56 protein-coding genes and 1 tRNA gene are annotated in these 52,826 nt (G+C 38.7%); 27 read left to right on the top strand and 30 right to left on the bottom strand.

The window, feature by feature from the left end; all coding sequences use genetic code 11:
• Both RI561_RS08885 and RI561_RS08880 read left to right on the top strand, forming a co-directional pair.
• Nucleotides 1-1,024 (top strand): ATP-dependent helicase (locus tag RI561_RS08885; protein ID WP_395079881.1); only part of this gene is annotated, 1,024 nt, incomplete at its 5' end.
• Between the two features lie 42 nt (nucleotides 1,025-1,066).
• Nucleotides 1,067-3,991: a hypothetical protein gene (locus RI561_RS08880; protein WP_395079880.1), complete on the top strand. Its 2,925-nt coding sequence runs from the start codon at nucleotides 1,067-1,069 to the stop codon at nucleotides 3,989-3,991.
• A gap of 8 nt (nucleotides 3,992-3,999) precedes the next feature.
• Here RI561_RS08880 and RI561_RS08875 read toward each other — a convergent pair whose 3' ends face one another.
• Entirely contained in the window at nucleotides 4,000-4,245 is a 246-nt protein-coding gene (locus RI561_RS08875; protein WP_395079879.1) for a hypothetical protein, read from the bottom strand.
• Between the two features lie 66 nt (nucleotides 4,246-4,311).
• Here RI561_RS08875 and der point away from each other — a divergent pair, with 66 nt between their 5' ends.
• The 6 genes from der to RI561_RS08845 all read left to right on the top strand — a co-directional run bounded on the left by der (nucleotide 4,312) and on the right by RI561_RS08845 (nucleotide 8,565).
• Nucleotides 4,312-5,619 (top strand): ribosome biogenesis GTPase Der, encoded by a 1,308-nt coding sequence (gene der / locus RI561_RS08870; RefSeq protein ID WP_395079878.1) that lies wholly within the window; start codon nucleotides 4,312-4,314, stop codon nucleotides 5,617-5,619.
• Nucleotides 5,620-5,709: 90 nt separating this feature from the next.
• Complete coding sequence (locus RI561_RS08865) at nucleotides 5,710-6,399, top strand: NuoI/complex I 23 kDa subunit family protein (RefSeq protein ID WP_395079877.1); 690 nt, start codon at nucleotides 5,710-5,712, stop codon at nucleotides 6,397-6,399.
• A gap of 14 nt (nucleotides 6,400-6,413) precedes the next feature.
• On the top strand, nucleotides 6,414-6,944 hold the full coding sequence (locus tag RI561_RS08860) for a hypothetical protein (protein ID WP_395079876.1): 531 nt from the start codon (nucleotides 6,414-6,416) through the stop codon (nucleotides 6,942-6,944).
• Nucleotides 6,944-7,555: a hypothetical protein gene (locus RI561_RS08855; protein WP_395079875.1), complete on the top strand. Its 612-nt coding sequence runs from the start codon at nucleotides 6,944-6,946 to the stop codon at nucleotides 7,553-7,555. Before RI561_RS08860 ends, RI561_RS08855 begins: the two co-directional genes overlap by 1 nt.
• A gap of 1 nt (nucleotide 7,556) precedes the next feature.
• Nucleotides 7,557-8,012, top strand: coding sequence for a peroxiredoxin (locus RI561_RS08850; protein WP_395079874.1), 456 nt, complete (start codon nucleotides 7,557-7,559; stop codon nucleotides 8,010-8,012).
• A 199-nt stretch (nucleotides 8,013-8,211) separates the two neighbouring features.
• Nucleotides 8,212-8,565, top strand: a complete 354-nt coding sequence (locus RI561_RS08845; protein ID WP_395079873.1) for a response regulator — start codon at nucleotides 8,212-8,214, stop codon at nucleotides 8,563-8,565.
• Between the two features lie 54 nt (nucleotides 8,566-8,619).
• Here the strand turns inward: RI561_RS08845 and RI561_RS08840 are convergent, their stop codons facing one another.
• From RI561_RS08840 to RI561_RS08815, 6 genes are all read right to left on the bottom strand, one after another.
• A complete protein-coding gene (locus tag RI561_RS08840) occupies nucleotides 8,620-9,303 on the bottom strand; it encodes an energy transducer TonB (protein ID WP_395079872.1) in 684 nt (227 codons plus the stop codon).
• Between the two features lie 66 nt (nucleotides 9,304-9,369).
• A complete protein-coding gene (locus RI561_RS08835; RefSeq protein ID WP_395079871.1) occupies nucleotides 9,370-10,278 on the bottom strand; it encodes a diacylglycerol/lipid kinase family protein in 909 nt (302 codons plus the stop codon).
• Entirely contained in the window at nucleotides 10,275-10,625 is a 351-nt protein-coding gene (locus tag RI561_RS08830) for a DUF952 domain-containing protein (RefSeq protein ID WP_395079870.1), read from the bottom strand. Before RI561_RS08830 ends, RI561_RS08835 begins: the two co-directional genes overlap by 4 nt.
• An 11-nt stretch (nucleotides 10,626-10,636) precedes the next feature.
• On the bottom strand, nucleotides 10,637-11,581 hold the full coding sequence (locus tag RI561_RS08825) for a succinylglutamate desuccinylase/aspartoacylase family protein (protein WP_395079869.1): 945 nt from the start codon (nucleotides 11,579-11,581) through the stop codon (nucleotides 10,637-10,639).
• Nucleotides 11,574-12,497, bottom strand: a complete 924-nt coding sequence (rimK, locus tag RI561_RS08820) for a 30S ribosomal protein S6--L-glutamate ligase (protein WP_395079868.1) — start codon at nucleotides 12,495-12,497, stop codon at nucleotides 11,574-11,576. The genes RI561_RS08825 and rimK overlap by 8 nt, the downstream gene beginning before the upstream one ends.
• Nucleotides 12,497-12,952 carry an ATP-dependent zinc protease gene (locus RI561_RS08815; RefSeq protein ID WP_395079867.1) on the bottom strand — a complete coding sequence of 152 codons (456 nt, stop codon included), beginning with the start codon at nucleotides 12,950-12,952 and terminating at the stop codon, nucleotides 12,497-12,499. Before RI561_RS08815 ends, rimK begins: the two co-directional genes overlap by 1 nt.
• A 109-nt stretch (nucleotides 12,953-13,061) precedes the next feature.
• Between RI561_RS08815 and RI561_RS08810 the strand changes: the two genes are divergently transcribed.
• A complete protein-coding gene (locus RI561_RS08810; protein WP_395079866.1) occupies nucleotides 13,062-13,922 on the top strand; it encodes a 5'-nucleotidase, lipoprotein e(P4) family in 861 nt (286 codons plus the stop codon).
• Nucleotides 13,923-13,926: 4 nt separating this feature from the next.
• Nucleotides 13,927-14,988: an alanine racemase gene (locus RI561_RS08805; RefSeq protein WP_395079865.1), complete on the top strand. Its 1,062-nt coding sequence runs from the start codon at nucleotides 13,927-13,929 to the stop codon at nucleotides 14,986-14,988.
• 16 nt (nucleotides 14,989-15,004) lie between these two features.
• Here the strand turns inward: RI561_RS08805 and RI561_RS08800 are convergent, their stop codons facing one another.
• The 5 genes from RI561_RS08800 to fni all read right to left on the bottom strand — a co-directional run bounded on the left by RI561_RS08800 (nucleotide 15,005) and on the right by fni (nucleotide 19,585).
• Nucleotides 15,005-16,036, bottom strand: coding sequence for an LD-carboxypeptidase (locus tag RI561_RS08800; protein ID WP_395079864.1), 1,032 nt, complete (start codon nucleotides 16,034-16,036; stop codon nucleotides 15,005-15,007).
• A 27-nt stretch (nucleotides 16,037-16,063) separates the two neighbouring features.
• The gene (nadD, locus tag RI561_RS08795; RefSeq protein ID WP_395079863.1) at nucleotides 16,064-16,648 is read right to left on the bottom strand and encodes a nicotinate (nicotinamide) nucleotide adenylyltransferase; all 585 of its coding nucleotides are present in this window, start codon (nucleotides 16,646-16,648) and stop codon (nucleotides 16,064-16,066) included.
• Nucleotides 16,648-17,472: an outer membrane protein assembly factor BamD gene (locus RI561_RS08790; RefSeq protein WP_395079862.1), complete on the bottom strand. Its 825-nt coding sequence runs from the start codon at nucleotides 17,470-17,472 to the stop codon at nucleotides 16,648-16,650. Before RI561_RS08790 ends, nadD begins: the two co-directional genes overlap by 1 nt.
• 19 nt (nucleotides 17,473-17,491) lie before the next feature.
• The gene (locus tag RI561_RS08785) at nucleotides 17,492-18,487 is read right to left on the bottom strand and encodes a polyprenyl synthetase family protein (protein WP_395079861.1); all 996 of its coding nucleotides are present in this window, start codon (nucleotides 18,485-18,487) and stop codon (nucleotides 17,492-17,494) included.
• Between the two features lie 66 nt (nucleotides 18,488-18,553).
• On the bottom strand, nucleotides 18,554-19,585 hold the full coding sequence (gene fni, locus RI561_RS08780; RefSeq protein ID WP_395079860.1) for a type 2 isopentenyl-diphosphate Delta-isomerase: 1,032 nt from the start codon (nucleotides 19,583-19,585) through the stop codon (nucleotides 18,554-18,556).
• Nucleotides 19,586-19,740: 155 nt separating this feature from the next.
• Here fni and RI561_RS08775 point away from each other — a divergent pair, with 155 nt between their 5' ends.
• Nucleotides 19,741-20,283 carry an RNA methyltransferase gene (locus RI561_RS08775; RefSeq protein ID WP_395079859.1) on the top strand — a complete coding sequence of 181 codons (543 nt, stop codon included), beginning with the start codon at nucleotides 19,741-19,743 and terminating at the stop codon, nucleotides 20,281-20,283.
• A 54-nt stretch (nucleotides 20,284-20,337) separates the two neighbouring features.
• Nucleotides 20,338-21,147 carry a uracil-DNA glycosylase family protein gene (locus RI561_RS08770; protein ID WP_395079858.1) on the top strand — a complete coding sequence of 270 codons (810 nt, stop codon included), beginning with the start codon at nucleotides 20,338-20,340 and terminating at the stop codon, nucleotides 21,145-21,147.
• A gap of 42 nt (nucleotides 21,148-21,189) precedes the next feature.
• Here RI561_RS08770 and RI561_RS08765 read toward each other — a convergent pair whose 3' ends face one another.
• The 10 genes from RI561_RS08765 to trpE form a co-directional block, all read right to left on the bottom strand.
• Nucleotides 21,190-21,909, bottom strand: a complete 720-nt coding sequence (locus RI561_RS08765; RefSeq protein ID WP_395079882.1) for a methyltransferase — start codon at nucleotides 21,907-21,909, stop codon at nucleotides 21,190-21,192.
• A gap of 89 nt (nucleotides 21,910-21,998) precedes the next feature.
• The gene (locus RI561_RS08760) at nucleotides 21,999-23,102 is read right to left on the bottom strand and encodes a DUF4837 family protein (protein WP_395079857.1); all 1,104 of its coding nucleotides are present in this window, start codon (nucleotides 23,100-23,102) and stop codon (nucleotides 21,999-22,001) included.
• Between the two features lie 9 nt (nucleotides 23,103-23,111).
• A complete protein-coding gene (gene trpA, locus RI561_RS08755; protein ID WP_395079856.1) occupies nucleotides 23,112-23,909 on the bottom strand; it encodes a tryptophan synthase subunit alpha in 798 nt (265 codons plus the stop codon).
• A 156-nt stretch (nucleotides 23,910-24,065) separates the two neighbouring features.
• On the bottom strand, nucleotides 24,066-25,286 hold the full coding sequence (gene trpB, locus RI561_RS08750) for a tryptophan synthase subunit beta (protein WP_395079855.1): 1,221 nt from the start codon (nucleotides 25,284-25,286) through the stop codon (nucleotides 24,066-24,068).
• Nucleotides 25,287-25,400: 114 nt separating this feature from the next.
• On the bottom strand, nucleotides 25,401-26,054 hold the full coding sequence (locus RI561_RS08745) for a phosphoribosylanthranilate isomerase (RefSeq protein WP_395079854.1): 654 nt from the start codon (nucleotides 26,052-26,054) through the stop codon (nucleotides 25,401-25,403).
• An 89-nt stretch (nucleotides 26,055-26,143) separates the two neighbouring features.
• Complete coding sequence (gene trpC / locus RI561_RS08740; RefSeq protein ID WP_395079853.1) at nucleotides 26,144-26,971, bottom strand: indole-3-glycerol phosphate synthase TrpC; 828 nt, start codon at nucleotides 26,969-26,971, stop codon at nucleotides 26,144-26,146.
• Nucleotides 26,971-28,011 (bottom strand): anthranilate phosphoribosyltransferase, encoded by a 1,041-nt coding sequence (gene trpD / locus RI561_RS08735; RefSeq protein ID WP_395079852.1) that lies wholly within the window; start codon nucleotides 28,009-28,011, stop codon nucleotides 26,971-26,973. Before trpD ends, trpC begins: the two co-directional genes overlap by 1 nt.
• Nucleotides 28,011-28,574, bottom strand: a complete 564-nt coding sequence (locus RI561_RS08730) for an anthranilate synthase component II (RefSeq protein WP_395079851.1) — start codon at nucleotides 28,572-28,574, stop codon at nucleotides 28,011-28,013. Before RI561_RS08730 ends, trpD begins: the two co-directional genes overlap by 1 nt.
• Nucleotides 28,575-28,664: 90 nt before the next feature.
• Nucleotides 28,665-29,651: a tryptophan--tRNA ligase gene (trpS, locus tag RI561_RS08725; protein WP_395079850.1), complete on the bottom strand. Its 987-nt coding sequence runs from the start codon at nucleotides 29,649-29,651 to the stop codon at nucleotides 28,665-28,667.
• Between the two features lie 179 nt (nucleotides 29,652-29,830).
• Complete coding sequence (gene trpE, locus RI561_RS08720) at nucleotides 29,831-31,291, bottom strand: anthranilate synthase component I (RefSeq protein WP_395079849.1); 1,461 nt, start codon at nucleotides 31,289-31,291, stop codon at nucleotides 29,831-29,833.
• Nucleotides 31,292-31,688: 397 nt separating this feature from the next.
• Between trpE and RI561_RS08715 the strand changes: the two genes are divergently transcribed.
• From RI561_RS08715 to wecB, 9 genes are read left to right on the top strand one after another with little or no spacing between them, the layout of a single operon-like run.
• Entirely contained in the window at nucleotides 31,689-32,486 is a 798-nt protein-coding gene (locus tag RI561_RS08715) for a hypothetical protein (protein WP_395079848.1), read from the top strand.
• Complete coding sequence (locus RI561_RS08710) at nucleotides 32,487-34,076, top strand: FlgD immunoglobulin-like domain containing protein (RefSeq protein WP_395079847.1); 1,590 nt, start codon at nucleotides 32,487-32,489, stop codon at nucleotides 34,074-34,076.
• Entirely contained in the window at nucleotides 34,076-35,128 is a 1,053-nt protein-coding gene (traF, locus tag RI561_RS08705) for a conjugal transfer protein TraF (protein ID WP_395079846.1), read from the top strand. Before RI561_RS08710 ends, traF begins: the two co-directional genes overlap by 1 nt.
• A complete protein-coding gene (locus RI561_RS08700; protein WP_395079845.1) occupies nucleotides 35,125-36,066 on the top strand; it encodes a PorV/PorQ family protein in 942 nt (313 codons plus the stop codon). The genes traF and RI561_RS08700 overlap by 4 nt, the downstream gene beginning before the upstream one ends.
• Before the next feature lie 15 nt (nucleotides 36,067-36,081).
• Complete coding sequence (locus RI561_RS08695) at nucleotides 36,082-37,086, top strand: glycosyltransferase (RefSeq protein WP_395079844.1); 1,005 nt, start codon at nucleotides 36,082-36,084, stop codon at nucleotides 37,084-37,086.
• A gap of 2 nt (nucleotides 37,087-37,088) precedes the next feature.
• On the top strand, nucleotides 37,089-38,492 hold the full coding sequence (locus RI561_RS08690) for an oligosaccharide flippase family protein (protein ID WP_395079843.1): 1,404 nt from the start codon (nucleotides 37,089-37,091) through the stop codon (nucleotides 38,490-38,492).
• Nucleotides 38,489-40,018 carry a polysaccharide deacetylase family protein gene (locus RI561_RS08685; RefSeq protein ID WP_395079842.1) on the top strand — a complete coding sequence of 510 codons (1,530 nt, stop codon included), beginning with the start codon at nucleotides 38,489-38,491 and terminating at the stop codon, nucleotides 40,016-40,018. Before RI561_RS08690 ends, RI561_RS08685 begins: the two co-directional genes overlap by 4 nt.
• Nucleotides 40,015-41,046, top strand: a complete 1,032-nt coding sequence (locus RI561_RS08680; RefSeq protein WP_395079841.1) for a glycosyltransferase family 4 protein — start codon at nucleotides 40,015-40,017, stop codon at nucleotides 41,044-41,046. The genes RI561_RS08685 and RI561_RS08680 overlap by 4 nt, the downstream gene beginning before the upstream one ends.
• Nucleotides 41,043-42,137 (top strand): non-hydrolyzing UDP-N-acetylglucosamine 2-epimerase, encoded by a 1,095-nt coding sequence (gene wecB, locus RI561_RS08675; protein ID WP_395079840.1) that lies wholly within the window; start codon nucleotides 41,043-41,045, stop codon nucleotides 42,135-42,137. The genes RI561_RS08680 and wecB overlap by 4 nt, the downstream gene beginning before the upstream one ends.
• Here wecB and pssA read toward each other — a convergent pair.
• The 8 genes from pssA to RI561_RS08635 all read right to left on the bottom strand — a co-directional run bounded on the left by pssA (nucleotide 42,128) and on the right by RI561_RS08635 (nucleotide 48,974).
• Nucleotides 42,128-42,958 (bottom strand): CDP-diacylglycerol--serine O-phosphatidyltransferase, encoded by an 831-nt coding sequence (pssA, locus tag RI561_RS08670; RefSeq protein WP_395079839.1) that lies wholly within the window; start codon nucleotides 42,956-42,958, stop codon nucleotides 42,128-42,130. The genes wecB and pssA overlap by 10 nt on opposite strands.
• The gene (locus RI561_RS08665) at nucleotides 42,955-43,635 is read right to left on the bottom strand and encodes a phosphatidylserine decarboxylase family protein (RefSeq protein ID WP_395079838.1); all 681 of its coding nucleotides are present in this window, start codon (nucleotides 43,633-43,635) and stop codon (nucleotides 42,955-42,957) included. Before RI561_RS08665 ends, pssA begins: the two co-directional genes overlap by 4 nt.
• The gene (rseP, locus tag RI561_RS08660) at nucleotides 43,610-44,950 is read right to left on the bottom strand and encodes an RIP metalloprotease RseP (RefSeq protein WP_395079837.1); all 1,341 of its coding nucleotides are present in this window, start codon (nucleotides 44,948-44,950) and stop codon (nucleotides 43,610-43,612) included. Before rseP ends, RI561_RS08665 begins: the two co-directional genes overlap by 26 nt.
• A 5-nt stretch (nucleotides 44,951-44,955) precedes the next feature.
• Complete coding sequence (gene dxr, locus RI561_RS08655) at nucleotides 44,956-46,104, bottom strand: 1-deoxy-D-xylulose-5-phosphate reductoisomerase (protein WP_395079836.1); 1,149 nt, start codon at nucleotides 46,102-46,104, stop codon at nucleotides 44,956-44,958.
• 80 nt (nucleotides 46,105-46,184) lie between these two features.
• Nucleotides 46,185-47,024 (bottom strand): histone deacetylase, encoded by an 840-nt coding sequence (locus RI561_RS08650; protein ID WP_395079835.1) that lies wholly within the window; start codon nucleotides 47,022-47,024, stop codon nucleotides 46,185-46,187.
• Nucleotides 47,025-47,095: 71 nt separating this feature from the next.
• A complete protein-coding gene (gene pgeF / locus RI561_RS08645) occupies nucleotides 47,096-47,845 on the bottom strand; it encodes a peptidoglycan editing factor PgeF (RefSeq protein WP_395079834.1) in 750 nt (249 codons plus the stop codon).
• On the bottom strand, nucleotides 47,826-48,677 hold the full coding sequence (aroE, locus tag RI561_RS08640; RefSeq protein WP_395079833.1) for a shikimate dehydrogenase: 852 nt from the start codon (nucleotides 48,675-48,677) through the stop codon (nucleotides 47,826-47,828). Before aroE ends, pgeF begins: the two co-directional genes overlap by 20 nt.
• A gap of 215 nt (nucleotides 48,678-48,892) precedes the next feature.
• A tRNA-Leu gene (locus tag RI561_RS08635) sits at nucleotides 48,893-48,974 on the bottom strand.
• A 102-nt stretch (nucleotides 48,975-49,076) separates the two neighbouring features.
• Between RI561_RS08635 and RI561_RS08630 the strand changes: the two genes are divergently transcribed.
• The 6 genes from RI561_RS08630 to RI561_RS08605 all read left to right on the top strand — a co-directional run bounded on the left by RI561_RS08630 (nucleotide 49,077) and on the right by RI561_RS08605 (nucleotide 52,768).
• Nucleotides 49,077-49,736: a hypothetical protein gene (locus RI561_RS08630; protein WP_395079832.1), complete on the top strand. Its 660-nt coding sequence runs from the start codon at nucleotides 49,077-49,079 to the stop codon at nucleotides 49,734-49,736.
• Between the two features lie 108 nt (nucleotides 49,737-49,844).
• A complete protein-coding gene (locus tag RI561_RS08625; RefSeq protein ID WP_395079831.1) occupies nucleotides 49,845-50,099 on the top strand; it encodes a cold-shock protein in 255 nt (84 codons plus the stop codon).
• A 6-nt stretch (nucleotides 50,100-50,105) separates the two neighbouring features.
• A complete protein-coding gene (locus tag RI561_RS08620; protein ID WP_395079830.1) occupies nucleotides 50,106-50,432 on the top strand; it encodes a hypothetical protein in 327 nt (108 codons plus the stop codon).
• Between the two features lie 11 nt (nucleotides 50,433-50,443).
• A complete protein-coding gene (locus RI561_RS08615) occupies nucleotides 50,444-51,055 on the top strand; it encodes an acyloxyacyl hydrolase (protein WP_395079829.1) in 612 nt (203 codons plus the stop codon).
• A 6-nt stretch (nucleotides 51,056-51,061) separates the two neighbouring features.
• Entirely contained in the window at nucleotides 51,062-51,592 is a 531-nt protein-coding gene (locus RI561_RS08610) for a peptidylprolyl isomerase (protein WP_395079828.1), read from the top strand.
• An 87-nt stretch (nucleotides 51,593-51,679) separates the two neighbouring features.
• The gene (locus tag RI561_RS08605) at nucleotides 51,680-52,768 is read left to right on the top strand and encodes a hypothetical protein (RefSeq protein WP_395079827.1); all 1,089 of its coding nucleotides are present in this window, start codon (nucleotides 51,680-51,682) and stop codon (nucleotides 52,766-52,768) included.
• Nucleotides 52,769-52,826 lie beyond the last annotated feature (58 nt).

The following is a 52,826-nucleotide window of genomic DNA, read 5'->3' as shown; positions in this document are numbered from 1 at the left end:
TATTAAGGAGGGAGAGTTACCTGCTTTGGTTCAATCAAACAGTGAGCATGATCAGAGTCGTTTTATTACACAGGCTGTGTTACAACTTAGGGAGCAGGGAAGAGAACTCAATGAAATGGCGGTGTTATTTCGAAATGGACGTGATTCTTTTGACCTGGAAGTAGAGCTGAATCGTAAAAATATTCCTTTTGTGAAGTACGGTGGACAAAAATTCACGGAAGCGGCTCACATCAAAGATGTATTGGCACATGTCCGGATTTTGGTGAACCCGATGGATACCATAGCCTGGAACAGGGTGTTGATGCTGTTAGATGGCATCGGCCCAAAAACAGCTCAGGATTTGTTTGAATGGATACGGCTTGCCAAGAATCCTTATCGACTGGATCTGTCAGATACTACCAGTAAATCATATATAAATCAGCTGAAAGTGCTCAGTAAATTACTGGTAGATTTGAAAGAAAAAGAGCACTCCGTACCAAAAGTGATAGAATTAATTGTGGAATACTATCGTGATTTTTGTAAATCAAGATACGATGATTATCCAAAGCGGCTTAAGGATTTAGAGGCTTTTATTAATGTTTCTGAAAGCTTTACATCATTGTCCAAAATGCTTGAAGAACTGGCGCTTGATCCCATCACGGCTACAGCTGTTGATACCGAACAAAAAACCAAGGAAGAAGCCCCGTTAATTCTCAGCACCATTCATTCTGCAAAAGGATTGGAGTGGAAACATGTATTCATTATCCAGTGTTTGGATGGCATTATTCCATCTACTTATTCCGTGGACGATGAGGAGCAGCTTGATGAAGAACTTCGACTTCTTTATGTAGCGGCCACACGGGCAGAAGAGATGCTTTATTTCAGTTATCCTGTGTTAGGTCAGTCTGCTTATGGTGATTACTTTACTCAACCATCTCGATTTATAAAAGAAATGAATGATGAATTGGTGGAAGAATGGAAGCTCATTGAAGAGGAACAACAGCAGCAAATTGATGAAGGAAAACAAAAGCAACTTCCTGAATAGTGTTTCGTAGTTGATAACTCAATTAATAGTAGACCTTACAACATGCAAAAAACCATTCTCACGATTCTTCTACTTTTGTTATCCCAGTTAGTATTTGCCCAGGGATTCAACTCTTCAAATGGAAGGAATCACCCCGAATTAAACTGGAAAGTGGCTGAGACCGAGCATTTTCTGATTATGTATCCGGAACGAATTTCAGGTATTGAAACAAAAGCAGCTGCTATTGCTGAGGCTACTTATGATGCTCTTTCGAAGAATCTGGAAGTCAATTTTGATTATAAGATCAGGATTTATTTATCGGATGAAGATGAAATAAACAATGGCTTTGCAGTGCCTTTCAGTAGATCATATACAGATATATGGGTAAATCTGAATGACTACAGTGAGATATGGACGGGAAGTGAAAAGTGGCTGAGGAAAGTTGTAGCCCATGAGCTTGCACATATTTTCCATTTTGAGGCGGTCAAGCCTCCGATAGGTTTGCTTCAAAATATCTTTGCCAATCCGTTGCCCGGCTTTTGGACGGAAGGACTTGCCCAGTACGAAACCGAATACTGGGATTCACAAAGAGGTGATCGGTGGCTGCGTAAGGCAGTTTTTGATGATGACATGAACTATAATTCCGGACAGGCCCTGGAAGATGGCCGGCTAAGATACGCTCTTGGCAATTCTCAGTTGAGATATTTCACTGAAAAATATGGAGACAGCACATTAGTTGATCTGCTTCAGCAGAGGGAAAAGTTATTAGGTCTCATCCCATACCATGATTTTTATGCTGCTTTTGAAGAGGAGGTAGACGGAGGCTATTCTTCTTTTTATGATGACTGGCGAAAGCATACTAATGTCTATTACAACACGGTAGCTTCACAAATGGAACGGGTGGATTCACTGAAAGGAGATCGACTTAATTTCCCGGGCAATTTTTACTTTGATGCTGCTGTAAGTCCTAATGACAGCTTGGTTGCAGTTTTGGGATATCCATCGATGGCAAGGCCGGTTAAAAGGCTTTACTTGATTGAAAATGATTCTACTCAAAGTTCTAAAGTGTTGGCAGAGGGAGATATTAATGAAGATTTAGCTTGGGATGCAGGTAGTACTAAACTTGTCTATTCTCGGACGGTTCGGGGTGAGTATTCCTCTTTGCTGAATGATATTTTTATCTATGATCTTGAGGCTGGAGAAGAAGAGCAAATTACTTTCAGCAGAAGGGCTAAGTTTCCCGTTTTTGGCCCCAATGAAGATGAAATCTCCTATATCGTAAATGAATCTGGTACAGGTAACTTATTTGTCCGCAACCTGAATACTGGTGAAGAAAAAAGAATCACTAACTATACAGGTGACATTCAGCTGCTTTGGACCGTTTGGAATGAAAAGAGAGGTCATTGGTTAGTTCACAGGTTTAATGATAATGGGGAAAGAGAACTTATTGCGATTAATATAGATGGAACTGAAGAAATTCTGCAAATCAATGATGAGCACATCAGAGCACCCGTCTTAAGTCCTGAGGGTAATAAAGTGGCATATATATCACTCAGGGATGAAGTACCCAATGTATTTATCTATGACTATGAAAGGGCTACAGAAGAACGATTCACTCAAGTATTCACCGGGGCAGAAGTATTTGGCTGGATAGCCGGTGATTCAACTTCCTCAGAAAAACTACTTATTGGTGCATCAGAAAACAGGACAAAAGACAAATTTCATCTTGTACCACTTGAACGAAATTTCAGTGCCAACGATGTACAATTGCCAACCGAGTATGCAAGCTGGCGAGCTAAAAACCCACCACATTTTCTCGATTCAAATATTCCAGCAAACGAAGATTTGATTAGTAAAAATTACGAGTACTCCTCTTTTAAAAACCTCACACACGTTGTTTCCTTTGGTTTACCATACTACGACAATCCAGATGACTGGGGCTTTTTTGCAACCACCAATTGGTCAGAGCCTTTAGGTAAACATACCTTAGAGGCTGGAGGATGGGTTTCAGTGCCAAATCCAGAATATAAATCCTATGGGGCAATTTCATATCTGAATAACCAGTTTTACCCATCAGTATATTTCAATGTGTACAGAATACCGGAAAACGGCCAATTTTATGGGGACCAGTTTTTGATTGAAGAATACACTGGAACAGATATATTGATGGAGTGGCCGATTGACAAACTTTCGGGTTCGTATCAAAACAGCTCTATTTCAGCTCAAGTTCGACATTACAGCACCCGCCCGATGGACAGGAATAAATTCGACAACTTTAATTTAATTCCATCCCCCGAATCAGCAACCATAACTGATTTCTCACTTGGTTTTGAAGTTAAGAAACAACGTCCCTGGAGGCATAATGTCATTCACCCTTTAGATGGTTCAGGGCTGAAACTTGAACTAACCGGTTCAGAAAAAATAGCAGGATCTGAACGTGCATATCTGGAGACCGATTTATCTGCTTATACTATTTTACCTTTTATAGGAATGAACCGATTATATATTGGAACAAGATTTCAGGCTCAATGGGGAAATCCACTTCCACAAAATTATATAGGTTTTTCCCGGTATGATAATGTTAGCTTAAATATCTTGGATGAAATTCCACTACAATTTTTTGGGGATAATGAAAGAGTCAGGGGCTTCCGTGATTTTGTGGCGGGAGATAAAAGCTTATTTGTCAGTGCAGAGTATCGAATTCCTTTTTTACCTTCTCTAAATACTGAAATTCTTGGTCTTATGAGTTTAGGAAGAACAAGTATAGCCTTATTTACAGATACAGGAATTGTGTACAATGCAATAAGTGAATCAGGTTCAACAGGAGATATTAGTCGTTGGGGAGCCGGGGCTGAACTTAAGAACAGGATTTCATTATTTGGCCTAAACTTTGTTCACGGTGTTGGAGTAGCACAACCGACAAAACAGCTATTTGGAGATAATAATACAGAAGTATATTACCGGATTAAAACCGTGGTACCATTCTGATAGTTTGTTTACGATTCTTCCTCTTTCATAAACTGCCGTTGTTGATAGATATCGTAGAAAAGCCATGCAATAGGGTAAATAGGAATTAAAACAGCTAAAATGATTTGCCAGGAATTTGCTTTTTTTTGCCCCCCATCATATGGCAGAGTTATACCTGCAATTCCGGCTACCCAAAAAATGAATAACACGAATAAAAGGATGGCCAAAAATAGGGCACCAAAAAATCCGAAACTCTCATAAAAGCTTTGAAGCATGGTAAATTAAGTGCTGAATTATGCGTATATTTATTGCTTGTTTAATCTAAGAATCTAACACGTAAAATGCTTCCAGTAGTTTCAATAGTAGGGCGTCCCAACGTCGGTAAATCAACATTTTTTAATCGACTGATTGGCAGGAGGAAAGCCATTGTTCACGATGAATACGGTGTAACCAGAGATCGGCACTATGGTGAGACATTTTGGAATGGCCGCGATTTTAATATTATAGACACAGGCGGATATTTACCGGATGAGATGAATGTGATTTCTGCGGGTATCCGGGAACAAGTACACATTGCTTTAGAAGAATCTGATGTAATTCTTCTTGTAGTTGATGTTGAGACCGGTATCAATACGTTGGATAAAGCTGTCGCTTCTTTATTGAGAGAAGAGAATAAGCCCGTAATAGTAGTTGCAAACAAAGCTGATAATGAAGAACGCAGACTTAATGCGAGTGAATTTTACGAGCTTGGTTTTGAGGATTTATATCCCATTTCCTCACTTAGCGGCATGGGTACAGGTGACCTGTTAGATAAAGTCGTAGAATATTTACCGGAATCGCAGCCTGAACCTGAAAATGAAGTTCCAAAACTGGCTTTTATCGGCAGACCAAATGTAGGGAAAAGCAGCCTTTTTAATGCTTTACTGGAAGACAATAGAGCTATCGTAACCGATATTGCCGGAACCACTCGCGATTCACTAAACAGTAATCTTCACTATAACGATAAAGACTATGTTTTAGTTGATACCGCCGGGCTCAGAAGGCGTACTAAGGTGAAAGAAAACATTGAGTTTTATAGTACTGTAAGGACGGAAAAAGCTATTCGGGAATGTGACATTGCTATTTTAATTGTAGATGCAATGCAAGGTTTCGATGCTCAGGACAAGCGGGTTCTTAAAGAAGCTGAAAAATTCAATAAAGGTCTTGTAATCGTATTAAATAAATGGGATTTAGTGCCTGAAAAGGACACTAATACCGTTAAGGAATTTGAAGAATACATTTATTCCAATGTACCTCAACTTTACTATGTTCCTATAGTTACTATCTCAGCTCTCAATAACAAAAGAATTCATAATGTGTTAGATATGGCAGAAGTTGTTATACAGGAACGAAAAAAAGAAATATCCACTTCTGATTTTAACGATTTCCTTGAGAACATGCTTGGTGAGAAGCCGCTGCCTATGAAAAGGGGACAGCAGTTAAAAATCACGTATGCAACACAGGTGAAGAGTGAGCCTCCGGTTTTTAAATTCTTTATGAATAGTCCGCATGACTTGCCGCCAAATTATCGTAAATACATAGAAAATAAAATCAGGCAACAATATGGTTTTATTGGTGTTCCGATAACAATGGTATTTCGACAAAAATAAAATAGAAAAGCTGATAAATAACTTTGATGCTAAGGCTACAATGGTTTATTTTTCAGCGCTAATTACTACATAGAAATCGATTCTAATTGAATGGCTAAGAATCTCGAAAATCCGACAGTAAACGCTCTAAGCGATAACTATAAAAAGGAAAGAAAACTCAATTTCCTTGAAAAGCTGTATATACCCGAAATATTGAAAGGTCTTTGGTACACGCTGAAACAAATGTTCCAGCCTACCTTTACCCTTAATTATCCGGAAGAGAAATGGGATCCGCCCGCAATTTTCAGGGGGAGACCGGTATTGGTTGAAGACCATGGAAAGGAGAGATGTGTGGCTTGTGGTTTGTGTGCTCGGGCTTGCCCGCCATTGGCTATAAGTATGCAAGCTAAAGAGACTGAAGATGAAAAAGAGCGCTATCCAGACTTTTTCGAGATTAATATGCTTCGTTGCATTTATTGTGGTTATTGCGAAGAAGTTTGTCCCGAAGAAGCTATCGTTATGAGTAAAGATTATGATATCGTATTTGAGTCTCGAGAGGATGCCATTTATGATAAAGAACGGCTCTTGGTGCCAAAAGAAGATTTAGAAGATCGCTTAGAGTACTTAAAGAATTATAGAAATCAACAATTTGGATCTTTTTGGGACTTCCAGGAAGAAAATAATATTCATTCGGTAAGAGACAGGGATCGAGACTGGAATACCGGATTATCTCTGGTAGATATGATTGAGCAACAAAAAAATAATGACTCAACTCCCGCTTCCGACAGCTGGTCTGCATAAACCTTCATAACCGAATGGAAATAAAACAAAGCCAAATTGATTCTTTAATCGATGATGTAGCATACCTCGAACATGAGGCTGAAGCTCTCAAGTATGTAATAGAATCGGTTCCATATACTGAATCACCTCCTGGAGGGCGCTCCATCGCTGAAATTCTGATGTACTTAGATCATGCACAGCAGAATTACTATAGAAAAGTAATTGAGGATTCTTATAAAAGTGTTCGTCCCATAAACCTCAATTCATATGCCGATCCTAACGAGACTTTTGAAAAGGATGAAGAGCTGGCAAAAGATATTCAGAAGCATCTTTATAAAATTTCAAAACATAGAGTAGCACTCTTAAATTTAATTAAGAATATCCAGCTAATTGACTGGGAGAGAGAGATTAGCCGTGGTCGTGATACCATCACTCTTTATGAATTCACTTCTCAAATGGTAAGAAAAGAGCGAAGTACACTCAAAGAAATTGCCGACCTCGTCATGACCTATCAAAACGGTAAACAAATGCAGCGAGAGCTTGAAAGCCGAAATACCGAAAAGTAATGGGAGCAGTCAATTGGATTGAATTGATTGTTTTATTGACGTTTAGCGGTGTTTTTATTTTGCTTATCAAGAGACTTTGGGCCTCAAGATCACTTATCTATTTATATTTTGGTTTAGCTTCTTTGGCTATCGCTATTCCTTATTTTACATTATCGTTTTCCCTTTCAACAACATTTAATATCTTGGAATGGGGGAAATTAATTTCCATAACCATCTATATAAGTGGTTTACTTGCCTTAGTTAGAGAGTATAAGCCTATTTTTGCACGATTTCCGGCTTATCTTACAGCTTTGCCTTTTATAAGTATTTTATTTTTTCCACTAATTATTGACACAATCGTAATAAGGAATCTGATTAACGCAATTTACCAGGGTGGAGCAATAGTCGTAACTATTTTAGTGTTTACCCTTAATAATGCCAGAAAAACAGGAAGAAGATACTACACGATTGGGTTGAGTATGATTTTATTGGCTTATGCAGGATATTGGTTTTACTTCAAGACGTCGAATACTGACAATCTAATCTGGATATCAGAAATAGTACTCTCAATGGGAATTTTAATAACTCTATATAGATTTATAAGATCTACAGATCAAAACAAAAATACATAGAATGAAAAAAGCACCTGATTTTTCCTTAAAAGATACCAACATGAAAGATGTTGGCTTACAAGATTTCAAAGGAAATAAAAATATAGTACTGCTGTTCTTTCCATTGGCTTTTAGCAGCGTATGCACTGATGAATTGTGTACAACACGTGACAACATGAAAATATATGAATCTTTAAATGCGGAGGTATTGGGCATCAGTGTGGACAGTATGTTTACCTTAAAAGCATTCAAGGAATCAAACAATATAAATTTTACGCTTTTAAGCGATTTCAATAAAGAAGTAAGTGGAAAGTATGAGGCACTTTACGACGATTTTTATGGTATGAAGGGAGTATCTAAAAGAGCTGTATTTTTAATCAATAAAGAGGGAAGAATAGTATACAGTGAAATTTTAGAAGACGCAGACAACATACCGAACTTCAGTAAAGTTCAGCAAGTATTGGCCGGTTTAAATTAGGTTGATATGTGAAGGGCAGGAGTTGATAATATTAAAATAATAAAATCCGAAGATATTATAATAACGCTACTTTACATAATATAAATTATAGGACTTATATACACTAATCAATTCGATTGTATTTATATAAAATTATAGTGGAAGTTTTTGCCAACCATTAGTTACTTTAACACTGTAATAATTGTACATAGAGGTTTGGATGAATTTAATTATAGTTGAAGACGACAAAGTTCTATCGCTTTTACTTTCTAAAATGATAGAACGGTTGGGTTATGAAGTTTTAGCCATTTCCACTAAAGGAAAAGATGCTACTCAAAAAATAAAAGAGTTGCAGCCGGACCTTGTGTTAATGGATATTATGCTCGAAGATGAAATTGATGGCATTGAAGTTATGACTTCTGTCAGAAGTGATGCTTTGGATATTCCTGTTATTTACATTACCGGCAATTCTGATTCCGTTAACTACGAAAGAGCCCAGAAAACCGGATTCATTGATTATCTCATCAAACCGGTAAGTTTTCAAGATTTAAAACAATCCATTGGTAAAGTATAATAAAAAAGCCCTGAAGCATTATCAGGGCTTTAATCTTCTTTGTTCAGGGATTTTTTAACTATTGGATTCTTTTAATGTAAAATTAATGGGCATACTGTATTTAACTAATACCGGACGTCCTCTTTGCATGCCTGGTACGAATTTTATTTTCTTAACCGCTTCAAGGGCTGCCTCATCACATCCCCCTCCAATACCTCTTACTACCTCAGGGTCATTAACGTTTCCTTCTTTATCTATGATAAACTGCACAATAACCCGACCTTCAATACCTGCTTTACGAGCCATTTCAGGATAAGTGATGTGTTTGTTAAGTGATGCTATACCTCCAATCAATTCAGGCATTTGCTCAACTATAACAAATACTTCTTGTTCAGGTTCTTCCTCATTAGATGGTGGTGGTGGCGGTGGCAATTCCATAAATGTTTCTTCTAAATCCAACTCAGAATCTAAATCTATGAACTCATCATCCAAGATTTCATCATTCGGAACTTCAACAGGAATTTTAGGCCTTGGTGGCGGCGGAGCTTTAAGTTCTTGTTTTGTCTGAACTATTTCTTCAATAAAAACTTCTTCTTGTCTATCGATGACTATAGATTCATCATCTCCTGATGTATAGATATTCATTTTAGAAGCTGAAATAAATATTAAAAGAGATAAGATAAATCCTATTTCAAGGCGTATTAAATATCCTTTCTTAAGATCATTTTTTCTATCAATTATTTTTACCGGACCTCGCATAGTAACCTCCTTATGTTTTGAGAAGTTACCTAAGGATATCAAACAACCGTGAAGATCTTATGAAGCTTATTTATTGTAATTATCTGGATTTACAACAACAGAAAGAGCACTTTTGCTTACTTTAAAATTGTAAGATGTCTTATCCCCTGCTTGCTCTCCATCAGCATGTGCTTTCGTCTTAAATTCTGTATTAACGCTACAGCCCAATGAAGTTGATAAGACTTTGACCACATCTGTACGAAAAGAATATCCCAGCGAAAGTTTTATAAACTCTATTAATAACTCAATCCTGGAAATATTCCTCACCATAATAATTTCTACTTCTCCATCATTATTAATTGATCCGGGTGAGATTTTGTACTTTCCTCCCTCTGTTTTGCCATTGGCTATAGTTACCATCCATATCTTTTGATCAAGAGTACGTTTCAGCTCTGGAATTTTTATTCGGGCATTAAATGGTTTAGCTAATAGTAAGGCCTTTAGTCCGCCAAAGAAATATTTATATTTCCCGTTCTTAATTCTTGATTTAGAAGAATAGAAATTAGTTAAACCGTCAACCCCGATACCAAAAGTATTTACAAAATACCCCCATTCTGATTGTACAGAATCAATATTGGTTGTGAAGTTATTTAATAAAGTATCGAAATTTTGCTCGAAATTATGATTCAGCCCAATATTCTGAGCAAAATCATTTCCACTTCCCAAAGGCAGAACTCCCATCACAGAATCGGTTTCTATAATGCCGTTAGCTACTTGGTTTACGGTTCCATCACCTCCACAAGCAACAATATGACTATATTCTTTTGCCTTGGCTGCTGCTATTTCAGAAATAGAATCCTCTTCATCTATGTAAATAAATTCAACGTGAGCCAAGTTAGAATTAATGAAAGCTTCTTTTGACCTGAATAATTCTTCTGATCTTCCAGCATTCGATGAACAATTGATAAGGAAGCAATATGTACGATTTCTGTTCAATCGAAGTGTTTCACATTAATTGAAAAAGTTCCGTCCTTGGAAGACTTGAGCTTTATTTTATCAATAATTGTGTCAATTGCAATTTCTCCTTGTATCGCCACAAATTCAAAACCATCTTCCTTGATTTTCTTAATAGGGCTTTGGATTCGAAGCGGGTCTAAAACCAATAACAAAACGTTATCAGATTTATCAAAGTAGTGGTTGATAATATCTTCGGCTTTATTTCCTGCAAAAGACCGTATATATCCATCCGCGTATTCAAATGAAGTCGGTTTAAGGCTTGATTCCTGAGCAATATTTCGCCAATCTTCTTGCCTGAGAGCTATAAAAAGTAAATTTAAATCCAATTTTTTTGTATTTATTTGTTATATGCATAATGTATTAGAGCATCGCCCTTATTGACTACAGGACAATTATTTAATCCAATAACCATCCCGTCATAAGGAGCTATAACCCTTGAATTAAGTTCACCATACGGATCTTTAATAGACCCTAAAACTTGTCGTTTATTCAGTTCTTCACCAAGCTCAGCTTTGGGGATAAATAATCCTGCATTTTTAGTCCTTATCCACGTAGATTTATTAAATATTTTAGTATCGTTTGGTTCAGGAGCATCTTCAATCATACCGAGATGCTTCATTACCCGCTGGGTTCCATTTATTCCTTCCTCAATGCCTTCTTCGTCGTAACGGAGAGATTCTCCTGTTTCGTAAACCAGTATATCAACACCCTTTTTATTAGCTGCACTTCGGAATGATTTTGAAATTAAAGATGAATGCAACATTACAGGCGATCCCATTGCTATAGCAAGCTCTTTGGCAGTCTTAGCATTGAAAGAACACCTGATTTGGGGATAATTAGCACGGGCCGAACCTCCGGTATGGAAATCAATACCATAGTCAACCTGGGGTATAATTTGGTTCATTAGCGTATAAGCGAGCAATTTTGCCAATGAACCACCTTTTGCTCCGGGAAAGCTTCGATTTATATCTTTACCATCTGGAAGCCCACGCGAGTTCTGTATAAAACCATAAATATTTACAATAGGCAGAGCTATTACAGTACCTCTTGCAGGTATAACGATTTCTCGCTCAATCATTCTTCTTACAATCTCTACACCATTGACTTCATCACCATGTAAACCACCTGTTAATAATAATACCGGGCCGTCTTCTTTGGCTCGATATACCAAAACCGGTAAATCTATGACGGTATAAGTTGGCAATCGGGCGATATTCAAGTTTACGATTTTGTGTTCACCCAGCCCGATCTTTTGTTTGCTGATTGTAATTGTATCAGGCATTTTTCTTAGCTTTTTTCTTGCGAGATGGATTATTTTTACGCTCTTCTACTGCTTTTTCAATGAACCTTATAATGCTTGAAGCAATATCTTTTTGGATCGTTTTTTCGATTCCTTCTAATCCGGGTGATGAATTAACTTCCAAAATAAGCGGCCCCCGATCAGCTTGAAGCATATCTACTCCTGCAATTTGTAAATCCATAGCACGAGCCGCTGTTAAAGCAGCTTCCCTTTCTGCTTTCGAAAGTTTGATAAGTGTACCGGAACCACCTTGATGTAAATTAGAGCGAAATTCCCCCTCTTTACCCTGTCGTTTCATGGCTCCAACCACTTTTCCGTCAACTACAAAAGCTCTGATATCTGCACCTTTTGATTCGGATATAAATTCTTGAACAATCACACGGGCTTTCATTGCATGAAAAGCTTCAATAATGGATTCGGAAGCTTTCTTTGTAGGTCCGAGCACAACGCCATGCCCTTGAGTACTTTCCAATAATTTTACAATCAAAGGTGCCCCTCCTACTGATTCAATTAATTTGTTAACCTCCCTTGAATAGTTAGTAAATACGGTTTTAGGTAATCCAACCCCGGAACTGGCTAATAATTGAAGACTCCTTAACTTATCTCTTGAACGAACAAGTGCTTGGGAATGAACGGCACTAAATACCTCCATCATCTCGAATTGACGTACTACAGCTGCCCCATAAAAGGTCACTGAAGCTCCAATCCTTGGTATTATGGCGTCGAGGTAATCAATTTTTTTACTCTTGTAATACACCTTAGGATTATCTTGCTCAATAACGATATCACATTTTAAGTGATCAATAACCCCAACTTCGTGCCCATGTTCTTCAGCTGCCTCAAATAATCTGCTTGTTGAATACAGTGATGAATTTCTTGAAAGAATGGCAATTTTCATTAAGACTCCTTAGTCTTTATTTCGTTAGTAATGTATTTTTTTGTGACATCAGTTATGAAGGGGCCTTTACGTAAAAATTTTCGGCCAATAAGCAGTGGATACTTCATGCCGGATCGATTTGTGAGCGAAAACTCGATATCATATAAATTATTATAAAAACGTATTTTAGTCTGTACAAAGTAACGATATTCAGTTTCCCCATTGGAACTTTTGACTTCCCTCCGATCATGAATAGGCATCTCTATTTTTTGTTCATTATAAGCCTTATGGTCAGGGTCTAATAGATAGAAACTAACCCATTTCTCTCCATTTTTAGTAAATGGCTCTATATGATGACAATGCAAACTGGAGGTAAATGCTCCGGTGTCAATTTTAGCATCAAGACCAAAGAAATCCCATGTGGGTAAATCTACTTCCTCAACACGGCCAACAATTTTTTGCTTTTCTGTTTTCATATTCTTGTTAAAAATAACGGTTTAATTGGCTAATTACATTCTCTAATAAAATATATTTACTGTAATTTATGGGTTGAATCTCAAAATGTTTTACTAACTAAATATGGCTATGTATTCCAATAAATCAATTTACGTAATTCTCTTTCTTGGATTGATCTCTTCAGCTTGCAGTACTTCTCAAAATGTGACTACATCAGGTACAATCCCGCTAAATAAAACTACACAAGCTACCTTGTGGGTTCAGAATGCTGCAGAGTATAAAGCCCATGCTTTACAGGCTTATAATACGGCAGAACGAATGCTCCCACTGGCCATTGAGGATTCTTATTGGACTGCTTCCATCAATCAAGAAGAAAATCAAAATTTTAGTTCTCTCCCTCCCGCTGTCATATTGGATATTGATGAAACGGTTCTCGATAACTCTCCTTTTCAGGCAAGAATGATTAAACAAGGCAAGACTTTTAATGTTGAAGATTGGAATGCCTGGTGTAATCAAGCTGAAGCAGATGCTATTACGGGTGCGGTGGCATTTACTAATTATGCCAAAGAGCATGGGGTAACCATTTTTTATATAAGCAATCGGTCACATGAAGTAGAATATGCGACCCGTAAAAATTTAATTGAACAAGGATTTCCTGTTTCTGATGACATGGACAACATCATGACCAATGGTGAAGAACCCGAATGGAATTCATCAAAAATACAACGCAGGAACGTTATTGAAGAGAATTATCGTGTAATTATGAGTTTTGGAGATGATTTCAATGACTTTTTGCCGGCAAAAGAAATGACCCAACAAGAAAGATATAACCTACTATTGGAAAACGCTGACAAATTTGGGGAACGTTGGTTTGTTTTTCCCAATCCTGTATATGGTTCCTGGGAAGATGCTTTATTTGATTTTAATGATGACCTTACTGAAGAGGAACGAAACCGAATCCTTAATAATAGATTAAACACTAAGAATTAGATATATGAAGCCATTTCCAACACTTCATTTAGATACGAATATTTGTCGGAATAACATTCAGAAAATGAATGAAAAAGCTGATAGAAATTCTGTTGAATTCCGCCCGCATTTCAAAACACATCAATCAAAAAAGGTTGGACGAATGTTTAGGGATGTTGGGGTGAACTCGATCACAGTGTCTTCCATTAAAATGGCTGAGTATTTCATTGAAGATGGCTGGAAGGATGTAACGATAGCATTTCCCGCTAATATCTTAGCTATTGATTCTTATAATCAAATTGCTTCTAAATGTGATTTAAAAACACTTGTTATTTCCAAAGAGGTTGTGAAAAAATTGGATGCCGGCTTATCTGAATCTGTAGGACTTTACATAGAAATAGATCCTGATTATGGACGAAGTGGAATACCAGTGGGTGATTTTCAAAAAATCAGGGATGTATTGGATGCTATTTCAGCTGCGGAAAATATGTATACCGCCGGATTCTATTGTCATGCCGGTCATACCTACAAAGCCCGTTCAAGGAATGAAGTTCTTGATATTGCAGGTAAAACACTTAAAAAACTCACCCTGTTAAAAGAAGAGTTTCCTGACTTACCCATCTGTTATGGAGATACCCCTTCTTGCAGTGTGTTTGATGATTTTGGTCCGCTAGATCAAATCAGTCCAGGTAATTTTGTTTTCTATGACTGGATGCAGGTTGAAATCGGAGCCTGCTCCCCTAACGATATTGCTGTATCTATGGAGTGTCCTGTAATCGAGAAATTTGAAGAAAGACACCAGGTATTAATCCATGGAGGAGCCATTCACTTTTCAAAAGATTTTGTGGAAATCGATGGCACGGTTAGTTTTGGTGAGCCGAAACTTAAACATCTTTCAAAGGATACGTTTGTAAAGAGTGTATCTCAGGAACATGGACTTATTCAGTGCAGCCCACAAGTATTTGATGATATAACCATAGGTCAAACTATTGAGATATTTCCCATTCATTCATGCTTAACTGCCGATTTGATGAGAGAATACCATACAGAAAACGGTTCAGTTGCAGATCATATGAATGGAGTGTGAAGTATAAGTATATATATTAAGCTTCTGTTACCGCCGGCTGAGTCATTTTGATAACTTTACGAGTGGCATCAATTATAGCTTTTTGACCGACTGGTAAGGTGATGTTATTATCTTCATGGCTTATCATAGCCCCGTAAAATGCCGGAATATTTAATGGTTTTATATGATCATCAAAAACTTCTTTTAAACTAAGACTGTTATTTCCCGCATTACAATCAGTGCATTTTCCAAAAACAAATCCGGAGATCTCGTCCAAAATACCTGCAAGTTTAAGTTGGGTAAGCATGCGATCAACTCTATAAACACTCTCACCCACATCCTCCAAAAATAAAATTGCACCTTCAAAAGACGGCAGATAGTCAGATCCTATCATTGAAACTAATACGGACAGGTTCCCTCCCAATAATATTCCTTCCGTTTTACCTGATGAAATTATAAATCCATCTCCTTGTCCGTTCGGAATCTCAAAAGATGGAGTTTCACCATTCTCCAGCACAGATCGGAATGCCTTTTTAGTAAAGGAATTCCAGGTTGATTTCCCTACGGGACCGTGAAAAATAAGAAGGTCGCTTTTCTCATAAAAAGCCATATGGAGAGAAGTAATATCACTAAAACCACAAAATACTTTCGGATTTTCGTGAATAATTTCAAAATCAAGCAGAGGGAGAATTCGGTTACAGCCCCAGCCTCCCCTAATGCACATAATTCCATCTACTTCCGGGTCTTGGAACATATTATGCAGATCCTCGGCTCGCTGATGATCGGTTCCGGCCAAATATCCTCGCTGCTCTCTTACAAACTCCCCCAGCTTCAAGTTAAATCCTAAATTTTCCAGGTCGGCAAGCATTTTATCGAATACACTTTTTTCATAGATAGGGCTACCCGGAGCCACTAAACCTAAAGTATCGCCACTTTTGAGAGCATTAGGCTTAATTTTGTTGCTATAAGGCTTTGAAAGCTTAGAAAATTTATTTTCTTTAGCAAAGACTAACCCTGTTAAGGAAGCGAAAGTGGTTTTTTTGATAAAATCTTTACGGGAAAAGTCCATGTCATTTTTAAAATTTGTACCTAATAGTTACTTATATAATGACTCTTTTTCAATAATATGCTTTACATTCTCAGGAACCAGATCATCGATTGAGATACCATTTGAAACACATTCCCTGATTTGAGAAGACGAAATATCAAGTGGATCATGATCAACAAAATGTGTGCTTTGTAAGATCTTTTTTTCAACTCCTATATGCGTTACACCCGGACGACGGGCGACCATCAAATCACATTCTTTAAGTATTTGGTCATAATATTTCCAGGTGTGAAACTTAGATAAACTATCCTCTCCCATACAATAGTAGAATTCCCTGTTTGGGTTAATCTCCTTTAAGTATCGAATTGTTTGAACACTGAAGGATGGTTTGGGAAGTTCATTTTCAATAGTACTTATGGTTAGCTTTTTCATGCCCGCAAATGCTTCTTTGAGCATTTTTAAACGCAAATCATAGGAAGCGGCGATATTCTTTTGCTTATGAGGAGGATATGGAGTTAATAAAACCCATAATTCATCGATAAGACCGGATGTCAAAAAGGCTTTAGCAATCTCTGTGTGTCCGTTGTGAACCGGATCAAAAGTACCCCCAAATAATCCGACTCTAAGCGACATTAGCCCTGATCTGAATTTTCAGTTACAGACTCTGAAATATTATCAAGTTTTCGTTGGGCTTCATCATGTAAATCTTCTACTTCACTTCGGTATTCATTTTCTGGAAACAGCTGTAAAAATTTATCATACGCTTCAACTGCTTTACTATAGCGTTCTGCTTGCCTTTCCTGAACACTGTTATCAGCATATGTGATATACGTTTTAATTTGATCAACAAGTGCCCTGGCAGCCCATTCAGATTCAGGATAACTATTAATTGTACGATCTAAATAGATAGCTGCTGCTTCATATTGTTCCGTTCTTACATAAAATTGAGCAGCTTCATAAGACTTTCGTGCTAACTTATTTCGTAGTTCATCAATTTTTTCTGCGGCTTCTGTTACTAATTCTGAATCCGGATAGCGGTTATTAAATAATTGAAACCGTTCGACAGCTTCTCGTGTAGATGTCTGATCTAATTGATAACGAGGACTTTGATGGAAATAACATATCGCAGCTTTAAACTCAGCTTCCTGCCTTCTGTTATCCCTTGGATATAAACTTACATACCTGTCATATTCTGATGCTGCCAATAAATATCGCCGATTGTTGTAGTAACTTTCTGCAAGCAAAAATTGAGCCTCTTGCCCAATGTCGGTACCTCTTCCAATACGGGTAACGGTTTCAAATGCATTGGCTGCTTCGGTATAATCCTCTTCTTCATAGAAAGACAGTGCCTTTTCATAAGCAACTTCCAGAGAATCTCCCCTCTCTATTAAGCGGTCGTTTTGGCAAGCGGAAAAAACAAATAGAAAGCCAAGTATTATTAAAAGTTTGTTGTGCATTGAATAAATAGATTGTTGATTAGTGATCTCTGTTTCGTAAGAAGATAAGAAGTTTTTCAAGCTCTTTTTTATAATCTGAAGGGTTAAACTTTTCCAGTAAATCTAATGCTTTTTGGTAGTGCTGATCTACTTCCTCTGCGATATCATGTAAAACATCAAGTTCCTTCATTACAGAAATAACCTCATTAACATGATCGGGATCAGGGTCCTTAGCATTAAGTGTCGATTCTATTAATTTTGTTTGGTCTGCATTCGCTCGTTCTAACGCAAGAATGGTAAGATATGTTTTCTTTCCTTCAAAAATATCTCCACCGGGACGTTTACCGAATTTTTCGGGATCTGCGGTTGCATCAAGCAAATCATCTTGAATCTGGAATGCAAGCCCCATTTCATAACCTAAATTATGAAGTTGTTTTCTTTTATTGGGTGTAGCATGTGCAGCTATTGCACCTAATTCCAACGCGCAACTTAATAAAGCCGCTGTTTTACCGGCAATCATTTTAAGATATTCATCGTGGCTCACTTCTTTTCGGTCCACAAATTCCATATCCAGGGCCTGACCTTCACATACTGTTATTACTGCATCTGTAAATACACTGTGAATAGCAGAAAATTCTTCTTTTGAAAAATGATCTGATTGACCATAAAAGTTGAGTTTTTTATACGCATCGGCAAACATGGCATCACCCGAAAGAATAGCTATATTTTCATTCCATTTCTTATATACACTGGGCTTCCCTCGCCTGGTATCTGCACTATCCATAATGTCATCGTGTACCAAGGTGAAATTATGCAAAATCTCAACAGCCAAAGCGGCGGGCAGGGCTTCATCTACAGCTCCATCACAAAGGCCACATGCAATAAGAGTGAGCACCGGACGAATCCTTTTTCCACCTACTGAAATCGCATAAGAATATGGCTCATACAGGGTTTTAGGAGAACTCGGAAGATCATTAGCCGTTAAACCGGCTTCGATCTTTTGCACTAATTTTTGATGAAGATTTGTCTTAGTCAATGTTCTTTTTCGTAGATGAATGGCAAAGATACGAAAATTACGAACGGATTGAAGTTTTGTATGAAATCAAGAATAGTCAATTTGCTTAATATGAGAGTAGTTCAGCTCTGAAATTTTTGTACACCCGAGTAAGGTCAAGATAGACTTCATATCCTGCTCCCAACTTCTAAATAAAGCTTCTAAAGCTTCGTAACCACCGTTTTTAATGGCTTTTATAACGGGTTGTGCTGAAGCTGTAAAGTGAGCTCCCAAAGAAAGAGCCTTTGCAATATCAAAAGAAGACCTGATACCACCGGAGGCTATAATCTCAAAACTTCGTTCCCACTCCAGCTTGCTTAATGCTTCTATACACGCTACCGTTGGTATGCCCCAATCATCAAAATTATGATTAGCGGCAGTGTTAGAGCTTCGAAAATTTTCTACTTTTGCCCAACTTGTTCCCCCTGCTCCGGCAACGTCAATAACTTCAACCCCAACATTTAGTAACTTGCGTGCCGTATGTTCAGAAATTCCGGCTCCGGTTTCTTTTACAATAACGGGTAATTCTGTGTCTTTGACCAGCTTTGCAATTCCATCCGAAATACCTTTAAAATTTCGATCGCCTTCGGGCTGCATAAGTTCCTGAAGTGGATTGAGATGGACGATGATTGCATTTGCCTTAATAGAATCTACCATTAAGTTGATGGTTTTAACGTCAATTCCACCAATAAGTTGCGCCCCTCCAATATTGGAACAAATAAAGGCATTAGGTGCTTTTTCTCGTACAATTGAAAAAGTATCAATAAGAGATTCATCCTCTAACATTGCTCGCTGACTTCCTAAACCAAAAGGCAGGTTTTCAGCTTCACAAAATTCAGCAATAATTGCATTCACAGAACCGGCTTCAGCATATCCCCCGGTCATGGAAGAAATGAACAAAGGAAAGCTAAAAGTCTGCCCAAGAAATGTTGCTTCTGTTGAGACTTCTGAAAAATTAACTTCAGGAAGAGCATTATGGACAAAACGAAAGCGTTCAAAGCCGGTAGTTTGGTCGTATTGTGTACCCTCTGTGATGGTTAAGTCTACGTGGTCCTTTTTTCGGTCTCTGATGTCTGTCATACTGGTACGGAGCTACTATATTAATTAAACATAACTGCCTTTAATTTAAAACAAATTGGCCATTATAACTCATATCTTATTTGGCCATCAGCCTAACAAAGCTTTAACTTGTTTCGGTCAAAATAATATCAGCAGTTAACAAATAAGATAATAAAGTGTCCAAAGTCACAAAATTAACCACAAAGGAAATACTGGAAGAAAACCTTTCCCGTTCTGTTCCTGATAAGCTTAAAAGCCTTAAAGTGTTGGCTCATAATATCAGGAGTTTGCATAATGTTGGATCCATATTCCGCTCAGCAGATGCCTTTGGCATTTCTGAAGTGATATTATCAGGGTACACTGCCACCCCTCCCCGACCAGAAATTAATAAAACCGCTATTGGGGCTGAAGAATTTGTAGAATGGAAACAGTATGATCATGGAGTTGATGCTGTTCAAGAACTTAAAAAGGAAAGTTATTTTCTGGTAGGATTAGAACAAACCGATGACAGCACCGACTTACCTGAGTTCGATGTTATGGATAAAGAAAAAATATGCATTGTACTTGGAAATGAAGTCACAGGTATAGATGAAGACATATTACCACTCATTGACAAATTTGTGGCCATACCACAATTTGGGCATAAACACTCTCTTAATGTATCAGTGGCTGCCGGAGTTATACTATACGCTATGCTTGAAAAATTGTGGCCATCATGAAAGGACTTTATATTCATCCAACCTTCTATTTTATTTGATTAAGTTTTAGAGCGTATGAACAATCCAAAAGACCTGATAGAAAAAGCTGAAAAATTTCTACAGCAGCAAAGTGAAATCTACGGTGAGTTTTCTGTGGACTTTAAAAAACAGGCAGACCAAGGTTCTGATAAAGTTATTGATACAAGCTCTTCTGATAATGAAAATCAGAAAGTAAAAGAACCTTTAAGTAAGTATTCTACAGGCTCCGAAACAGACTTAGTTGAAAATACACCGAAACTGTCAATGAGTGAGAAAATAGCCGCTTGTTCCTCCCTTGATGAACTTAGGGCGTTATGCGAAGAAGCGGAAGAATTAAAAACGGACCTGGAGGGAACTAATCTTGTATTTGGAGTAGGTAATCCTAATGCAGATTTGATGATTGTTGGGGAGGCTCCGGGATTTAATGAGGATAAGCAAGGTGAGCCTTTTGTTGGGAAAGCAGGTCGATTGTTAGACCAAATAATGGACGCCATAGATTTTCAGAGAGATGAGATTTATATAGCCAACATTTTGAAGCACCGTCCTCCCAATAATAGAGATCCCAAACCGGAAGAGCGCGAACGCAGTCTGCCTTTTTTGCTACGACAAATAGAATTAATAGACCCAAAAATTATTTTATGTGTGGGAAGGGTTTCTGCAACTACTCTTTTAAACAAAGAAACTTCATTGAGCAAAATTCGTCAAAAATCTCATTCTTTTCACGGACGGGAACTGATGGCTACCTATCACCCCGCTGCTCTTCTTCGTAATCCAAAATGGAAACGGCCTACCTGGGAAGATGTTCAAAAACTGCGGAAGCGTTACGATGAACTGGGTGGGAAGTAGTTAATAATTGTTCAGCTTTGTTAAAACGTTTTTCAAACGCTCTTACCCCTTCTTTCCGGCAAGATATACTACATGCCATTTGATTTTAGTAACTCCTTTAGAGTTTCTTTTCCAATGATTAACTAACATACGAAACTGTTTATAGCTCAATGATTTATCCAATTTAGAAGTATGCGATCCGATTCTTTTAAGATGCCTGAAAAAATCAATTGGTTGTTCAAATTCCTGATATAGATCATTTTCATAATAGTCGATCTGCACATCGTTCATCGATAATTTTACGAGTACTTCTTCCACATCCGGCAGAGGATTTGCGGTATGAGGAAGTCCCAATTCAAGACAATATTCATACCAATTCGGAAAAGAGTGATTACCCGGGAATGATGTCAGGATAATACCACCGTGCTTAAGCTCTTCACTCAGATTCTGTAACCCGATAGAAGTATCTTTAAACCAATGTGCTACAAAATTACCTATAACCAGCCCATATTTTCTTTCCCCGGGCGTAAAGTCATTTACATCTAATATATCAAAATGAACATTATTTGTGAGTAGCTCACTTCGTTCAATATTCTTCTTACAAACTTCAAGCATTTGAGGAGATGCATCAGTTACGAAAATTTCTCTGTCCGGGAATTCTTGAATTAAAAGTTCCGTCAACATTCCCGTACCACAACCAAATTCCAAAATTGCTCCGGGAGGAATGGCCGCTTTCCACGGTTTAAGAGATGAAATCAGACCTTTAGCTACTTTAGGTTGAATTTCAGCATGCTTTTGATAATTCGGAGCTGCAGAACCAAAGTTGTTAATTATTCGATTGATGATACTTAATATTTAAGTGGAATTGATATCTATAGATTTGGCTCTTCTTTTTCGGGAGTCCATGTAGAATCTGACTGAAAGGTTCGACCCATGGCTCTGAACTGTCGTACAAAAGGGAGTTTTTTTCGAACACTTGGAGCAAATTGTGAATACTCAATCATAAATAATCGATCGGTATCAGGATCATAATAAGTGAAATTTACAAATGGTCCTGCCATTGCACCATTTACCATATGCCAGGTTCCCCTTGTCTCATATGCTAACAAGCGCCCTTTTTGAAAAGATTCAGTAATAACAGGTCTAAGATCTGGTCTGTTGAAATAAGTATTCACATACATATCATCTCTTGACCCTTTTATATAATGCTGACTTAAAGAATCCCTGGTTGTATTAATCCAATTATTATCTAAAAATGAAATATCTGGTACATCATTTTTCCACCAAATCCACATCCATCGATCGTTTTGCGGAAGAGCCCTGCGATAGGTTTGAAAATTGAGCGTATCAACATTCTTGATATAATCGTGCTGAAAACGAACTTTAAATCCATGATTTTTCCACAAAGAATCAGAATATTGGGTTTGCTCGTATTGTTCATACACAAAATACTCCCAGCGTTTTAGTTCCTTATCCAGCATATCACTTAGTAGTGAGCGTTCTGTATTCCGAATTTTTTGAGCTAATGCTGAATCAGAAGTTGATGTGAGTATTAATACATATTGGTCTCGGTACCATTGTTCTTCAACCGGAAAAGCAAAACTTTCATCTTCTCTAACCCGTTGTTCTAAATTTTCGTCGAGGAACCCTCTTATTTGACGTCCGGTATTAGATTCTTCTTCTATCGGAGCAGCAAATATAATGTTTTTATGTCTTTTGATTCTTTCAAGTTGACTTTGAGACGAGATTTGAGTGAAACTGAGATCGTAGTAAGGTTCAGCATTGGGAAGAGTGTTTACCCATTTGCCAAATACATCTCTGATGGCTTCAGCTGTTTCGCTGTCCCATTTTGTTGAGTCCATCACCACTAAGACTTCCCGGGTGTTTCCTTCAGCAAGAGGCCGAAAATCGCTTTCACAAGCAATAAAAAGAATGGAGAAACCTGAAAGTAATAAAGCTGTTAAAGTCAGTCGCATAGTATAAAATTAATTTCCATGTTTAAGTGAATGAACGAAGTCAAACAATTCAGATTGCCAGCCTTCATTCGGATAGTGTTGTTTGATGGTATCAATTAAGGCACTTCCAACAATAAATCCATCGGCATTTGATGCGATGTCCTTAGCGTCCTTATGGGTTTTAATTCCAAAGCCAACCATGACAGGATTTTTGGTGATATTTGTTCTAACCCGTTCGATAAAACGAGCAACTGATTTTGAAACTTCATCCCCATCCCGGGCTCCGGTTACTCCGGTCACCGACACACAATATACAAATCCCTGAGAGTTTTCATCAGCCAGTTTCATACGCTCCTCAGCTGTGTTTGGAGCTACAAGGTGAATGACATCAAGGTTTTGGGCAGCTGCTTGTTCTTTGATGATACCGTCCTCTTCCAACGGAATGTCTGGAATGATCAACCCATCAACGCCGAATTCTGAAGCTTTTTGGGTGAATTTTTTTACCCCATAACGAAGTACAGGGTTCATGTATCCCATTAAAATTATAGGGATTTCAGATTGCTTGCGGACTTCCTTAACCATCTCAAAGATTTTGTTCATAGTAATACCATTCTTTATGGCCACATCACTAGACTGCTGTATAGTGGGACCATCAGCCAACGGATCACTGAATGGCATCCCCAGCTCGATGAGGTCCGCCCCATTTTTCTCAAATCCTAAAATGAGATCCACAGTAGAATCTAAATCAGGATAACCTGCGGTGATGAATAAGCTCATCAGCTTTTCATCATCCTTTTTATTCTTAAATACGTTTTGAATTCGGTTCATTTATAAATTTTCAAAATTAGTGTCAAAAATGTACACTCCAACGCAGAGCGTGTGGAGCGAGGTGGTTATTTCTTCTGTGACAAAATAATACTAAAACAACCTGGTGACGATGCTCTGCGTCGTCACTAATATAAATTTTAATCAGCGGTTATCCGCTCAATTATCTTTTTCGCGTATATATTCTGAAATGGTGCCCATATCCTTATCTCCTCTTCCAGAAAGATTTATGATTATGATCTCATCTTCAGAAGTCTTGGGCATCAACCTTTCCAGCCATGCAAAAGCATGTGCGGTTTCCAAAGCTGGAATGATACCTTCTGTTTCTGAAAGTAATTTAACGGCATCCATAGCCTCTTCATCTGTAACGGCATGATATTGAACTCTGCCTAAATCTTTTAAATGTGCATGTTCAGGACCAACTCCGGGATAATCAAGACCTGCACTTATCGAATGAGCCAACTCGATTTGTCCTTCCTCACTTTGAAGTAAATAACTAAGAGATCCATGTAAAATTCCGGGTGTTCCTTTACTCATAGTGGCTGCTGTTTTTCCTGAATCCACCCCAAATCCGGCAGCTTCAATCCCAATGATTTTAACCGTTTCATCATCAATAAATGGGTAGAAAAAACCAATGGCATTTGAACCGCCACCTACACAAGCAAGCAAATAATCTGGATTTCGACCTTCGTAATGCTGGATTTGCTCTTTCGCTTCATTCCCAATCACCTCATGAAAATGTCGCACCATCATGGGATATGGATGTGGTCCCACAACAGAACCAATGATATAGAATGTAGTATCTACATTGGTCACCCAGTCTCGAATAGCTTCATTGGTAGCGTCTTTAAGTGTCTTCGATCCACTGGTTACACTTCGGACTTCAGCTCCCATCAAACGCATGCGATCTACATTGAGTTTCTGGCGAACCATATCCTCTTCGCCCATATAAACAATACACTCGAGTCCAAATTTGGCGCATGCAGTAGCAGTTGCCACGCCATGCTGACCTGCACCTGTTTCCGCAATGATGCGCTTATTACCCATTCTGCGAGCCAATAAGACTTGTCCTATCGCATTGTTAATCTTATGCGCTCCGGTATGGCATAGATCTTCACGCTTCAAGTATATCTTGGCTTTCCCATAGTATTCGGTAAGCCTATTTGCATAAGTCAGTTTGGTTGGCCGTCCTACATACTCATCCAGCAAATCAGCTAATTCTTCATTGAATGCAGGATCGTTCTTGGCTCTTTTGAATTCCTCTTCTAATTCTTGAATAGCGGGAATCAAAATTTCAGGTACGAATTTCCCTCCAAATTGGCCGTAATAGCCTCGTTCATCCGGGAAGTTGTAAGTTGATGTCTTTGTTGTTGTATTCATAATAATTTTGTCATGGAATGCGGAAGACGCTGATTAAGTGAATGGTCGCAAAAGAGAATAAAATCATTCCTCAAATCTGTGGAAATCCGTTCAATCCGCGTCATCCGTGTTCCATTATTTAGTTTCTAAAGTTCTGATCTTATCCATAAAGGCTTCGATTTTGGAAAAATCTTTCAACCCGGGTTTTTGTTCCAGACTGCTGGAAACATCTACTGCATAGGGTTGAACCGTTTCTATAGCTTCCATGATGTTTTCGGCATTCAATCCTCCGGAAAGGAAAAACGGAATATCGATATCCAGATCGGTGATTATGGACCAATCAAAACTCGTACCTGTTCCGCCCCATAATCCGTCTATTTTGGTATCAAATAGCAGGAAGTCGGCGACATCAGCATACTGCTCGATCTGATGTTTCAACAAATAATCAACCGATTCTTCTTCAATGTGAATGACTTTTATAACTGGTTTATCAACCAATTCGCAATATTCGGGAGATTCATCTCCATGCAGCTGAACATAATCAAGTCCGCTTTGTTTTGCGATGCTGTTCAAGTCATCAACAGCTTCATTTACAAATACGCCTACTTTTTCCGGTCCTTCAATCCAATTGATGATAGCACCGGCTTCTGCGGGTTCAATATATCGGGGTGATTGTTTGTAAAAGATAAAACCAAGGTAATCGACCAGTTCTCCGGCTGCAAAACGAGCATCCTCCAAGTTGGTGATTCCGCATATTTTGATCTTCGTTCTTTCTGTATTCTTAGTCATAAATTTAAATTACATCTGAATGGAACGCGGTCAACACGGATGTCAGCAGATATTATAAAAAACTGCGACTATCCGCACAATCAGCGTCATCAACGTTCTATTCCTTTGTTTAATAAACGCTCAAATTCTTCTTCGGCATCTTCCAACAGATCTTTCACTGCCTGTCCGGGATCTTCTTGTCGCATAAAATGTTCTCCGATCAAGGCAGAATGAATGCCTTCTTTCTTCAACAGTGCCAGGTCTTGTCCTTTTGATAATCCACTTTCAGAAACCAGAATTGTTCCTTCTGGGGCCTGCTGCAGAATAGAAGTCCCACGGTGGACATCCACTTCAAATTTCTTAAGATCTCGATTATTCACTCCCAGAATGTCAGTCATTCCAAAATCGAGTCGGTCAAAATCATTCTGGCTGTAGCATTCAACCAAAGCATCTAATCCAAATTCTTTGGCGGCATGCTGCAATTCTGCTAGCTGATTTCCTTCAGTGATTGCTACGATAATCAATACTGCATCGGCACCATAAGCCCTTGCTTCCTTTATCTGATAGGGATCTATAATGAAATCTTTTCGAAGTAAAGGCAACTGTACTCGTTTTGAGATGGCTTCCAGGAACTTCAAGTCACCTTTGAAAAACGGCTCATCTGTAAGTACAGAAATGGCGGAAGCACCTCCCTCCTCGTATCTTAAAGCAATATCAACCGGGTCAAAATCCGGACGGATGATTCCCTTGGATGGGGAAGCCTTTTTAACTTCTGCAATAATGGAAACCAATTCATTTCCACTCAGGGCACTTTTGAAAGAAATTCGTTCTTTCTCAAATCCTTCAAAGGAATTGAAATCTGCCAATGAAACTTTACGTTTTCTCTTCGCAAGGTCTTCAATCGTTTGATCTGTTATTTTTTCTAAAATATTGCTCATTAGTATTTGAAAGTCCCCATCGCATCGTTGGTTGCATCTACGAAATCGTTAAACAATTTCCGGGCTTTGTCTGATTTCAGAGCTTCCTCTGCCAACTCCTTTCCTTCTTCCAAAGTCTCTACTTTTCCGGATGCCTGAATAGCAAATGAAGCGTTTAACAAAGCAATATTTTGTTGTGCTTCGGTAGCTTTATTAGCCATAATATTAGTTAGAAATTCTGCATTTATTTCCTTTCCTCCACCCATTAGTTCATCCATGGTAACTTTCTGGAAGCCAATAGATTCCGGGTCGAACATAATTGAAGTAGAAACTAATCTATCCTTTAATTCAAAGATCTCTGTTTGGGAAGTTAAACTAACTTCATCCAGTCCATCATGGGCATTAAAAGTATAGGCAAAATCGGTTCCTAAATTTGCCAGAATATGAACCATCTTCTCAGCTACCTCCTTACTGTAGGCTCCAATTACATAGCGCTGTACACCGGCAGGATTAACCATAGGGCCAAGTATATTGAAGAAAGTCCGAAATCCTATTTCACGTCGAGACGGCATTACATACTTCATGGCCGGATGAAACATTGGTGCAAACATAAAAGCCATACCAACTTCATTAAAAACCTGTTCCACTTGTTCTTTTCCAAGCTCGATTGAAGCTCCCAAATGTTCCAAAACATCCGCACTGCCGCACTTACTTGAGGCACTTCTATTTCCATGTTTTATAACCGGAACACCGGCTGCAGCCGTTATAAAGGAAGCTGCTGTGGAAATATTAAAAGTGCCGGACTGATCACCACCTGTTCCAACCAGATCGATGGCCTCTGAAACATCCACATTTACATTTACAGCTTTGGAGCGCATCACTTTTACAAAAGCAGTGAGTTCTTCCACGGTTTCGCCTTTTAACCGCATGGCAGTTAAAAATGCCGCGATTTTAGGCTCGGAGACCTCCCCCGACATGATCAGGTTCATGGCCGTTTCCGCCTCAATTTCGGTTAGGTCTTCAGAAAACGAGAGTTTATTCAGAATACTTTTAAAATCCATTATTGTCGTAACCAGTTTTGAATGATTTTGGGTCCTTCGGTAGTAAGAATGCTTTCGGGGTGAAATTGAATCCCTTGAATGGGGAATTCTTTATGACGTACTCCTTGAATCACTCCATCATCAGAATGGGCGGTGATTTGAAGTACATCTGGAATTGTGTCAGGATCTAAAACTAAAGAATGATATCGGGTTGCGGTGAAGTCTTTCTCCACACCGGAAAATATAAATTGTTCATCATGTGATACTTTTGAAACTTTGCCGTGCATAAGTTTAGGAGCATGGATAACTTTTGCCCCAAATACTTCTCCTATTGCTTGATAACCCAGACATACTCCCAATACCGGAGTCTCTTTTCCAAGTTCCCTGATGATCTCTTCGGTGATACCCGCTTCATGGGGTCGGCCCGGACCAGGAGAAATAAGGATCTTGTCGGGCTTCAACTCACGAACTTCATCCAGCGTCATTGCATCGTTTCGGATTACTTTGTAATCGTCCGTCTCCGCAGCAACTAAATGCACGAGATTGTAAGTGAATGAATCGTAGTTGTCTATTATCAGTATCAATTGGTTAATGGTGTTTTGGTTATTGGGGTGATGGTCATTTGTTTTGGGAAATCGCCACTATTCACGATTAACCCATAACTAATAACCAAACTAAAAATGCCGCACGATGCCGGTTACCTCACGGATTGGTTCCATGACTTCTTCAGCCCGTTTTCGGGCTTTCTTTCCGCCTTCGCGGAGGACATCATGGACGTAATCCAGATCTTTCACCAGTTCCTTGCGTCGCTCACGGGCTTCACCAAAGTAATCTTCTATCATGCCTAAGAGTTCCTTTTTGGCATGACCGTAGCCATATCCCCCGGCCTGGTACTTTTCTGCGATCTCAATCTGAGTTTCCTTATCCGCAAAAAGCTTAATCAGTGCAAAAACATTATCGGCTTCTGGATCTTTGGGGTCTTCGAGTGCCGTTGAATCAGTCTGAATAGACATCACACGTTTTTTCAACGCTTTTCCTTCCTCAAAAATATTAATGGTGTTGTCGTAACTCTTACTCATTTTGCGTCCATCGATACCCGGTACTACCGCCACTGATTTCACAATGTGTTCTTCGGGGATTTTGAGGAATTCTCCGTCGTACGCAAAGTTAAATTTTCCGGCAAGATCGCGTGTGATCTCAATATTCTGTTTCTGATCCTCTCCTACGGGTACAATATCAGAATGATAGATCAGGATATCGGCAGCTTGAAGAATTGGATATGTGAACAGACCGATGTTTGGACTAAGCCCGGCGGCGATTTTGTCTTTGTAGGAAACACCCTTTTCCATGAGCGAAACCGGGGTAAGTGTCCCAAGTATCCAGGCGAGCTCAGTAACTTGGGGGACATCCGATTGTGCGAAGAAGGTGGCTTTTTTAGGATCTAAACCTAATGCCAAATAATCTAAGGTTACATCAATGGTATTTTGTCTTAGCTGCTCGCCATCATTCAAAGAAGTAAGAGAATGATAATTGGCGATAAAGAAAAAAGCATCTCCCTCCTTTTGCATGGCTATATGTTGACGTATAGCGCCAAAATAATTTCCAATGTGCAATTTACCGGAAGGCTGAATGCCAGAAAGTATCGTTTTTGATTTACTCATTGATCTGTTTTATCAAGTCTTTTGTTAATTAAATTTCTAAATAAGCAGCCTTGCATGTCCACAAGTCCTGCGAGCGTTGTGGGTACAAGTTTACCAAGTCGAATTCCGAATGCTGCGAGGTCTTGTGGACGCTCGCAGGTTCTCTAATTTCCTAAATTTTGTGTTCCCTGTAGTTAAATTCATTGTATATCCAAGGCTACGCTGAGTGCCTGAATGAGGGCTCCTGCCTTGTTTTGGGTTTCTTCGAATTCTTTTGTGGGATCACTGTCGGCCACAATTCCGGCACCGGCCTGAATATAAGCTTTATTCCCGGTCACGACCATTGTCCGAATAGCTATACAGGTATCCATATTTCCTGAAAAATCGAAGTAACCAACTGCTCCGGCGTAAATGCCACGTTTTGTTTTTTCCAATTCATCAATAATTTCCATTGCCCTGATCTTGGGAGCACCGCTTACGGTTCCTGCCGGAAAACACTGCATGAGCGCATCTACGGACGTCTGTTCTTCCTGAAGTTCACCAATCACATCACTTACAATATGCATCACGTGCGAATAGCGCTCTATCACCTGATTTCGTTCCATTTTTACCGTACCTGGTTTACACACTCGGGAAAGATCATTTCTACCCAGATCTACCAGCATAATGTGTTCGGCAACTTCTTTGGGATCGTTCTTAAGATCTTCTTCCAAAGCCAAATCTTCCTCATGCGTTTTTCCACGGGGACGTGTTCCGGCGATCGGCAACACCCGAGTTTCTCCCTCCTGCACCCGCACGAGTACTTCTGGAGATGAACCGACAAGCTGAAAATCCTCAAAATCCAGATAAAACAAATATGGAGATGGGTTTACCATTCGCAGCGCGCGGTACAGCATAAAGGGATCGCCGCTCATATCAGCTTCAAATCGTTGAGAAAGTACAACCTGGAAGATGTCACCTTCATAGATATAGTCCTTTCCTTTTTCAACGATCTTTTCAAAATATTCCTGCTCCATATTACTGGAAAGCGATTTAGTATCGATACTGAAGGGACGGTTTTGGTAATTGGAGTCTAAGGCTGCTGCCTCCATTTCATCCAAACTACGCTGTGCTTTCTTGTAAGCGAGGTCCAGATTATCCTCTTTTTCCACAAAAACAGTTTTGATCAGTACCACCTGATGCTTGACATGATCGAAGGCAAAAATTTCATCGTAAAAAGCCCAGATAGCTTCCGGGAGGTTCAGGTTATCTTCTGGTACATTGGGGAGGTCTTCAACAAGTCTAAAGGTATCATATGCTGAAAACCCTACGGCTCCACCTTTCAATCGTGGAAGTTCAGGTAAAGTAGGTTCTGAATAAGCGGTCGTCAGTTCTCGGAGTTTATCAAAGTAGGATGTTTCAACTTTTTCAGGTTCACCATTCTGGGAAAGAGTCGTTTCTTTTCCATCGAACTTAAGAATTTGATAGGGGTTCCTCCCAATAAACGAATACCGTGCTAACTGCTCTCCTCCCTCCACGGATTCTAATAAAAATGGATACTTCGCTCCTTCTCGTATATTCATAAAGAGAGAAACAGGCGTAAGTACATCAGCCAGTAACCTCCGGTACACCGTAATGGCTGTGTATTCTTCACTAAGTTTTAAAAACTGATCTTTGTTCATTCTATCTTAATCATTCGTTCCAACGCAGAGCGTGTGGAACGAGGTCCTAATTCATATTTATTCTATGATCATATGTTCTGGTTCCGATCGCTCTGAGTCGGAACCAATGTTGCCATCACCACAAATAAAAAAACCCACCATTCGGAGAACAGTGGGTTTTGTTTAATTTCTTATCTCAATTGCTCAATTACATAGCAGTCCCACTGTTATTTTCTATAACAGGCCACCACCAAGTATGTAATTCAGCTATTCGATTTTTCATAACGCAATGAATATAAAAGGCTCAACAAGTACATGCAATATAGAATGTGAACAATTTATAAAAGATGAATACGTATTGGATTTAAGAATCATGAATTCGTACCATTAGTTGTTAATCCAAAACACCAAATTTACCTTGAAAAACCTATTCATCTGTTTCTTTTTTGCATTGGGAATTTTAACCCTATTTCAGGCTTGTGATTCCACAAATTCTCCAAATAGCCCCTTAGAAAATTCCCCTTTTATTTCAGATTTCTCAATATCTCCATCAATTATAGAATTTCAATCTGGTAAAGATGAATTTAAGGATACTACTGTTGCTGTTACCCTAAGTGCTTCCGTTCAAGATTTGATTGAAGAAGATATACCCCGATATGTAATTGTCGATAAAAGGGATAATGAAATTCTCTACGATGGAGAGCTCAATCAAGTTGATGGTAATAATTTTGAAAGGGTTGTAAATATTGAAACAAATACGACTTCATTTGAGCAGTACATTATTAATCTATTTATTGCAGATGAGAGTGGAGCAGGTAATTATGCTCAGGGAAAACTTACTATAACAGGTTTATCAAACAACCCACCTGAAATTTTAGAGGTTAATAATCCTGAAGAATATGAACGCCCCTCAAGCGGTTCTGAAGATGTTCAATTTACTGCTAAGGTGACCGATGTTGATGGACAGAATTCCATATCCGGAGTTTTTCTACGATTAATAAGTCAAACGACTGGTGAGGTGGCTAATTCTCCCTTTCGATTATTTGATGACGGAACATCTTTAGGCGATCAAGTTGCCAATGATTCTGTATATACTCTTACCTTTCCCGTTAGTTCAACCAATCAACTTCAAACCTATGATATACTGTACTATGCTATTGATCAGGGTGGATTGGTAAGTGATACCGTTAAAACTACTTTTAGTATTGTTGAATAAATGAAGAAATTATTTACCGCAGTTTTATTTCTCGCCGTTTCTAATTTGGGATATTCACAAGTGATTGGCCCCATAGATGATCAATTCAATTCCATCCGGCAAAATGGAGTCAGCTCCATTGCAGCTATCGGTGATACCGTTTGGATTAGCCCTTCTTTAAATAGAAACATTAATAATGGAATGGAGTGGTATTATCCGGAAAACGCAGATAGTGTTTACAATGATAAAGGAAGAGTATTTTCGCTTGCCTTAGCCCCGGATACAGTAATAGCAGGATTAGGCTTTTCCTCTGATAGCCCTGACGGTTCAGTACCAGCCGGATATGGCTTTTATAAAAGTATAGATGGTGGAAGTACATGGAAATTTGAAGATTTTCCATTTGATAATCCCCCCTCTGAAGAATGTCAAAATAGCAGCTCAGGCTATGATCCGGATTGTGATATTAAATTTACATATGGTGGAATTCAGTACAACAGAGTTCGCAACAATGTAGCACAACAATCTCCCCCATATGCCACTGATATTTCCGGGAATGTGATTTTGAGTTCAGTGTGGGCTTCCGGGCTTATTAGAAGTACTAACTTTGGAGAAACTTGGGAGCGGGTCATTTTACCCCCTTCTAATGTTTCAGAGATGACTCCGGATAATCAATATCAGTGGATCGTTACAATTAACGGTGAAAATTATAATCGATATGATCCACGACAGGATAATAATTTATTAGGCTTTGGAGTCCTTATCGACTCCCAAAACAGAGTTTGGTATGGAAGTGCAGCCGGGATTAATATTTCTGAAAATGCACTCACTGCTCCCATAGATAGTATATCCTGGAAACACATTCGTTTTGATAATTCCCCAGACGGGTTGTTGGCAGATTGGATTATAGCCATTGAAGAAGAGCCCGGTACCGGACGAATATGGATGACCAACTGGATAACCACTCAACCCCAAAGACAAGGTTTGGTTTATACCGATGACGGCGGTGAAACATTTACCCAGACACTAATTGGTGAACGCATTAATGATATAGGCTTCAAGGATGGATATATCTTTGCTGCTGGAGATAACGGCCTTTTCATTTCAGATGATGAAGGAAAAACCTGGATCAAATCTCCAACGGTAAAAAGCCCGAATGCTTTTATAAAACCATCGGCAGAGTTTTATTCTGTTGCAACAACCACAGATCGTGTATGGATTGGAACCGAAGATGGAATCGCATCCACCGATGATTACGGTAAAACTTGGGAAATCACCCGGGTCAATTTTCCGCTTAAAGGAGGCAACATTCACGAACCTGATGCTCGAAATGCAAGCTCTTATGCATACCCCAATCCCTTCTCTCCTACCCAACATGAACTGGTTCGGATTAAATTTGAAGTTAAAAACCAAGGCAATGTCAACGTTCGCATTTTCGATTTTGGAATGAATCTGGTTCGTGAAATTGAAAATAGCTCATATCCATCCGGTACTTATGAAGCTGTTTGGGATGGTTACGATGGAAACGGCCGGAAAGTAGCTAATGGTCCTTATATCTATGTGATTGAATCGAATGGTAAAAAAGTGAACGGTAAAATTTTGGTGGCAGATTGATGCAAAACTTTTCTCTAAAGATACTTTCTTCCCTTATTCTCATTGCATTGATGAGCTTGTTGCTTACCATGGAAATTCAAGCCCAAAACGGGGGATTTGCAGGAGCCTCATCCCGAATTGGATACAGTGCCCGAGGTATGGCTATGGGCAATGCAATGTCAGCTGTTACCTCCGAAGGGGCTTATGCGTATTATAATCCTGCCCAAGCGGCATTATTCTTTACTACACAGCAATCAGATTTTACTGTAGGCGCTTTAAAATTTGATCGTGTTTTTCAAAGCACTGGAGTTCAGTTACAACTTCCACCATCTGCAGGCATCTCTTTTAGCATTTTAAGAACCGGTGTTAAGGATATCGATGGGAGAACGTTAAGCGGGTATCCGACCAATATGTTTGATGCTTCAGAATATCAAGTTTCCGGTAATTTTGGGATTCGACTTTCTGAAAAACTCAACGGAGGTGTTGGGGTTAAATTCAACATTGCAGACTATCATCCAGATTTGGATAATGCCACCGCTTTTGGGATTGATGTAGGCTTACTATACAATATCAATGAACATTTAAATGCTGCTTTCTCTGTTAAAGATTTGATTGCAAACTATGTATGGAATACTTCAGAATTGTATAGTTTAAGTCAGGCCCGGGATGTTACCAATGAATTTCCAACAAGAATTATCCTTGGGTTAGCCTATCAAGCGGATTCGTTTACTGTTTCCGGGGATTTTGAAATTCAATCTTATACTTCTGAAACTCGTGATCCCGGTATTTCTATTATTGGCGGCACTCCAACATTTACGGATTCAAGGCCAGCAGTCAACACCCATTCCAAGCAAATCCGTTTGGGAGGCTCCTGGCTGGCTCACGAGCGGCTCACTCTTCGCGGCGGATGGCAATTACCGGATGCTTCCAATATCGACAGCTGGACCATGAGCAGCGGATTTTCCATTCATCTGCCTTTTGATGTATTTTCACCTTCCATTGACTATGCTTTTGTAATGGAGCCGAACCGAATTTCTAACATGCACATTTTTTCACTACGGTTGAATTTATGAGAACAATATTGCTCAGTAGTCTTTTTACCTTGATAAGTGGAGCTTTGATGGCCCAAGGAACCGGCTTTGAAGTGCTTGGAATATCTCCAACACCGTATTCACTTTCCAAAGCAGAAGCGACCGTTTCTAATACTGATGGTGCTGCTTCTATTTATTCAAATCCAGCCTTATTAGCTTACAATCAAACTTCTACCATTGATTTGGGATATTCTTTTTGGATCGCAGGTGTCAATAACATTTTTGGCGGAGTTAACTTCAAAAAAAACCGAAGAGCAGTAGCCTTTTCTTTTTATTCCTCAGGTTCCGATGATTATGAGCAACGAAACAATCCCGGTTCTTCCAATGGCAATTTTTCTATTCAGTATGTTTCTCTTTCTGCTGCCTATGCATACGATTTTGAATATTTTGCTTTAGGAGGAGCGGTTCAATATTTGAATGAAAATATTTTTACCTACAGGGCTAACGGATATGCTTTTAATATTGGAGGAGCTACCCAATTCTTAAATGAAAGGGTTCGGGCAGGAGCCTCCGTAACTAATATTGGAGAAATGCAGAAGTTAAACGTAGAGCGGACTCCGTTACCCACCAATTTAAAAATTGGTACTTCAGCAGATATCGCAGAAGTCTCAGCTTCAAAAAATAATGAACTTCCTGTATTAATTTCTGTTTTTGCTGACTTTGTACACCCTCTTGAGGAAACAGAAGATAAAGATTTTGCCGACTATTCGGTTTCAGATAACTATTTTAACCTGGGTTTAGCCCTGACAGTCGCAGATGCCTTAGAAATAAGTGGTGGTTATAAAACACAGAATAATGCAAGACCGGTCTCATTTGGGGCTTCATTCACAACTGATGAAATATCCGTCAATTATGCGTTGATTCCTTTCAATACCGGGTATGGAACTGTACATTCCATCGGAGTGCAGTACAAATTTTAATAATCAGGAACATTCATGGAGACAACTTCTCTGGATGAGGTATATGCATCCCTAAATGAGGATGCCGATACCATTTTTGTGGTCCCCTTAATTAGGCATAGCCACAAAAAAACAGATTACCTATATCTGCTGTACAAAAAGCTAATAGAGTCAGATGATTATAATATCAACTCAATTAGTGTTTTTAGTCACTTTAAACTAATCACGGGGATCTTAACAAATCGAAATGCCATTCTTCATTACCATTGGCTCGAATTCCAGGATTTCAAATCTCTATTGGGAATGCCATGGAAAATGCTGTGTATTTATCTGTTTCATCTGCTTGGCGGAAAGATTGTCTGGACTTTGCATAACGAATTTCCACACGATCAAAAGTATTTAAAGCTGCATTCTTTTTTGCACCAAAAAATGGCCAACTGGGCTGATCTTTTGCATGTTCATTGCAAAACTGCGGTTTCAATTATGAGTCTACGACTTAATGCTCCACAAGAAAAGTTTAAACTGGTTCCACACCCTGAATTTCCGGCCTCTCCATTATCATCTAATAAAGCAAGAGAACAACTGAATGAGCATTATAATATTACGCTATATAAACACAATAAAGTATTTTTGATGTTCGGTAACATAAGTCAGTACAAACAAATAAAAGAAGTAGCTGAAATTGTAATCGATATTGAAGAAGACTGTTACCTTATGATTGCAGGGCCCGTAAAAAAGGGTAATAATGAATTATATTACGACCTAAAAGAACTTGATGAAAACCATGAACGTATAGTTTTAATCCCGGACTTTATTGAAGAAGATATGGTTCCGGTTTTTTATTCAGCAGCGGATGTTTGTGTTTTTAACTATCGTGAAATTTTATCCTCAGGGGGATACCATATGGCTAAGGCCTATAATAAACCTGTAATTGCTCCAAATTTGGGGTGCTTATCAGAAGAAGGGGATCAATCAAATGTTCATTTATTTGAAAGTCAGGAAGAACTGAGGCTTTTAATGACGGAATTCCTTAGCTCTTAAGAATGGGTAAACTCAAGCAAAAAGCATTTTGGATAGCCACCGGAGACATCATAGGCCGTGGTTTTTCTTTTGTTACCTCCATTTACTTAGCCCGTACCCTGGGAGCGGAATATTATGGGCTTATTACGGTAGCCATCTCCATTCTTGGATATGCAACATGGTGCTCCGATTTAGGCCTGATAAATATTGGAACCCGGGAAACAGCCAAGAAACCTGAAAAAAGAATATTCCGGGTTATAGAGATTTTCAGAGCAAAAATATTCCTCGGAGTTACCGTATTAATACTATCATTTTTGATTTTTGCATTTGTCGATCTCCCAAAAGAAAATAAACTGGTTATCGTCGGGTACTTGTTATCTTTGGTTCCTTACATGTTCTTGTTAGAGTGGCTTTATTCAGGTAAACAAGAATTTGGCAAGATTACATTGTCCAAAGGATTGAATGGATTGGTTTATTTCCTGTTGGTGATCTTCTTCGTTCAGTCTTCAGATGACGTAACTTTAGTACCTTTGCTATACATCATGGGGGTCAGTACAGCAGCCCTGGTGCTTGGTACTTTTGCATTTCGAGGAAGTCCATTTAAACTACCTTCCAGAGGAATTCAACTCTATCAAGATCTGCTTAAGACAAGTTCATATCTTGGGATCGGTCAGTTTTTTACTCAGATTGTAACCCTTCTCCCTCCCATTTTAATTGGATTTATAATTTCTCTGCAAGATGCAGGTATCTACGGCGCTGCTTTTAAAATCGTTATCATTGCTATGATGTTAGACCGAGTGTTTGTACAGCTTTTCTTGCCAAACTTATCCTCAGTTTGGAGCATCGATAAACACACGGCTTCTAAAACCGTATCTACTGTCTTTCGTTTTACCGCAGCCGGTGGGACTTTAATTGCCTTGTTCACAGCTTTAGCCTCAGAACAAATTATAGGATTTCTTTACGGTGCAGATTATGCTGAAAGTGCTGCTATACTTAAAATTCTATCGGTCATGATTGCCGTTACATTCATAAATAGCTTATTCTCATTTGGCTTAATAGCAACCAACAGAGATCGTGAATATTTTGCAGCTACCGGTATTGGCGGAATAATTTCCGGTTTTTTGATTGTTATTTTTACGGCTTATGGAAATATTTTATTGACTGCTATTGCAGTATCCTTAGCTGAAATTATTATAGCAGCATTTACTTATTTCAGATTTAAGAAAGTGATACCTAACAATTATCTGCGACCTATTTTAATTTGTTACAGCTCTGGAATAATGTTATTTCTGATTTTGAGTTTTATACCTTTAAAGCCAATTGTGAATGCCTTTGTGGGAGCTATTCTGTTTTTGATGATTATTCTGAAGTTCAATATTGTTAATAAAGATCATTTAGATTGGGCAAGGGAAAAAATAACTCAATGAAAAAAAGACTCTGTATTGGAATTCTAAACCTTTCGACTGAATGGAGCAATCTGCTTGATGATGTAGGTGTTTGGTATGAACAAGTAGATTTCAAAAACCCGCTGGTTAATAATTACAGTCTCATTATACTAAACAAACGACTTGCTTCTGCTCAGGTTTTACAGGTTGAACATTTCTTAGAAAATGGAGGGACTGTACTGGAGATGAAGGATATCCACCCATTTACCAAAAAGGGCTATATTGAATCAGACGATGCAGATACCCTTCTAAACAGATCAAAACACCCGGCCTTCGAGCATATTCATTCTGTGGACTTGTATGCAGATGTGTGCCTGCATAAAGAGACAAAATTACTTGGTGGGCTTATTCACTTCCAGGTTTGGAAAAAAGGTGTTGTAGGCTTTTTTGGGGCAGATATTATTGCGCTTTTTTCTCGCGACAAATACCACAGGAAGAAATTTTACAGTCCCGGTAATAAATTTCCTAATGAAATTGTAAACAGTGTTTCCAAACATGAACTGAAAGATGCTTTTACCATAACATTGCGGGAATTGCATCACCGGTCGGGTTTGCCCTATATCCAAAAGTGGACTTCTCCAAAAAAAGCTCCTGTATTTTGTTTTCGAATTGACACTGATTTTGGAGATAAAAAATCCATTGACAACCTTTATGAAGTTCTAAACGAACATCAAATAAAAGGAACTTGGTTTTTGCATGTCAAAGCTCACGAAAAATGGTTAGATCACTTTAAAACATTTGAAGAACAAGAATTGGCCCTTCATGGTTATGAGCACGGTACTTCAAATTCCTCAAAGAAAATGCAATCCAACATCGAAAAGGGGCTAAAATTATTACAAAAAGCAGGTATTGAGCCAATAGGTTACTGTGCGCCGTACGGGATTCATAATAAAGCTTTAAAGCAGGCATTGGGAGATTTTGATTTTCGTTATACTTCTGAATTCACCTTTAAGTACGATGGTTTCCCTACTCAGACCGGCCTCAAAAATTCCCCAATTCAACTTCCCATTCACCCCATATGCACAGGAAGTCTAAACAGGCTAAACTATTCTGAATCGGATATGGCGGCTTATTTTGCTCAGGTAATGGAAATGAAAATTGGCCGTCATGAACCGGTAATCTTTTATCACCATCCCCTTCAGCCGGGATTAGATGTTATAAGTCACTTAATGGAATTAGTGAATCATAAATTACTTACCAACATGACGTTTCATGAATTCGAAGCTTTTTGGAAAAGAAGAGCCCTTGCAAATTTTGAGGCCTGGTACGAAAATAATTCCATACAAATTAACTGTACTGACAATAAACTACATTTCCAGGTATTTAATACACAAAATGGATTCAACCGTGTTAGAGCCGGACAGCAAACGGATCTTGAAAAAACTCCCGATTTTGAATATTCCAACTCCTATCTTCTAAGCATTCCGGAAGTTAAAAATATGAAGGCCTTTGATATTAGGCTTATAAAAACCTCATTGTTGGATTGGAAGAACAGGATTCGCCTATGAAAGTTGGAATTATTGTCCCTATGAGCATAGCTGCTGTAAATGGAGGTTTGCGTACGCAGGTCAATTTCACGGTGAATCATTTAAGAAATTTTGGGGTTGAACCGGCCTTTATCTCGCCTTTTGACGACCTTGAAAAATCTGAATTGGATCTTGTTCACGTGTTTGGTTCCTCTGTTGAAAACTCAGGCATAGTGTCTCAGTTAAAGCAATTTGATATTCCGATTATTTTATCTCCTGTTTTTTATTCGAATCGCAGTGCCTCCTTCATTGCCAAAACTATAAAGATTGAAAGATTTTTGGAAAGATTCGGAAGTGGAATCCGTTCAGATTTTAGCATTAAAGCCAAAATTTGTGCACAAGCAGATCTAATCATCCCTAACACAAAAAAAGAAGCTGAAATTGTTAGTGAAGGATTTTCAATTTCGAATGATAATATTGCGGTAATTCCAAATGGAGTTGAAGAACGGTTCGCCAAAGCAGACCCAGAATTATTTCACGAGAAATACGGGATTACGGATTTTGTTTGTTTTGCAGGACAGGCCGGTGCACCTCGAAAAAATGTAGAATTGCTGTTAAAATCTGCACCAAGCCTAAACGCCCCTCTTGTTATCATAGGAGACTTCTCAGATAATGATTACGGTTCAAAATGCAAAAAAATAGCCGCTGAATTAGATACCGTAACCCTGATTGATAGCCTTGACCATGACTCAGACCTGTTAGCATCCGCTTATGCTGCTTGTAAGGTTTTTGTACTTCCCTCCCAATATGAAACTCCCGGAATAGCTGCTATGGAGGCTGCTTTATCCGGTTCTAATATTGTGATCACAGAGAAAGGTGGAACAAAAGAGTATTTTTTGGATTATGCAGAGTATATTAAACCCGGTTCAAAATCTTCCCTGATACAAAGAATTAATCAAGCGCTGAGCAAAACCTCTTCAAATAGTCTTAGAGATCATATACTAAATAATTACACTTGGCATAAAGTGGCTGAGCTTACATACAATCAATATAAACGGGTGTTATCGTGAAAAAGATTCTCATCTCCTTCGGTACCCGTCCTGAGGTTATTAAATTGGCCCCTGTAATTAAAGCCCTAGAAAATGAATTTGAGCTAACCGTGGTTCACACCGGACAGCATCTGGAACTTGCACAGTCTATGTTTGAGCTTTTTGATATTAAGCCGGATATCAATCTTGATATCATGAAGCCAAATCAGGATTTATTTAGCCTGACTGCCGATTTATTACCTCGTCTTAAATCTATACTCCAAAAGGTCCAACCTGATTATGTGATGGTTCAGGGTGATACCACCAGTTCCTATCTTTCAGCATTGGCCGCTTTTTATTTGAACATCCCGGTCTTACATGTGGAAGCGGGATTGAGAAGTCATAATATGCTGTCCCCCTTTCCCGAAGAAATGAATCGAAGACAAATTTCCGTAATTAGTCATTTTCATTTTGCTCCGACTCCACAAAGTAAAGCGAATCTTATAGCTGAAGGGGTGCCGGAATTATCAATTTCAATAACCGGAAATACAGTAATTGATGCGCTGCATATGATTAAAAATTCTGAAACATACGCTAAAGCAAGACCGGAGATATTAGCCGGAATGAATGAAGGGCAAAAGTTGGGCATTCTGACTGCACATCGCCGGGAGAATCATGGTAAACCTTTGGATAAGATTTTAAAGGCAGCTAATCAGCTTATTGAAGAATTTAAAGATCTGATCTTAATCTTTCCTATGCACCCCAATCCCAATGTTAAAAGAGCGATAGAAGCTGCAGAAATTAATTCTTCGAGATTTATTATAACTGAGCCATATAGTTATCTGCCCTTTTTGCATCTGCTTTCAGCCTCTGATCTTATTATGACCGATTCAGGGGGCATTCAAGAAGAAGCCGCTGCCTTGGGTAAACCTGTATTGGTACTCAGAGAAGAAACCGAACGCATGGAGCTGATTGAAGCCAATATTGGCACTTTGGTTGGTCACGATATTCCAACAATTTTAAAACACGCTCGTTCTATTCTGGCTTCAGAAACTAATATTGATCCTTCCGATGTATTTGGAGATGGAAAAGCGGCTCAAAGAATAAAAGAAGTGCTAATCAATCAGCTGTAATCCTGGAATTCATCCACCCCTTCCGGACCGTAATCGTCGGTAAAAAACTGAATGGCTCCTACCGTAATTCCTTTCAATACAAAGATGATGAAGACGGCCATCAAACCATACTCTTTGAATACCAATATCATCACGAGATAAGAGAGAAAAAGTAAAAACTTCCCTTTCTGTTCGCGAATGGTCTTGCGATCAAATTTTGGAATTTTATCAAAAGGAAGCGTACTCACCATCAGGAATGAGATAACTACAATAAAGGGAATAAGTACAGAATTGACCCCATTTTCTAAAAAAGTAAATATATCGAGTGATTTACGAAAGGTTAGAAAAAATGCTCCCAGCATAATTGCTTGGGCCGGGATGGGTAAACCAATAAAGAAATCTTGGGTGGGTTGTAAACGGGCATTAACGTTAAATCTTGCAAGCCTTACGGCTCCACATAACGGAGGCAATGCACTTACTATAATCCCCACAAAACCTAATTGATGAAGACTCCAGGAATAAATAAGGAAACCCGGAGCCACACCAAATGAAACCATATCACTTATGGAATCTAACTCGATCCCGAAATCACTGGTTGCATTGGCAAGACGGGCCATTAGTCCATCAAATACATCAAATAAACCAGCAAGGGCTATAAGCCACGCGGCTCGCTCAAATTCACCATCAGAAACCGATATAATGGCTAAAAATCCACTGAATAAATTCATCAAGGTGAAAAAACTGGGTACGGCAATTTTTTTATTTACCGGCGGTTTAGAATCTTTTCTTTTTTTTTGCCGCTGCTTAAAACTGTGATATTTTTTTTGAATGGGATATTTCATGGTTTAATTTCTCCCAACACTGATTCACCTGCTATAGTTTTATCTCCAGGCTGAACTTTGATTTCTACTCCGGGCGGAACTACAACATCCATCCGGGAGCCAAACTTCATTATGCCAAACCGTTCTCCGGCCTTTAAAGCATCCCCTTCCTCAATACGGTAAACAATTCTACGGGCAAGAAAACCGGTAATTTGTCTAAAAAATATTTGTGTCCCTGTTGGGTGAAGCACTCCAAAGTCTGCCCTTTCATTAAGCTCAGAAGCGTGTTCAGTCCATGCCATGAGATATTCACCGGGATGATACTTAACGTATTCTAACGTACCTGAAACAGGATTTCGATTGACATGAACATTGAGTGGAGACAGGAAGATACTGATTTGGGTTGCCTTGCCTTTTAAATAAACATCTTCATCTACCTCCTTCAAAAAAACCACTTTTCCGTCAGCAGGTGACAAAATTAGGTTTTCATTTTCAGGAATTGAGCGGTCAGGATCTCGGAAAAAGAATATAATGAGCCCGGAAAGGCCGATCATCAGTGCATAAACAACAATGGTAAACCAGTGATCCAAAAAATAATATGCAAACCCACAGACCAAACTTGAAATGAGTAAAACTAAGCCAATTGTAGGATAACCGTCTTTTGCCAGCATATTAAAGTCCGAAATACCTGAAGGCATCGTTAAACATTACATAAATAAAAAGTCCTACCATCAAGAAAAAACCAATCTGTTGGGCTACCATTCTTACTTTTTCAGAGGGTTCTCGTCTGGTAACCCCTTCGTAAATCAAAAAGACCAAATGGCCACCATCTAAAGCAGGAATGGGTAGAATATTCAGTATTGCCAAGGTTATACTCAGTAATGCCGTGATATTCCAAAACCCTATCCATCCTGCCTGATCGGTTGCTTCTTTGGTGATATTAGCAATGGCGATGGGACCACCTAAGTTTTGCGATACCGAAATATCTCCGGTTATCATACGGGTGAATCCCTGAACAATACCTACAGTTTGTTCTTTAGTTTGATTATACCCTTCTGCAATGGATTCAAAGAACCCGTATTCAATAAGTTCTACCCCTAAGGTTTGCATGCTTGGAGAGACAATACCAATCGTTTTAGTTTCCTGATTTGGAGTAATGGAAGCATAAAACAAGGATTCATCCCTCTGAATACCAAAATTAATAGGACCTTCACTGTTCTGTATAATTTCAACCAGTTCTACCCAATAACGAACAGTATCTCCGTTGGCTGAAACAATCCGATCTCCTGGCTCAAGTCCTGCTTCATCTGCAGGATTACCGGCCGGAACAGAAGAAATTTCACTGGGGTAAAAATATTCACGTTCTATAAATCCCCGAGTTTGCAAGCTGTCTAAATAGTTTGAAGAAACCGGCACAGTTATTTCTTCTTCACCCCTAATTACGGTATATCTTAAATCATCTGCAGTAAGTTGCGAGGCTGAAAGTAGTTCGTTAAAGTAGGTAACCCTATTTCCGTTCACCCCAACAATTTTGTCTCCTGTTTCAAACCCAATTTCACTTAAAATAGAAGATTCCGGCACATACATACCTTGAGACTCTTCTATTGGTAAAACAGCCTTTCCATTTGAGTAGGTCATCCCGAAATAAATTCCGAAAGCTAAAATCATATTAAATATAACCCCTGCTGTTATGGTAATAATACGCTGCCAAACAGGCTTACTTCTATATTCCCAATCCTCTGGTTCCTTGTCAAGGTGCTCGGTATCCATGCTTTCATCAATCATCCCGGATATTTTCACATAACCACCTAAAGGAGTAGCTCCAATGCAATAGTCAGTATCCCCTTTTTTAAATCCCCATACCCTTGGAGGAAACCCTACGGAAAAACGTTCTACACGCATACCAAAAAATTTGGCGGCTAAAAAGTGGCCGAGCTCGTGTATAAACACAAGGATCATCAAAGCTCCACCGAAAATCAGAATTGTATTTAATAAATTTAAAAACCAGTCCATGTAAATTATTTAATAATTGATTGCGCGTATCTTCGCGTTTCTTTGTCAATTTGTTTTAGTGTGTCGGGGTTTAAACTATCACTCAAGTGAATGTTAGCCAAACTTTTTTCAACAATTTTTGGGATGTGAATATAATCAATTTCTTTATTCAAAAAGCGCTCTACAGCTACTTCATTTGCTGCATTTAAAACGGCCGGAGAATAACCCCCTTGCTCAATACTTTCCAATGCTAACCTAATACATGGGAATTTATTAAAATCAACGGGTTCAAAGGTTAATTCTTGTGCTTTACTCCAGTCCATTCGGGGTATGTCCAAAGGGTATCTCTTTGGATAACTAAGTGCGTACATAATGGGAACTTTCATATCAGGAAGGCCCAATTGTGCTTTGCTGGAACCATCGGTAAAAGTTACAATAGAATGAATGATACTTTCGGGATGAATAACGGGTTCTATTTGCTGAACCGGAATATCAAAAAGCCAATGTGCTTCAATAATTTCAAGCCCTTTATTCATCATAGTGGCAGAATCGATGGTGATTTTTGCACCCATACTCCAATTGGGATGATCTAAGGCCTGCTTTACCGTTACTTCTTCAAGTTGTTTTTTTGTTAGTTCTCTAAAAGGTCCTCCACTTGCCGTGATTATTATTTTTTCAATACCACCTCTTGATTCTCCAACTAAGCACTGTAGCATTGCACTATGCTCAGAATCAACGGGTATAAGAGCAGAATTTGAGTTCTTTAATGCTTTTCTGATTAGCTCTCCACCAACCACCAATGATTCTTTATTAGCAAGAGCCACTTTCTTTCCGGCATGGATGCCAGCAAGGGTTGATTCAAATCCTGCAAACCCAACCAAGGCGTTTAATACCGTATCTACATTTGGATGGGATGCCATTTCCGGCAGGTTTTTCGGGCCGACCAAAATTTCTGTTCCAGAAACAGATGCTTTTACTTCCTTATAAAAGGCAGGGTCTCCTATTACTGCAAATTCCGGCTTAAACTCATTGATCTGTTCTACTAATAATTTCCAGTTAGAATTACCGGACAGAGCAATGACTTCAAACTTATCAGGATGTTTCCTGATCATCTCAAGTGTTTGCGTCCCAATAGATCCGGTTGATCCAAGAATGGCTAGTTTTTGTTTATTCACGGAGTTTTGAGTTTAATTTTGAACGAATTTCTACCATACAACACACCAATTATTAAGCTTTGAAATTAGTCATTCGAATATCAAAACCCCATTTCTTTAGCAACTTCATACATTTGGGCATGTGCAACCACGGTTTCTTCTAAAGTAGGAGCATATCCCCCTGATAATAATAAGACCAAAGGCAGGTTTCTTTGCGTAACTGTTTCTATAACAATTTGATCGCGTTCCCTTAATCCATTCAGACTTAAAGACAATCTTCCAAAATGATCTTTTTCAAGTGGATCAATACCTCCCAAATAGAAAACTAAATCAGGTGAAAATCTATTGAATATCTCATCAATTGCAGAAATGAGCGTTCTGTTATATGCGGCATCTCCTGTTTTATCAGCTAATCCAATATCAAGATCAGAAGGTGGTTTTTTGAACGGGTAGTTGTTTTCACCGTGTATTGAAAAAGTAAATACGTCTGGGTTATCCACAAAAATAAAAGCTGTTCCATTTCCCTGATGAACGTCACAATCTATAACCAGCACCTTGTTAACCCACATTGACTGCTTCAAAACTTTTATGGCCACTGCTACATCATTATAGACGCAAAATCCTTCTCCATGATCGGGCATTGAGTGGTGAGTTCCACCTGCAAGGTTACCGGCTAATCCATCCTGAAGCGCCATTAATCCGGCATTAATTGTCCCTTGAACCGCCAACCTTGAACGAATAGCCAATGATTTACTCCATGGCAGCCCCATTCTCCTGATTTCTTTGCGGTCCAGTTCTCCGGTCCACACCGCTTTGGCATACCGATCTGTATGGGCAGTGATTAAATTGGCGAAATCTACCATGGAAGGTTCAACTATTTCAGCACCCGTTATCGTACGATTTTGTAGAAGGTAGTCGTGAAGTCCGCTAAATTTCTTCATGGGAAAAACGTGATCTTCCGGAATATTTGCTACATAACCTGGACTGTAACTGACTCTCAATGGCTCTGATCTTATTTAAGCTTTATGATTCCCATCATTCGTCCGCTTTTCTGTCCTTGGCGTCGATAGGAGTAAAACTGCTCTCCTTCGATGGTACACGATTCATCTAATTCAATATTTGAGCCAAGCATTCCCGACTGAATGATTTGGTGGCGTATAAACCCCTTTAAATCTACATGGGGCTTTTTGTACTTCTTTCGATCTACAAATTCTTTAGGAAATTCTGATGCCACCTCTTCCCCAACCTCAAAATTTACTTGAGAAATACAGGGGCTTATATATGCTTTGATATGTTGCTCTTCCGCCCCCAGTTGCACCATTTTATCAATGACTTTAGGTACAATATTAGCTACAGCGCCTCTCCATCCTGCATGTGCAGCACCTATTACTTTATTTTTTTCATCAGCCAGTAAAATAGCAGCGCAATCTGCAACCTGAATGGCTAAAGCCAAACCCGGGGTATCTGTCACAAAACCGTCTGTCTTTTGGTAGGTTCCTCCCTCAATTACATACTTAATATCTGTTTTATGAATCTGCCTGCCAAATGCTATCAATTCTTCATTAGTATCAATTTCTTGGGCTAATAGTTTTCTGTTTTTTAAAACAATTGATTCTTTTTCAGCTGTATTCAGCCCAAGGTTCAACCCAGGGATATCGTTATCGGTTTGAATCAAATAATGATTTCTCAGGGTAAACCAACTATCAATAACCTCACTTTCGAATATACTTGGCTTTATGAATTTAATACGGGAAGACATCATCCAGCTTCATTTTAATAAGTCCTAAAGGAAATTCTAAACCCGTCCACAACCTGAATGATTTTGCCCCCTGGTGGATAAGCATATCAAGGCCACCAATGGGTATACCTCCGGCTTCTTTTGCTTGTTTCATAAAAGTTGTTTCGCGGGGATTATAAACTATGTCGTAGCAAATTTTATCTTCTAATAAATAAATTTCATCATTTCCGACGGGGGTCGCATCGGTATTTGGGACCATGCCCAAGGGTGTGGCATTAATTATAATGGCGGCTTCTTCAGCATATGCCGACCAGTTTTCATAATTACACATGGTGATTCCTTCTTTATCATCATATCGACCGGGTCTTCTTGAAACCATGACTATTTCTTCAACACCCATTTGATGCAAAGCAAACGTTATAGCTTTGGTTGCCCCCCCGGTTCCAAAAATAATAGCTCTTTGGCCAGACAAGTCGTTTTCATGCTCTTCAAGAGTAACTTTGAACCCGTAGGCATCGGTATTCTCTCCCACAATTTTGCCATCCCGCTTAACGATAGTATTAATGGCTCCTATTTGCGCAGCTTCCATTCCCAGAGTATCCATTGCATCAAATAACATCTCTTTATATGGAATAGTAATATTCGCCCCTAAAAATTCAAGACGATTAAGATGAGCTATCAGTGTCGAAATTTCACTGTTTCTAACTGCCACGGCATGATAAGTTGCTTTTAAATTATGATGCTCCAAAGCAGTGTTATGCATCATTGGGGATACACTATGGCTAATAGGGCTGCCAATCAATAAATAATGGGGCTGACGGCTGGACTCAGACTCCAAAAACTCCTTAAAATCCATTTATTCTCTAAATTCTGAAATTGAAATAAAAACAACTCTAAAACGATACGAATTATTTCAGGGAATTTGGAGCATTGTTTTATGAAGATTTGTGAATGAATGATGCTAAATATTGGAGAAATAAAGCCTATAAATATTATCACTTGCTCCCTGATTCCTTGACTAAGTAACAATAAAAAAGCCCTGCAGGCAATCTACAGGGCTTTTTTAGTCAGTACCAAAGGTGGGAGTCGAACCCACACTCCCGAAGGAACACGATTTTGAGTCGTGCGCGTCTACCAATTCCGCCACTTTGGCTTAACGAGATTTCAAATATAAGAGTTTAGCTGTATCAACCACAAAGTTATTACCAATAATTATGAATATCAGCTTCAATAGTTTTTGGGGAACCTTTTATGCTTGGATCATTTAAAAAGGGATAAATCTGTAACACATGCACTGTCATTTACTCTTGTAAACAAAAAAGAAGGACTGATTATGCTAAAATATATATTTCTATGTTCTGCGATCGCTGCCGGATATTTGCTGTATTCTACTTTTCCAGTGTACAATGGGCCGGGAGTTATGGTTGAGGAGGAACCAGCTATTAAAAATTTAACTTGGGAAAAGCCTTTTAATTTCAAAGGAGCTGAACTAATACCACGAAAAACAATGGAAGCTGAAGTTCAAGTCATTAAGAAGAAGAGATACTTATTTGATGATTTTAGTCAATACTCTCCTATCGATGCTGTTGTGGGCTGGAATGAACTATCAGATAAAAGAAACCTTGACTATATCTACTTTTCGCTTAATGACCGATCGTTTGATTTTGAAGTATCTAGCCCTCCTCTTGAATTAGAAAAAATAAAAAATAAAACAGCCTTATGGCATTTAATTCCTGCTACAGCAGAAATCGATGAAAAGATTAAAAAAATCAGGAACGGAAATATTATTAAGGTTAAAGGCTTATTAATTGATCTTAAAAATGGAAATAATTTTAACTATAAAACTGAGACACTACTTTCTTCTAAAAGAAATAAACAGGGATATATCCTTTGGGTAGAATTTAATGTCCGATAAGCATCTCTAACTTATTATTGATTGTATTATCCGTAAAAATTATTTTAATTCAGTTAACTACGGATTGATTATGTTATTAGTCCAAAATTTTAATTTAATTTTGTTTTTATGTCTGACAAACAAAAGGGTACAGTAAAGTGGTTTCATAATTCAAAGGGCTACGGCTTTATAAGTACTGATACCGGCGAAGATGCTTTTGTGCACTATTCTGAAATTCAAGCTGACGGGTTTAAAAAACTAAGACGCGGTGAAGAAGTTGAATTTTTATTAGATGAAGGTGATAAAGGGTTACATGCCAAAGAAGTAGTCTCCCTAAATACTTTTCAGGAAGATGCTGACCAAGAAGATGCCGAGGCTGAATAAAAATCTATGACATGGATTAAAGACGCCTGGCTTGACGTTATCATCCTGCTTTTTATTATCTCGTTGGCTTTTTATTCTAATTCTGTATTAGAGATAGTTTTGTGGGTATATACGGCCCTTTTGCTACTTAGCAAATTGCTTGCACTTTTTATGCCTTCATTGCAACGAAGAGCCAATAAATCGGAGGCCCCCTCTTTATTTTATCATATAATCTATGGAATTACTGTGGCTGTATTGCTGTATTCCGGATTTTATTATTTAGCAGGTGCTTGGATTATTGTGTGGGGAATTTCGGCCTATAATTTTGTCACAACCAATAAATCTAATACCTGAAATAATAGTCTTTGAATTTTAAAGTATTTACTCATCCAATATTTTTAGCCTTATTTGTCTTGACTATTTTCAACTGCCCGGATAAAGTCAAAGCTCAGGATAATAAAATTGTTCAAAGAATTAGCTTTTGGGGAGGTTATTCTACTACTTCAGTACGGTTTCTGGGGAAAACCAGGGACGCAAAATCACAAATTATTGCTTTCGGATATCAGCGAAAACTGATGGAATATAAACCCGATTATTATTTATGGTTAACAGCCGATATCATACCCTATCTACACTATGATTATTCCAAAAGAGATGAATCTGGACGACCAGCTGAAAGATCTGGTGCCGGTATTTCTCCAATCGGTTTTAAGATGGTCAATACTATTTCCAACTTATGGAACCCATTTGTTAGTACATCAGGAGGTATAATTTACATGAATAAAAAATTCCCAACTGATAAGGCTCGTCAATTAAACTTTACTTTTGATATTAACATAGGTAATACTATTCATTTGAATAATAATTCGTTCTTATCTTTAGGATATAAATTCCATCATATATCAAACGCTCAAACCGGAAAAGAAAATCCGGGTTTAGATTCAAATTTTTTCTTTTTAAAAATTTCAATTCAATAACACATTATGGTCATTAAAGCAGAAATCATTACATCAAAAGGCACTATTAATATTCGCTTATTCTCCAATAAAGCTCCTAAAACCGTTGCTAATTTTGTCAATCTTGCAACAAGAGGGTACTACGATGATCTGAATTTCCATCGCGTTATTAATGATTTCATGATTCAAGGAGGTTGCCCTAATGGTGACGGCCGCGGTGGACCCGGTTATCAATTTGAAGATGAATTTCACCCCGAACTTCAGCACGATGAACCCGGTAAACTTTCAATGGCAAACGCCGGGCCCGGAACCAATGGTAGCCAATTTTTTATTACCCATGTCCCTACCCCTTGGTTAGATGGACGGCATACCATTTTTGGTGAAGTGCTTTCTGAAGGCGACCAGGAAATTGTAAATGCTATTTCTCAGGGAAATCAAATAGATTCAATAAACATCGAGGGTGAATACGAAGAGCTCCTAAAAAGTATTGATGAAGTAAATAACTGGAATGAGACATTGGATGAAAAGTTCAATGGCCTCAACCCACCGGCAGTTTAAATTTAAAAATATTGAAATTTGGGTAAACCTTTTTGATTGAAAATCGTAGGGACGGCATGTCACAATAAATCAAAAATAGCTACCAAAATGATTAAGCGAATTCTACCCCTCTTAATTTTTTTAATTGGGTTCCTTCTGTCTGCAAATGTGCTTTATGCCCAAGACAATAACGATGATATTGAACTTGAATATCGTAAATGGCGGGTAACCCTTTTCCCTCCCCTAAGTACAAATGGACTTGAAGCCCCAAATTATACCGCTCGATATTCCATAAATTTCCTCGGTGGCTACCATGGAGGACTTGATGGAGCTGAGTTTGGAGGTTTAATCAACTACAATAAGTATTATACTCATGGTGGGCAATTTGCAGGACTGGCCAATATTTCAGGCAGAGACATGCTGGGTATAAATTTCGCCGGTATCACAAATATTTCTCAGGGTGATATGTCAGGGATTCAATTTGCGGGACTTGTGAATCATTCCGGAAATGATTTAGAAGGTATACAGGGTGCCGGTATTATCAACTTTTCCGGTGGGAACTCCAGCGGACTTCAATTTGCAGGTGTTGCGAGTGTTTCTAACGGGGATTTGGAGGGCCTACAAGGTGCCGGCGTGATAAATTCAGCTTTAGGTGATATCTCAGGTTTGCAGGCAGCCGGTGTTGCGAACATTGCAAAAGAAGATGTTGAAGGATTACAGGCTGCAGGAGTTTTAAACTTCGCAGGCTCCGATATTTCAGGATTACAAGCATCAGGTGTTTCTAATATTGCTCTTGGTGATATTGAAGGCCTAATGGCTTCAGGTGCTTTCAATTTTGCCCGAAATGATGCCAGTGGCTTCCTTATGACAGGCGGAATCAACTATGCAAGAGACTTAGAAGGCGTTTCACTGGCCGGTGTTGCAAACATAGCCCGGGAATTAGAAGGACTACAGTTTGCAGGTATTCTGAATGCCTCTCAATCTGCTACGGGGTTACAAATCGGAATTATAAATGTAGCTCAAGAATTTGAAGGGGTCCCAATTGGTTTTATCAGTTACTATGGCAATGGACGTAAGAACATTGACGTACGATTTTCGGATGGCGGATTTACGGATATTGGACTTACACTGGGAACACATCGAGTATATAACTCAGCTATTTTTGGATATAATACCTTAGGGTCTTATGAAGTATAGCATGTTATGATTGTTTGTAACATATTGCTATACAATGGTTAACAAGTATTATAAACGT

This window comes from Gracilimonas sp., assembly GCF_031581265.1.
GTDB lineage: Bacteria > Bacteroidota > Rhodothermia > Balneolales > Balneolaceae > Gracilimonas.
The sequence above is the reverse complement of the archived record's forward strand: the minus strand, read 5'-3'. Positions and strand labels throughout refer to the sequence as shown.

Coding starts and splice junctions, on each gene's coding strand:
- RI561_RS08880 (WP_395079880.1), top strand. CDS start 1,067: ATGCAAAAAACCATTCTCACGATTCTTCTACTTTTGTTATCCCAGTTA.
- RI561_RS08875 (WP_395079879.1), bottom strand. CDS start 4,245: ATGCTTCAAAGCTTTTATGAGAGTTTCGGATTTTTTGGTGCCCTATTT.
- der (WP_395079878.1), top strand. CDS start 4,312: ATGCTTCCAGTAGTTTCAATAGTAGGGCGTCCCAACGTCGGTAAATCA.
- RI561_RS08865 (WP_395079877.1), top strand. CDS start 5,710: ATGGCTAAGAATCTCGAAAATCCGACAGTAAACGCTCTAAGCGATAAC.
- RI561_RS08860 (WP_395079876.1), top strand. CDS start 6,414: ATGGAAATAAAACAAAGCCAAATTGATTCTTTAATCGATGATGTAGCA.
- RI561_RS08855 (WP_395079875.1), top strand. CDS start 6,944: ATGGGAGCAGTCAATTGGATTGAATTGATTGTTTTATTGACGTTTAGC.
- RI561_RS08850 (WP_395079874.1), top strand. CDS start 7,557: ATGAAAAAAGCACCTGATTTTTCCTTAAAAGATACCAACATGAAAGAT.
- RI561_RS08845 (WP_395079873.1), top strand. CDS start 8,212: ATGAATTTAATTATAGTTGAAGACGACAAAGTTCTATCGCTTTTACTT.
- RI561_RS08840 (WP_395079872.1), bottom strand. CDS start 9,303: ATGCGAGGTCCGGTAAAAATAATTGATAGAAAAAATGATCTTAAGAAA.
- RI561_RS08825 (WP_395079869.1), bottom strand. CDS start 11,581: ATGCCTGATACAATTACAATCAGCAAACAAAAGATCGGGCTGGGTGAA.
- rimK (WP_395079868.1), bottom strand. CDS start 12,497: ATGAAAATTGCCATTCTTTCAAGAAATTCATCACTGTATTCAACAAGC.
- RI561_RS08815 (WP_395079867.1), bottom strand. CDS start 12,952: ATGAAAACAGAAAAGCAAAAAATTGTTGGCCGTGTTGAGGAAGTAGAT.
- RI561_RS08810 (WP_395079866.1), top strand. CDS start 13,062: ATGTATTCCAATAAATCAATTTACGTAATTCTCTTTCTTGGATTGATC.
- RI561_RS08805 (WP_395079865.1), top strand. CDS start 13,927: ATGAAGCCATTTCCAACACTTCATTTAGATACGAATATTTGTCGGAAT.
- RI561_RS08800 (WP_395079864.1), bottom strand. CDS start 16,036: ATGGACTTTTCCCGTAAAGATTTTATCAAAAAAACCACTTTCGCTTCC.
- nadD (WP_395079863.1), bottom strand. CDS start 16,648: ATGTCGCTTAGAGTCGGATTATTTGGGGGTACTTTTGATCCGGTTCAC.
- RI561_RS08790 (WP_395079862.1), bottom strand. CDS start 17,472: ATGCACAACAAACTTTTAATAATACTTGGCTTTCTATTTGTTTTTTCC.
- fni (WP_395079860.1), bottom strand. CDS start 19,585: ATGACAGACATCAGAGACCGAAAAAAGGACCACGTAGACTTAACCATC.
- RI561_RS08770 (WP_395079858.1), top strand. CDS start 20,338: ATGAACAATCCAAAAGACCTGATAGAAAAAGCTGAAAAATTTCTACAG.
- RI561_RS08760 (WP_395079857.1), bottom strand. CDS start 23,102: ATGCGACTGACTTTAACAGCTTTATTACTTTCAGGTTTCTCCATTCTT.
- trpA (WP_395079856.1), bottom strand. CDS start 23,909: ATGAACCGAATTCAAAACGTATTTAAGAATAAAAAGGATGATGAAAAG.
- trpB (WP_395079855.1), bottom strand. CDS start 25,286: ATGAATACAACAACAAAGACATCAACTTACAACTTCCCGGATGAACGA.
- RI561_RS08745 (WP_395079854.1), bottom strand. CDS start 26,054: ATGACTAAGAATACAGAAAGAACGAAGATCAAAATATGCGGAATCACC.
- trpC (WP_395079853.1), bottom strand. CDS start 26,971: ATGAGCAATATTTTAGAAAAAATAACAGATCAAACGATTGAAGACCTT.
- trpD (WP_395079852.1), bottom strand. CDS start 28,011: ATGGATTTTAAAAGTATTCTGAATAAACTCTCGTTTTCTGAAGACCTA.
- trpS (WP_395079850.1), bottom strand. CDS start 29,651: ATGAGTAAATCAAAAACGATACTTTCTGGCATTCAGCCTTCCGGTAAA.
- trpE (WP_395079849.1), bottom strand. CDS start 31,291: ATGAACAAAGATCAGTTTTTAAAACTTAGTGAAGAATACACAGCCATT.
- RI561_RS08710 (WP_395079847.1), top strand. CDS start 32,487: ATGAAGAAATTATTTACCGCAGTTTTATTTCTCGCCGTTTCTAATTTG.
- traF (WP_395079846.1), top strand. CDS start 34,076: ATGCAAAACTTTTCTCTAAAGATACTTTCTTCCCTTATTCTCATTGCA.
- RI561_RS08700 (WP_395079845.1), top strand. CDS start 35,125: ATGAGAACAATATTGCTCAGTAGTCTTTTTACCTTGATAAGTGGAGCT.
- RI561_RS08695 (WP_395079844.1), top strand. CDS start 36,082: ATGGAGACAACTTCTCTGGATGAGGTATATGCATCCCTAAATGAGGAT.
- RI561_RS08690 (WP_395079843.1), top strand. CDS start 37,089: ATGGGTAAACTCAAGCAAAAAGCATTTTGGATAGCCACCGGAGACATC.
- RI561_RS08685 (WP_395079842.1), top strand. CDS start 38,489: ATGAAAAAAAGACTCTGTATTGGAATTCTAAACCTTTCGACTGAATGG.
- RI561_RS08680 (WP_395079841.1), top strand. CDS start 40,015: ATGAAAGTTGGAATTATTGTCCCTATGAGCATAGCTGCTGTAAATGGA.
- pssA (WP_395079839.1), bottom strand. CDS start 42,958: ATGAAATATCCCATTCAAAAAAAATATCACAGTTTTAAGCAGCGGCAA.
- RI561_RS08665 (WP_395079838.1), bottom strand. CDS start 43,635: ATGCCTTCAGGTATTTCGGACTTTAATATGCTGGCAAAAGACGGTTAT.
- rseP (WP_395079837.1), bottom strand. CDS start 44,950: ATGGACTGGTTTTTAAATTTATTAAATACAATTCTGATTTTCGGTGGA.
- RI561_RS08650 (WP_395079835.1), bottom strand. CDS start 47,024: ATGAAGAAATTTAGCGGACTTCACGACTACCTTCTACAAAATCGTACG.
- pgeF (WP_395079834.1), bottom strand. CDS start 47,845: ATGATGTCTTCCCGTATTAAATTCATAAAGCCAAGTATATTCGAAAGT.
- aroE (WP_395079833.1), bottom strand. CDS start 48,677: ATGGATTTTAAGGAGTTTTTGGAGTCTGAGTCCAGCCGTCAGCCCCAT.
- RI561_RS08625 (WP_395079831.1), top strand. CDS start 49,845: ATGTCTGACAAACAAAAGGGTACAGTAAAGTGGTTTCATAATTCAAAG.
- RI561_RS08620 (WP_395079830.1), top strand. CDS start 50,106: ATGACATGGATTAAAGACGCCTGGCTTGACGTTATCATCCTGCTTTTT.
- RI561_RS08610 (WP_395079828.1), top strand. CDS start 51,062: ATGGTCATTAAAGCAGAAATCATTACATCAAAAGGCACTATTAATATT.
- RI561_RS08605 (WP_395079827.1), top strand. CDS start 51,680: ATGATTAAGCGAATTCTACCCCTCTTAATTTTTTTAATTGGGTTCCTT.